General features: G+C 62.5%; 63 protein-coding genes (1 of these 63 cut by a window edge). 27 read left to right on the top strand and 36 right to left on the bottom strand.

What is annotated here, in order from left to right; all coding sequences use genetic code 11:
* The 3 genes in view from HNQ71_RS21760 to HNQ71_RS21750 are tightly spaced (each overlapping or abutting the next) and all read left to right on the top strand, a layout consistent with a single transcriptional unit that may run on beyond the window.
* Positions 1-379: the 3' portion of a DUF1285 domain-containing protein gene (locus HNQ71_RS21760; RefSeq protein ID WP_184874871.1), read on the top strand. Its footprint begins 251 nt before the window's first position; the window shows 379 of its 630 coding nt (coding positions 252-630); the start codon falls outside the window, past its left edge; it ends in the stop codon at positions 377-379.
* Entirely contained in the window at positions 379-1011 is a 633-nt protein-coding gene (locus HNQ71_RS21755; protein WP_184874689.1) for a CoA pyrophosphatase, read from the top strand. Before HNQ71_RS21760 ends, HNQ71_RS21755 begins: the two co-directional genes overlap by 1 nt.
* A complete protein-coding gene (locus HNQ71_RS21750) occupies positions 1008-2273 on the top strand; it encodes a tRNA nucleotidyltransferase/poly(A) polymerase-related protein (protein ID WP_184874688.1) in 1266 nt (421 codons plus the stop codon). The genes HNQ71_RS21755 and HNQ71_RS21750 overlap by 4 nt, the downstream gene beginning before the upstream one ends.
* Positions 2274-2275: 2 nt before the next feature.
* On the opposite strand, the gene HNQ71_RS21745 is transcribed toward HNQ71_RS21750, so the two are convergent.
* The 3 genes from HNQ71_RS21745 to hemF all read right to left on the bottom strand — a co-directional run bounded on the left by HNQ71_RS21745 (position 2276) and on the right by hemF (position 4134).
* A complete protein-coding gene (locus HNQ71_RS21745; protein WP_095090837.1) occupies positions 2276-2461 on the bottom strand; it encodes a DUF1059 domain-containing protein in 186 nt (61 codons plus the stop codon).
* 228 nt (positions 2462-2689) lie between these two features.
* Positions 2690-2950 (bottom strand): DUF1344 domain-containing protein, encoded by a 261-nt coding sequence (locus HNQ71_RS21740; protein ID WP_184874687.1) that lies wholly within the window; start codon positions 2948-2950, stop codon positions 2690-2692.
* A 269-nt stretch (positions 2951-3219) separates the two neighbouring features.
* A complete protein-coding gene (gene hemF / locus HNQ71_RS21735; protein WP_184874686.1) occupies positions 3220-4134 on the bottom strand; it encodes an oxygen-dependent coproporphyrinogen oxidase in 915 nt (304 codons plus the stop codon).
* 116 nt (positions 4135-4250) lie between these two features.
* Between hemF and HNQ71_RS21730 the strand changes: the two genes are divergently transcribed.
* Positions 4251-4508, top strand: a complete 258-nt coding sequence (locus HNQ71_RS21730; protein ID WP_023770299.1) for a hypothetical protein — start codon at positions 4251-4253, stop codon at positions 4506-4508.
* A gap of 105 nt (positions 4509-4613) precedes the next feature.
* Here the strand turns inward: HNQ71_RS21730 and soxR are convergent, their stop codons facing one another.
* Together soxR and HNQ71_RS21720 are read right to left on the bottom strand one after the other, a co-directional pair.
* Positions 4614-5078: a redox-sensitive transcriptional activator SoxR gene (gene soxR / locus HNQ71_RS21725; RefSeq protein ID WP_184874685.1), complete on the bottom strand. Its 465-nt coding sequence runs from the start codon at positions 5076-5078 to the stop codon at positions 4614-4616.
* A gap of 170 nt (positions 5079-5248) precedes the next feature.
* The gene (locus HNQ71_RS21720; RefSeq protein ID WP_184874684.1) at positions 5249-5725 is read right to left on the bottom strand and encodes a tRNA (cytidine(34)-2'-O)-methyltransferase; all 477 of its coding nucleotides are present in this window, start codon (positions 5723-5725) and stop codon (positions 5249-5251) included.
* Positions 5726-6009: 284 nt separating this feature from the next.
* Here HNQ71_RS21720 and HNQ71_RS21715 point away from each other — a divergent pair, with 284 nt between their 5' ends.
* Genes HNQ71_RS21715 through HNQ71_RS21695 form a run of 5 tightly spaced genes read left to right on the top strand, consistent with a single transcriptional unit; the run spans position 6010 to position 11169 of the window.
* The gene (locus HNQ71_RS21715) at positions 6010-6567 is read left to right on the top strand and encodes a hypothetical protein (RefSeq protein ID WP_184874683.1); all 558 of its coding nucleotides are present in this window, start codon (positions 6010-6012) and stop codon (positions 6565-6567) included.
* Between the two features lie 29 nt (positions 6568-6596).
* Positions 6597-8480 carry an ABC transporter ATP-binding protein gene (locus HNQ71_RS21710; protein WP_184874682.1) on the top strand — a complete coding sequence of 628 codons (1884 nt, stop codon included), beginning with the start codon at positions 6597-6599 and terminating at the stop codon, positions 8478-8480.
* Between the two features lie 10 nt (positions 8481-8490).
* Complete coding sequence (locus HNQ71_RS21705) at positions 8491-10374, top strand: ABC transporter ATP-binding protein (RefSeq protein WP_184874870.1); 1884 nt, start codon at positions 8491-8493, stop codon at positions 10372-10374.
* A 20-nt stretch (positions 10375-10394) separates the two neighbouring features.
* Positions 10395-10862, top strand: a complete 468-nt coding sequence (locus HNQ71_RS21700) for a GNAT family N-acetyltransferase (protein ID WP_184874681.1) — start codon at positions 10395-10397, stop codon at positions 10860-10862.
* 1 nt (position 10863) lies between these two features.
* Positions 10864-11169 carry a DUF6665 family protein gene (locus HNQ71_RS21695; protein WP_184874680.1) on the top strand — a complete coding sequence of 102 codons (306 nt, stop codon included), beginning with the start codon at positions 10864-10866 and terminating at the stop codon, positions 11167-11169.
* A gap of 58 nt (positions 11170-11227) precedes the next feature.
* Here HNQ71_RS21695 and HNQ71_RS21690 read toward each other — a convergent pair whose 3' ends face one another.
* Positions 11228-11572, bottom strand: coding sequence for a cupin domain-containing protein (locus HNQ71_RS21690; RefSeq protein WP_184874679.1), 345 nt, complete (start codon positions 11570-11572; stop codon positions 11228-11230).
* Positions 11573-11886: 314 nt separating this feature from the next.
* Here HNQ71_RS21690 and petA point away from each other — a divergent pair, with 314 nt between their 5' ends.
* The 6 genes from petA (at position 11887) to HNQ71_RS21660 (ending at position 17372) form a co-directional block, all read left to right on the top strand.
* Positions 11887-12447 (top strand): ubiquinol-cytochrome c reductase iron-sulfur subunit, encoded by a 561-nt coding sequence (petA, locus tag HNQ71_RS21685; RefSeq protein ID WP_184874678.1) that lies wholly within the window; start codon positions 11887-11889, stop codon positions 12445-12447.
* A gap of 16 nt (positions 12448-12463) precedes the next feature.
* Positions 12464-13765: a cytochrome b gene (locus HNQ71_RS21680; RefSeq protein ID WP_184874677.1), complete on the top strand. Its 1302-nt coding sequence runs from the start codon at positions 12464-12466 to the stop codon at positions 13763-13765.
* Positions 13766-13792: 27 nt separating this feature from the next.
* Complete coding sequence (locus tag HNQ71_RS21675; RefSeq protein WP_184874676.1) at positions 13793-14665, top strand: cytochrome c1; 873 nt, start codon at positions 13793-13795, stop codon at positions 14663-14665.
* A 130-nt stretch (positions 14666-14795) separates the two neighbouring features.
* Positions 14796-15491 carry an acid phosphatase gene (locus HNQ71_RS21670; protein ID WP_184874675.1) on the top strand — a complete coding sequence of 232 codons (696 nt, stop codon included), beginning with the start codon at positions 14796-14798 and terminating at the stop codon, positions 15489-15491.
* Positions 15492-15671: 180 nt separating this feature from the next.
* Positions 15672-16817, top strand: a complete 1146-nt coding sequence (locus tag HNQ71_RS21665) for an alpha-hydroxy acid oxidase (RefSeq protein WP_184874674.1) — start codon at positions 15672-15674, stop codon at positions 16815-16817.
* A gap of 9 nt (positions 16818-16826) precedes the next feature.
* The gene (locus HNQ71_RS21660; RefSeq protein WP_095090850.1) at positions 16827-17372 is read left to right on the top strand and encodes an adenine phosphoribosyltransferase; all 546 of its coding nucleotides are present in this window, start codon (positions 16827-16829) and stop codon (positions 17370-17372) included.
* Between the two features lie 169 nt (positions 17373-17541).
* On the opposite strand, the gene HNQ71_RS21655 is transcribed toward HNQ71_RS21660, so the two are convergent.
* From HNQ71_RS21655 to HNQ71_RS21625, 7 genes are all read right to left on the bottom strand, one after another.
* Positions 17542-18012, bottom strand: coding sequence for a MaoC family dehydratase (locus HNQ71_RS21655; RefSeq protein WP_184874673.1), 471 nt, complete (start codon positions 18010-18012; stop codon positions 17542-17544).
* On the bottom strand, positions 18009-18479 hold the full coding sequence (locus HNQ71_RS21650) for a MaoC family dehydratase (protein WP_184874672.1): 471 nt from the start codon (positions 18477-18479) through the stop codon (positions 18009-18011). The genes HNQ71_RS21655 and HNQ71_RS21650 overlap by 4 nt, the downstream gene beginning before the upstream one ends.
* A 124-nt stretch (positions 18480-18603) precedes the next feature.
* A complete protein-coding gene (corA, locus tag HNQ71_RS21645) occupies positions 18604-19578 on the bottom strand; it encodes a magnesium/cobalt transporter CorA (RefSeq protein WP_184874671.1) in 975 nt (324 codons plus the stop codon).
* 223 nt (positions 19579-19801) lie between these two features.
* The gene (gene ychF / locus HNQ71_RS21640) at positions 19802-20905 is read right to left on the bottom strand and encodes a redox-regulated ATPase YchF (protein WP_184874670.1); all 1104 of its coding nucleotides are present in this window, start codon (positions 20903-20905) and stop codon (positions 19802-19804) included.
* 98 nt (positions 20906-21003) lie between these two features.
* Entirely contained in the window at positions 21004-21711 is a 708-nt protein-coding gene (gene pth, locus HNQ71_RS21635; protein ID WP_184874669.1) for an aminoacyl-tRNA hydrolase, read from the bottom strand.
* Between the two features lie 23 nt (positions 21712-21734).
* Positions 21735-22376, bottom strand: coding sequence for a 50S ribosomal protein L25/general stress protein Ctc (locus HNQ71_RS21630; protein ID WP_184874668.1), 642 nt, complete (start codon positions 22374-22376; stop codon positions 21735-21737).
* Between the two features lie 165 nt (positions 22377-22541).
* Positions 22542-23576, bottom strand: a complete 1035-nt coding sequence (locus HNQ71_RS21625) for a class I SAM-dependent methyltransferase (RefSeq protein ID WP_184874667.1) — start codon at positions 23574-23576, stop codon at positions 22542-22544.
* A gap of 306 nt (positions 23577-23882) precedes the next feature.
* Between HNQ71_RS21625 and HNQ71_RS21620 the strand changes: the two genes are divergently transcribed.
* Positions 23883-25877 carry a putative bifunctional diguanylate cyclase/phosphodiesterase gene (locus HNQ71_RS21620; protein ID WP_425492256.1) on the top strand — a complete coding sequence of 665 codons (1995 nt, stop codon included), beginning with the start codon at positions 23883-23885 and terminating at the stop codon, positions 25875-25877.
* Positions 25878-25934: 57 nt separating this feature from the next.
* Here the strand turns inward: HNQ71_RS21620 and HNQ71_RS21615 are convergent, their stop codons facing one another.
* Positions 25935-26363, bottom strand: a complete 429-nt coding sequence (locus HNQ71_RS21615; protein WP_184874665.1) for a transcriptional regulator, SarA/Rot family — start codon at positions 26361-26363, stop codon at positions 25935-25937.
* Positions 26364-26516: 153 nt separating this feature from the next.
* Here HNQ71_RS21615 and HNQ71_RS21610 point away from each other — a divergent pair, with 153 nt between their 5' ends.
* Positions 26517-27380: an alpha/beta fold hydrolase gene (locus HNQ71_RS21610; protein ID WP_184874664.1), complete on the top strand. Its 864-nt coding sequence runs from the start codon at positions 26517-26519 to the stop codon at positions 27378-27380.
* Between the two features lie 62 nt (positions 27381-27442).
* On the opposite strand, the gene HNQ71_RS21605 is transcribed toward HNQ71_RS21610, so the two are convergent.
* Together HNQ71_RS21605 and HNQ71_RS21600 are read right to left on the bottom strand one after the other, a co-directional pair.
* Positions 27443-28192, bottom strand: coding sequence for an SDR family oxidoreductase (locus HNQ71_RS21605; protein ID WP_184874663.1), 750 nt, complete (start codon positions 28190-28192; stop codon positions 27443-27445).
* A gap of 226 nt (positions 28193-28418) precedes the next feature.
* Positions 28419-29663, bottom strand: coding sequence for an MFS transporter (locus HNQ71_RS21600; protein WP_184874662.1), 1245 nt, complete (start codon positions 29661-29663; stop codon positions 28419-28421).
* A gap of 153 nt (positions 29664-29816) precedes the next feature.
* Here HNQ71_RS21600 and HNQ71_RS21595 point away from each other — a divergent pair, with 153 nt between their 5' ends.
* Positions 29817-30695, top strand: a complete 879-nt coding sequence (locus tag HNQ71_RS21595) for an AraC family transcriptional regulator (RefSeq protein ID WP_184874661.1) — start codon at positions 29817-29819, stop codon at positions 30693-30695.
* 22 nt (positions 30696-30717) lie between these two features.
* Here HNQ71_RS21595 and HNQ71_RS21590 read toward each other — a convergent pair whose 3' ends face one another.
* Complete coding sequence (locus tag HNQ71_RS21590) at positions 30718-31692, bottom strand: AraC family transcriptional regulator (RefSeq protein WP_184874660.1); 975 nt, start codon at positions 31690-31692, stop codon at positions 30718-30720.
* 125 nt (positions 31693-31817) lie between these two features.
* Between HNQ71_RS21590 and HNQ71_RS21585 the strand changes: the two genes are divergently transcribed.
* Positions 31818-32714: an SDR family oxidoreductase gene (locus HNQ71_RS21585; RefSeq protein WP_184874659.1), complete on the top strand. Its 897-nt coding sequence runs from the start codon at positions 31818-31820 to the stop codon at positions 32712-32714.
* A 17-nt stretch (positions 32715-32731) separates the two neighbouring features.
* Here the strand turns inward: HNQ71_RS21585 and HNQ71_RS21580 are convergent, their stop codons facing one another.
* The 6 genes from HNQ71_RS21580 to lgt all read right to left on the bottom strand — a co-directional run bounded on the left by HNQ71_RS21580 (position 32732) and on the right by lgt (position 38511).
* Complete coding sequence (locus HNQ71_RS21580; RefSeq protein ID WP_019860650.1) at positions 32732-33667, bottom strand: ribose-phosphate pyrophosphokinase; 936 nt, start codon at positions 33665-33667, stop codon at positions 32732-32734.
* Positions 33668-33822: 155 nt separating this feature from the next.
* Positions 33823-34449 (bottom strand): hypothetical protein, encoded by a 627-nt coding sequence (locus tag HNQ71_RS21575; protein ID WP_184874658.1) that lies wholly within the window; start codon positions 34447-34449, stop codon positions 33823-33825.
* 43 nt (positions 34450-34492) lie between these two features.
* Complete coding sequence (locus HNQ71_RS21570; protein ID WP_184874657.1) at positions 34493-35644, bottom strand: M24 family metallopeptidase; 1152 nt, start codon at positions 35642-35644, stop codon at positions 34493-34495.
* Positions 35645-36439, bottom strand: coding sequence for a peptidoglycan editing factor PgeF (gene pgeF, locus HNQ71_RS21565; protein ID WP_184874656.1), 795 nt, complete (start codon positions 36437-36439; stop codon positions 35645-35647).
* Between the two features lie 132 nt (positions 36440-36571).
* Positions 36572-37660 (bottom strand): class I SAM-dependent methyltransferase, encoded by a 1089-nt coding sequence (locus tag HNQ71_RS21560; protein WP_184874655.1) that lies wholly within the window; start codon positions 37658-37660, stop codon positions 36572-36574.
* Positions 37657-38511 (bottom strand): prolipoprotein diacylglyceryl transferase, encoded by an 855-nt coding sequence (gene lgt, locus HNQ71_RS21555; RefSeq protein WP_184874654.1) that lies wholly within the window; start codon positions 38509-38511, stop codon positions 37657-37659. Before lgt ends, HNQ71_RS21560 begins: the two co-directional genes overlap by 4 nt.
* A gap of 167 nt (positions 38512-38678) precedes the next feature.
* Between lgt and HNQ71_RS21550 the strand changes: the two genes are divergently transcribed.
* From HNQ71_RS21550 to HNQ71_RS21540, 3 genes are all read left to right on the top strand, one after another.
* Positions 38679-38981, top strand: a complete 303-nt coding sequence (locus HNQ71_RS21550; protein ID WP_184874869.1) for an accessory factor UbiK family protein — start codon at positions 38679-38681, stop codon at positions 38979-38981.
* A gap of 323 nt (positions 38982-39304) precedes the next feature.
* The gene (locus HNQ71_RS21545) at positions 39305-39805 is read left to right on the top strand and encodes a type III secretion system chaperone family protein (RefSeq protein WP_006202532.1); all 501 of its coding nucleotides are present in this window, start codon (positions 39305-39307) and stop codon (positions 39803-39805) included.
* Positions 39806-39844: 39 nt separating this feature from the next.
* Positions 39845-40204: a tRNA-binding protein gene (locus tag HNQ71_RS21540; RefSeq protein ID WP_184874653.1), complete on the top strand. Its 360-nt coding sequence runs from the start codon at positions 39845-39847 to the stop codon at positions 40202-40204.
* 159 nt (positions 40205-40363) lie between these two features.
* On the opposite strand, the gene HNQ71_RS21535 is transcribed toward HNQ71_RS21540, so the two are convergent.
* The 4 genes from HNQ71_RS21535 to HNQ71_RS21520 form a co-directional block, all read right to left on the bottom strand.
* Positions 40364-41386 carry a glycosyltransferase family 4 protein gene (locus HNQ71_RS21535; protein ID WP_184874652.1) on the bottom strand — a complete coding sequence of 341 codons (1023 nt, stop codon included), beginning with the start codon at positions 41384-41386 and terminating at the stop codon, positions 40364-40366.
* 255 nt (positions 41387-41641) lie between these two features.
* A complete protein-coding gene (locus HNQ71_RS21530) occupies positions 41642-43057 on the bottom strand; it encodes an ATP-binding protein (protein WP_184874651.1) in 1416 nt (471 codons plus the stop codon).
* Positions 43058-43106: 49 nt separating this feature from the next.
* Positions 43107-43826, bottom strand: a complete 720-nt coding sequence (locus HNQ71_RS21525; protein ID WP_184874650.1) for a response regulator — start codon at positions 43824-43826, stop codon at positions 43107-43109.
* The gene (locus HNQ71_RS21520) at positions 43813-44346 is read right to left on the bottom strand and encodes a MarR family winged helix-turn-helix transcriptional regulator (RefSeq protein ID WP_167392346.1); all 534 of its coding nucleotides are present in this window, start codon (positions 44344-44346) and stop codon (positions 43813-43815) included. The genes HNQ71_RS21525 and HNQ71_RS21520 overlap by 14 nt, the downstream gene beginning before the upstream one ends.
* A gap of 248 nt (positions 44347-44594) precedes the next feature.
* On the opposite strand from HNQ71_RS21520, the gene HNQ71_RS21515 reads away from it, so the two are divergent.
* From HNQ71_RS21515 to HNQ71_RS21505, 3 genes are all read left to right on the top strand, one after another.
* Entirely contained in the window at positions 44595-45488 is an 894-nt protein-coding gene (locus HNQ71_RS21515) for a branched-chain amino acid aminotransferase (protein ID WP_095090875.1), read from the top strand.
* Positions 45489-45633: 145 nt separating this feature from the next.
* Positions 45634-45951, top strand: a complete 318-nt coding sequence (locus HNQ71_RS21510) for a hypothetical protein (RefSeq protein ID WP_184874649.1) — start codon at positions 45634-45636, stop codon at positions 45949-45951.
* Positions 45952-46190: 239 nt separating this feature from the next.
* Positions 46191-46829 carry an MBL fold metallo-hydrolase gene (locus HNQ71_RS21505; RefSeq protein ID WP_184874648.1) on the top strand — a complete coding sequence of 213 codons (639 nt, stop codon included), beginning with the start codon at positions 46191-46193 and terminating at the stop codon, positions 46827-46829.
* A 123-nt stretch (positions 46830-46952) separates the two neighbouring features.
* On the opposite strand, the gene HNQ71_RS21500 is transcribed toward HNQ71_RS21505, so the two are convergent.
* From HNQ71_RS21500 to HNQ71_RS21490, 3 genes are all read right to left on the bottom strand, one after another.
* Complete coding sequence (locus HNQ71_RS21500; protein WP_184874647.1) at positions 46953-47381, bottom strand: BA14K family protein; 429 nt, start codon at positions 47379-47381, stop codon at positions 46953-46955.
* A gap of 186 nt (positions 47382-47567) precedes the next feature.
* Positions 47568-47780: a cold-shock protein gene (locus tag HNQ71_RS21495; protein WP_013530020.1), complete on the bottom strand. Its 213-nt coding sequence runs from the start codon at positions 47778-47780 to the stop codon at positions 47568-47570.
* Between the two features lie 343 nt (positions 47781-48123).
* Positions 48124-48336, bottom strand: coding sequence for a cold-shock protein (locus HNQ71_RS21490; RefSeq protein WP_006202520.1), 213 nt, complete (start codon positions 48334-48336; stop codon positions 48124-48126).
* A gap of 509 nt (positions 48337-48845) precedes the next feature.
* Here HNQ71_RS21490 and HNQ71_RS21485 point away from each other — a divergent pair.
* Positions 48846-49259 carry a Kazal-type serine protease inhibitor family protein gene (locus HNQ71_RS21485; RefSeq protein WP_184874646.1) on the top strand — a complete coding sequence of 138 codons (414 nt, stop codon included), beginning with the start codon at positions 48846-48848 and terminating at the stop codon, positions 49257-49259.
* A 58-nt stretch (positions 49260-49317) separates the two neighbouring features.
* Here the strand turns inward: HNQ71_RS21485 and HNQ71_RS21480 are convergent, their stop codons facing one another.
* The 5 genes from HNQ71_RS21480 to HNQ71_RS21460 form a co-directional block, all read right to left on the bottom strand.
* A complete protein-coding gene (locus tag HNQ71_RS21480) occupies positions 49318-49542 on the bottom strand; it encodes a hypothetical protein (RefSeq protein WP_095091701.1) in 225 nt (74 codons plus the stop codon).
* A 99-nt stretch (positions 49543-49641) separates the two neighbouring features.
* Positions 49642-49779, bottom strand: a complete 138-nt coding sequence (locus HNQ71_RS21475; RefSeq protein ID WP_184874645.1) for a hypothetical protein — start codon at positions 49777-49779, stop codon at positions 49642-49644.
* A gap of 41 nt (positions 49780-49820) precedes the next feature.
* Positions 49821-50123, bottom strand: a complete 303-nt coding sequence (locus tag HNQ71_RS21470; RefSeq protein ID WP_184874644.1) for a hypothetical protein — start codon at positions 50121-50123, stop codon at positions 49821-49823.
* The gene (locus HNQ71_RS21465; protein WP_095090880.1) at positions 50120-50389 is read right to left on the bottom strand and encodes a hypothetical protein; all 270 of its coding nucleotides are present in this window, start codon (positions 50387-50389) and stop codon (positions 50120-50122) included. The genes HNQ71_RS21470 and HNQ71_RS21465 overlap by 4 nt, the downstream gene beginning before the upstream one ends.
* 148 nt (positions 50390-50537) lie before the next feature.
* Positions 50538-50744 carry a cold-shock protein gene (locus tag HNQ71_RS21460; protein ID WP_023809797.1) on the bottom strand — a complete coding sequence of 69 codons (207 nt, stop codon included), beginning with the start codon at positions 50742-50744 and terminating at the stop codon, positions 50538-50540.
* Between the two features lie 803 nt (positions 50745-51547).
* Here HNQ71_RS21460 and HNQ71_RS21455 point away from each other — a divergent pair.
* Entirely contained in the window at positions 51548-53182 is a 1635-nt protein-coding gene (locus HNQ71_RS21455; protein ID WP_184874643.1) for a tetratricopeptide repeat protein, read from the top strand.
* Positions 53183-53395: 213 nt separating this feature from the next.
* Here the strand turns inward: HNQ71_RS21455 and HNQ71_RS21450 are convergent, their stop codons facing one another.
* A complete protein-coding gene (locus HNQ71_RS21450; RefSeq protein ID WP_184874642.1) occupies positions 53396-53749 on the bottom strand; it encodes a DUF1428 domain-containing protein in 354 nt (117 codons plus the stop codon).
* Positions 53750-53835: the final 86 nt, after the last annotated feature.

The following is a 53835-nucleotide window of genomic DNA, read 5'->3' as shown; positions in this document are numbered from 1 at the left end:
CGGCAGGACCTATCTGGTGACACCGGTGGAACGGGTCGGCATCCGCGTCGCCGACGCGCCGTTCATCGCCGTCGAAATGGATGTTTCGGGCAGCGGAGACGGACAGATCATCACCTTCCGCACCAATGTCGGCGATGTCGTCGAAGCCGGACCGGAACGGCCGCTGCGCTTCGTCGACGAGACCGAGACAGGTGGCCTGAAACCCTATGTGCTGGTGCGCGGCCGGCTGGAAGCGCTGGTGGCGCGGCCGGTGATGTATGAGCTGGTCGGACATGGCGAGGAGATCGAGATCGACGGCAAGACCATGTTCGCCGTGCGCTCGAAGGGCGCGGTGTTTGCGATCATGCCGGCGGACCAGCTGAAGCGGCTGAGCGCGTGATGGACAAGGTGTCCCTGGCGCCGTTTTCCGCAGCGGATTTTCGCGCGCGCTTTGCCGCGCAGCCGGATGCGCATGCCGGCGACGACTATGGCGATCATCGCTTCAATCCCGGCCATCCGCGTCTCAACCACGGCAAGCCGCTGCGCAATGCAGCGGTGCTGATCCCGGTGGTCGATCATGAGGGCGAAGCCACGGTTCTGTTGACCAAACGGGCCGAAAAACTGCGCGATCATTCGGGGCAGGTGGCCTTTCCCGGCGGCACCATCGATCCGAACGATGCCAGTCCGGAAGCGGCGGCCGTGCGCGAGACCTTCGAGGAAATCGGCCTTGCCCAGGATCGCATCGAGATCATCGGCCGCATGCCCGATTATGTCGCCGGCAGCGGCTACCGCATTGCGCCGGTGCTGGGCATCGTGCGGCCCGGTTTCCAGCTCACCTTGAATGCCGACGAGGTCGATGCCGCCTTCGAAGTGCCGCTGCGTTTCCTGATGGACCCGGCCAACCACAAGCGCGACAGCCGCATGTGGAACGATCTCGAATGGTTCTTTTACGACATGCCCTATGGCGACCGGCGCATCTGGGGCGTCACCGCCGGCATCATCCGTACGCTTTACGAAAGGCTCTATGCGTGAGTGTCTCTATCGCGGGCCGGGCCGAGTGGCTCAGCGACAAGCATCTGCAACGCCTGCTTACCGCATTGGCGCAAGGCGGTGAAGAGGCGCGTGTTGCCGGTGGCGCGGTACGCAACACGCTGATGGGCCAGCCGGTCGCCGACATCGACATCGCCACCACGTGTCTGCCGCAGGAAACCATCCGCCGCGCCGAGGCGGAGGGCTTCAAGGCGGTGCCGACCGGCATAGAGCATGGGACGATCACGGTGGTCGCCGGCGGCAAGCCCTATGAGATCACCACCTTGCGCGCCGATGTCGAGACCGACGGCCGCCGCGCCAAGGTGTCGTTCGGGCGCGACTGGAAGCTTGACGCTGAACGGCGCGATTTCACCATCAACGCGCTCTATGCCGAGGCCGATGGCACAGTTATCGACCTGGTCGGCGGCATCGCCGACATCGAGGCGCGCCGGTTGCGCTTCATCGGCGATCCGGAAGCGCGCATCCGCGAGGATTATCTGCGCATCCTGCGCTTCTTCCGCTTCTTCGCCTGGTATGGCGATGGCCGGCCGGATGCCGAGGGGCTGAAAGCCTGTGCCCGGCTGAAGGAAGGGCTGGCCCAGCTTTCCGCCGAACGCATCTGGTCGGAACTGAAGAAGCTTCTGTCGGCGCCCGATCCCTCGCGAGCGCTACTCTGGATGCGGCAGGCCAGCGTCTTGACCGCCGCGCTGCCGGAAAGCGAGAAATGGGGCATCGACGCGATCCATGCACTGACCAAGGCCGAGAAGGATCTGGACTGGGCACCTGACCCGCTGCTCAGGCTGGAAGCGATCGTGCCGGCGGATGCCGCGCGTATGAAGACGCTCGCCGAGCGGCTCAAATTTTCGACCGCCGAGGCGGACCGCCTGCGCCACTGGGCGTTGGCCACCGCAGCCGAGCCGAAAACGACCGAGGGCGAGTTGGCAAAGCGGCTCTATCGCGGCGACCGGCAAGGGTTCGTCGACCGCCTGCGGCTGTCGCTTGCGGGCGCGCGGATGCGCGCCGTCGAGGACAATGACGCGTTGCTCGAAGCCGGCGGCTTTTCGCGCCTGCTTGCCTTCGCCCTCAAATGGGAAAAGCCGTTGTTTCCGCTAAAGGGCGCCGATCTGACGCGGCTCGGCGCAACTCCAGGGCCAAAGGTTGGCGAGATTCTCAGGAACCTTGAGACGGAATGGGTCGAAGCAGGGTTTTCGCCCGATCGCGGCGCGCTGCTTGAACGCGCCGCGGAAGCCTTGAAAGCAGGCTGAAGTTACGCAGCGTCGCGGGTCTTCTCGATGCGCGAGCGGATCGCCTCGATCATCGTCTCGCGGATGACCGCCTCGCCATGGGTCTCGCGCATGTGCTCGACGGCACGGCGCATGACCTCGGCCTCCTCGTCGGCACGCGTGTGCCAGTCACAGCCGGGCACGAGCGACCCGCAGTGAAATTGCTTCATGGGATTTCTCCTTTTCCTCCGCGGAGCCTGGAGGCTCCTGTACTTTTTTGGCTCATGGTCCAAATCCAGGATGGGAACTTGGGCCGCGAGCGGGGGAACAGCATAACACAGATGGGACGGCATTGGCTGCAGTCAACGGCGAAAAGGCGGAGCAGCGCTGCTCCGCCCTCTTACGCTATCCCAAAGCAGGACTAGAGATCTTCTCGTCCCGCGGTGGCAGGCAGGCCGTCACTTTGCGATCTTGACGGCCTCGGCAATTTTGTTCTTGCCGCTCATCTCCCATGAGACGCGAACCTTTTCACCGACCTGAAGGCCAGGATCCTTGAAGGTCTTGGGAAGCGTAAAAGACGATCCGTCATCGAGGACAAGGCTCTTGGCCGTTGCGTCAAAGGTCTTGATCGTTCCGGTGGTGTGCTTGACGGCGGCGAATGCCACCGAACCGGAAGCGAGAAGGGCAGCGGCGGCTGCCGAAACAATGATCTTGCGCATTGCGAAGTACTCCTGGAAAAGGCGGGTATCCCTTTTTGACGAAGATGTCCCGCATCGTCTGGGCCGTCCGGTCGCGTCGGGTCGCGGCTCGCTTTGTTTTGCCCTCAGGCGAACCGCCGGCGCTTCCCGACCCGGCGCAGGAAATAGGCCAGCCTTTTCAATCGCCTATTAGACGAAAAAGAAATCTTTCGGGGTGCTGCATGCCACATTCCATGCCCATTTCGAGCAAATGGGACATCAATGCGGCTCACATCGCGCTCACCATTTTGTTACGGCCAGCGGACCTCGGGCGGCAGGCTGGAGAGGATCGAGGCGACATTGCCGCCGGTCTTCAGTCCGAAGATGGTGCCGCGATCGTGAAGCAGGTTGAATTCGACATAGCGGCCACGGCGGATGAGTTGTTCGTCGCGGTCGCCGTCGGTCCAGTTCTCGTTGAAGTTGGCGCGCACGAGGTGGCCGTAGACGACGAGAAAGGATCGTCCGACATCCTGGACGAAGTTGAAATCGGCGTTCCAGCCGCCTTTGTCCTCGCCCGAATGCAGCCAGTCGAAGAAGATGCCGCCGGTGCCGCGCGGCTCGTTGCGATGCGGCAGATAGAAATACTCGTCGCACCAGGCCTTGAATTTCGGATAATCGGCCACCTCGGGGCTCTTCTCGCAAGCGAACTGCATGGCCCGGTGGAAGGCGATGGTGTCGGGATCGTCCTGGGTGCGGCGGCGGTCGAGCACCGGCGTCAAATCGGCGCCACCGCCGAACCATTGCCTAGACGTGACGACCATGCGGGTGTTCATGTGCACGGCCGGAACGTTGGGGTTCCAGGGGTGCGCGATCAGCGAAATGCCGCTGGCCCAGAAGCGCGGGTCTTCCTCGGCGCCGGGCATCTGCTTCCTGAATTCGGGCGAGAACTCGCCGTAGACCGTCGAGGTGTGGACGCCGACCTTCTCGAAGACGCGGCCGTGCATCATCGACATGGTGCCGCCGCCGCCTCGGCCCTCGTCGCGCTCCCATGGCGTCTTTTCGAAACGGCCTGGCGACCAAGAGGCCAGCGGGCCGCCAAGATCCTGCTCGATCTGCTCGAAGGCGCCGCAGATGCGTTCGCGCAGCGCCTCGAACCACAGGCGCGCCTTCATCTTCTTCTGTTCGATGTCGGCGGGCAGGCCTGCCGGTATTTCAGGTCGTTCCAAGTGCCGTCTCCGGTTGCGGGGCGCGAGTCCCTACAAATGACTCGTCTTTTGCCGGCGCGATCCCTAATCTCTTAGGGGCAAGGGTCAAGTGTCATTAAGGTGCAAGGAGTTGTTTCGTGCGCACCCCGGCAAGACCACCGCTGGATGGCCTGAAGAAAAGGCTCGACCAAAGCCGGGCTGAGCGTGCGCGCATGCCGCGCGACGGGTTTTTGCGCGAGACCTTCGTGCTGCCGCGCTCCGATGCGCGCCTCAAGGCCAAGGAGTGGTTCGAGCGCTTTCCCAAGCAAGCCTACTGGACCGAGATCGAAAGCTGGTTCGAGCGCCCGGGCGACCTGATCGAGTTCACCATCAGGCGGCTGCCAGCGGCGGATTAAGACTTCCTCGCCCCGTTTACGGGGAGAGGATGCCCGCAGGCAGGCGAGGGGCCGGCGCGAACCTTCCATGCTGGCGCTCCCCCGCCTTCACTTCGTTCTGGCACCTTATCCCCCTGAGCGGGGAGAAGGGGGAGCAATCAACCTTCTCGCTCCCGTGCCTTCTCTTGACAGCCGGTCCCCCTTGTTCCTGAGCGGGCATTTGTCGATCGACATGCAGCCGCAGCCGATGCAGTCGGTCAGCCCGTCGCGCAGTTTCTTCAACTGGGCGATCTTGTGGTCGAGCCCGTCGCGCCAGGCGGTCGACAAAAGGTTCCAGTCGTCGCGGGTCGGCGTGCGGCCCTCGGGCAGGGATGCCAGTGCGGCACCGATTTCGGCCAGCGAGATGCCGACCTCCTGCGCGACCTTGATGATCGCCACCCGCCGCAGCACATCGCGGCCGTAGCGGCGCTGGTTGCCCGACGTGCGGTGGCTGCGGATCAGGCCGCGCGCCTCATAGAAATGCAGCGCTGACACCGCTACCCCGCTGCGCATCGCCACCTGGCCGACCGTCAATTCCGTTACCGGTGCCATTCTTACTTTCCCGCCTCGATTTTATCGCTTGACCTCAAGTTAAGTTGAGCTTGTAGCAAGAAATCCAGGATGTGCAAATGAAGGAGAGGGTGATGTGCGCCTGGGTCAAATTGACAGGCGGCGGCGAGCCGCTGGACCGGTTCACCGTTCCACGCAAACGGAGGACCGCTCTAGCTCTTTGTCTTGACGCATCCGAGTTGCCGGATGGCTTCGCCGGCCACCATGGCGACGGTCAGCGCGACGTTGATGCTGCGCGCCGCACCCTGCATGGGGATGGTCAGCCGCGCATCCGCCGCTTGATGGACAGCATCCGGAACGCCTGCGGATTCGCGACCGAACAAAAGGATGTCGCCACTGGCGAAGGCGAAGCTCGTGTAGGGCATCGTGGCCTTGGTCGACAGAAGCACCAGCCGTCGCGCGCGGCCCTTGCGCCAGTCCTCGAAGGCGTGCCAGTCGACATGCCGGGTCAGATCGGCCATTTCGAGGTAATCCATGCCGGCTCGCTTCAGCGCCCGGTCGGAGAGCGGAAAGCCGGCTGGTTCGATGATGTCGACGCCAAGGCCGAGGCAAGCGGCAAAGCGCAGGATTGTGCCGGTGTTGCCGGCGATGTCAGGCTGGTAGAGCGCGACGCGGAGACGGTCGTTCATTTCCGCATCCTTCTAATAAGTGGCAGATCGGCCACAGCAGGCTCGCGGTTTTGGAAATTGCTGGACCTGCGGGTGGCCATTTTCTGCGAAGTCGGATATGTCAGGTCCATTGTCAACCCGAACCGATGGAGGGGAAATTCATGATGACCATGCACATCCAGCGCCCCTCTTGTGGGCTTGTACGCCCCATGGCGGTTTCGGTACGACGGTTCTCCTGACTCTCTAAGACTTGATCGCACCGATTCCCGCCGAAACGCTTTTTCGGCTCTCGAAGGAATCCTGCGATGTTTTTCAAACTGTCAAAGGGGCTGAACGCCCCGCCTGAACGTGTCCAGACCGACGACTACAGTCGTGTCCAGACCGACGCAATCCGTGCCTCCGGCCGAATGCCGGCGGACGATATTGCTTCGCCTTTTCATCTCTATTTTCACGCGGAGGACGGACCGATGTTCGATCCCTACAGAATACCTGGCTCGAGGAGCCTGCACGACCAGAAAATGGCAACCTGGGCGCTGCTGATCGGCGAAACCTATTCGTCGGCGGTGCATGCCGAAGTCCGCCGCCGGCCGCATCGAGGCATGCTGCCGGATGTCGATTTCTCGCACGCGGTTCCCGACCCGAGCCGGCCATCGCTGGTGCGCCGGATCATCCGGCTGATCCGGCCGGGGCCAAAGCTCCGGATCGTGGACAGTGAACCATCAGGATCGTCAATCGCGACTGTCGGCGAAAAGCCCGCGAGCCCCTATATTGCGCGGAGCAAGACCGATGGCCCAGATGATTCCGAGCCATCGGTCGTTGACGCCATGCGGTCTGGTGACACCGTACGTTCCCGTGCCGCATGAGCGGAAAAACAGATTTGTGAGCATGACTTATGTTGTTTGGCTGGTTTGAAAAAAGGCTCGACCCGTTCCCCGCAGCGGAACCGGTCGAGCCGCCCAAGACGCTGGTTGCCTTCTGCGTGCATTACACACGCGGCGCCTGGCCCTATATCCTTCTCGATGCGGTGCTGGTGACGGCCATCGCCATCGCGGAAGTGTGGATGTTCGGCTTCCTGGGCCGCATCGTCGACTGGCTGTCGGGGCAGAATCGCGAAACCTTCCTGCAGACGGAGGCCTGGAAGCTTGCCGGCATGGCGTTCGTCGTGCTGTTCGCGCTGCCGGGCACGGTATGGCTCCATTCGCTGCTCAACCAGCAGACGCTGATGGGCAACTATCCCATGCGCATCCGCTGGCAGGTGCACCGTTACCTGCTCAAGCAATCGATGAGCTTCTACCAGGACGAGTTCGCCGGCCGCATCGCCACCAAGTTGATGCAGACAGCGCTCGCCGTGCGCGAATGCGTCATCAAGCTGATCGATGTGCTGAACTACGTCATCGTCTATTTCCTTGGCATGCTGTTCATCGTCGGCTCGACCGACTGGCGGCTGGCAACGCCGCTTGTCGTCTGGCTCGTCGGCTATGTCCTGCTGCTGCGCTATTTCATTCCGCGGCTGGGCAAGGTCGGCGAAGAACAAGCCAATGCGCGATCGACCATGACCGGCCGCGTCGTCGACAGCTACAGCAACATCCAGACGGTCAAGCTGTTCAGCCACGCACGCCGCGAAGCATCCTTCGCCAAGGAGGGCATGGCCGGCTTCCTCGAGACAGTCTACCGGTCGATGCGGCTGGTGACGGTGCTGTATGGAGTCCTCTATATCCTGAACGCGCTGCTGCTGTTCTCCGTCACCGCGCTGTCGCTGTGGCTGTGGCTGGGGCAGGCGGTGACGATCGGCGCTGTCGCCGTGGTCATCGGGCTGGTGCTCCGGATGTGGGGCATGTCGCAGTGGATCATGTGGGAAATGTCGGGCCTGTTCGAGAACATCGGCACGGTGCAGGACGGCATCGCCTCGATCTCGTTGCCGCGCCTGGTCGAGGACCGGCCGGGGGCAAAGGACATCGCCGTCACCAGGGGCGAGATCCGCTTCGAGGACATCCGTTTCCACTATGGCAAGCAGAAAGGTGTCATCGAGGGCCTGTCGCTGACGGTAAAGCCGGGCGAGAAGGTCGGCATTGTTGGCCGCTCGGGCGCCGGCAAGTCGACGCTGGTCAACCTCCTGCTGCGCTTCTACGACCTAGAAGCTGGCCGGATTCTGATCGACGGCCAGGAGATCGCAGGCGTGACACAGGACTCGCTGCGCGCCCAGATCGGCATGGTCACGCAGGACACCTCGCTGCTGCATCGTTCGGTGCGCGAGAACATCCTCTATGGCCGGCCTGACGCGAGCGACGAACTGCTCGTCGAGGCGGCGCGGCACGCCGAGGCGCTGGACTTCATCTCCGGGCTTTCGGATGCCAAGGACCGCAAGGGATTCGACGCCCATGTCGGCGATCGCGGCGTCAAATTGTCCGGCGGCCAGCGGCAACGCATCGCCATTGCTCGCGTTATGTTGAAGGACGCACCCATTCTTATCCTTGACGAGGCGACGTCCGCGCTCGATTCCGAAGCTGAAGCGGCCATCCAGGAGAATCTCTACAAGCTCATGCAAGGCAAGACCGTCATCGCCATCGCGCACCGGCTGTCGACCATCGCGGCGATGGACAGGCTGGTGGTGATGGACAGGGGCCACGTCATCGAGGAAGGTTCGCACGAGGAACTCGTCGCCCGGGGCGGGCTCTATGCGCAGCTCTGGCAGCGTCAGTCGGGCGGGTTCCTGCTCGACGACGGCCCGGCCGATGCCGCCAATGACGCACTTGCAAAGGGGCAAGCCGCAGAATGATGGCCGCCGCATGATGACAGCCGTCTATCGCTGGTTCGAGAACTGGGTCTATCCGTTCAGGGAGCCGGCGAATCTTCGGCCACCGACCAGCGTCGGCGGCTTTCTCTGGCACTATGTCGGCCAGGCGAAATTCGCCTTTTTCGCCATGCTGCTCATCGGCGGCATTGCACCGCTGGTCGAAGCCGGCCTGTTCTACTTCGTCGGGCGGCTGGTCGACATTCTCGACCAGCTTCCCGGCGAGCGCAGCTGGCACGCGCTGTGGAACGCCGCCGGCCCCGAACTGGTGTTCATGATCGCGGTGGTGCTGGTCATCCGCACCGTCGTCGTCGGCTTGTCGGCTCTGGTCGACGAACAGACGATCACGCCGGGCTTTTATAATCTGGTGCGCTGGCAGGCGCACCGGTACGTGTCGCGCCAGTCCTACGCCTTCTTCCAGAACGATTTCGCGGGCCGCATCGCCACCAAGGTCTGGCAGGCGGGCCAAGCCACCGGCGACCTGATGGAAAGCTTCATCGAGGTCATCTGGTTCATGATCGTCTACACGGTGACGACGCTGGCGCTGGTCGCCGGGCTGGACCTCAGGCTGGCGGTGCTGGTGGTGATCTGGATTTCCGCCTTCGGCTGGCTGGCCAAGCTCTATCTGCCGGCAATCCGCAAGCACGCCGAGGAAACCGCCGAGGCCGGCTCGATGATCACCGGGCGCATCGTCGATTCCTATTCCAACGTGCAGACGCTGAAACTGTTCTCGGCCGATGGCGACGACCGCTATATCAAGAACGGCTTCGACATCTATCTCGACGCGCTGCGCCCCTTCACCCGACGGCTGACCGGCGTGCGCATGGCGCTGACGACACTGTCGGGCATCATGATCACGACAATCGGCTGCTTTGCCGTCTATCTGTGGGTCGAAGGATCGATCACCGTCGGCGCGGTCGCCTTCACGCTGTCGCTGGTGCTGCGGCTCAACATGCTGCTCGGCCGGGTGATGATGCAGCTCAACGGCATATTGCGGAATCTCGGTGTGCTGGAAAACTCCAAGGCGCTGGTCTCGCAGCCGCTCGGCCTCACCGATGCGCCCGGCGCAAAAGAACTCGTGGTGGCCGGCGGACGCATCGAGGTGAAGAATGTCGAGTTCCACTACGGCAAGGGGTTCGGCGTGCTCAACGGCATCGATCTTGTCGTGCGGCCGGGTGAGAAGGTCGGGCTGGTCGGACCGTCCGGCGCCGGCAAGACGACGCTCGCCAATCTGATCCTGCGGCTCTACGATCTGGAAAGCGGGTCCATCGCCATCGATGGCCAGAACGTTGCTGGTGTGACGCAGAATTCGCTGCGCGCCAATATCGGTGTCGTCAGCCAGGACACGGCACTGTTCCACCGTTCGTTGCGCGACAACATCAAGCTCGGCATGCCTGACGCGACCGACGCCGAAGTGATCGCGGCTGCCAGGAAGGCCGAGGCGCATGAATTCATCGTGGGCCTTCGCGACAACCGGGACCGTGCCGGCTACGAGGCTTTTGTCGGCGAGCGCGGCGTCAAACTGTCGGGCGGCCAGCGCCAGCGCGTGGCAATCGCCCGCGTGTTCCTCAAGGACGCGCCGATCCTGATCCTCGACGAAGCAACGTCGGCGCTGGACTCGGACATCGAGGCGGCGATCCAGGAGAATCTGACGCTGCTGATGGAGGACAAGACGGTTATCGCCATCGCCCACCGGCTGTCGACCATCGCCGCGCTCGACCGGCTGGTGGTGCTCGATGGCGGCCGCATCGTCGAACAAGGCACGCATGACGAACTGGTGGCGCTCGACGGGCTCTACGCGCGCCTGTGGACGAGGCAGTCCGGCGGCTTCCTCTATCACGAGGAAAGCGTGCTCGAAGAGACGCGACCGGCGGAATGAGGGGGCGGCGGAGTGAGGTCATGAGTGGACCGGCGGACGTCGGCTATGTGCTCAAGCGGCTCCGGCCAACCACGCCCGCGTTCGACGCGCTGAGGGAGGAGAGCCGGCTGGAGGGCTACTGGATGCTGGTGCGCCTTGCGGATGGCTGGGCGAGCGGCCGCAACAAGTTCCTGAAGCGGGGCGAGGCGCTGTACGGGACATGGCATGGCCGGGACCTCGCCGGCGTGTGCGGGCTGAACGTCGATCCGTATTTCGAGGGCAGGGACAAGGGCCGGGTCCGGCACCTGTTCGTGAGCGCGCGCCACCGCCGCACCGGTCTTGGCCGCATGCTGGTGGAGACCGTCATCGACAGGGCGCGTCAGCATTTTGCAGCGCTGAACACCCGCGCGCCGCAAGAAGCCTTCGCGTTCTATGAGCGGCTTGGCTTCCGGCCGGTGATAGGCGAAGAATTCGTCACACACCGCATGATTTTTGGGAAAGGAGGCTGAAATGTCGCTGCGTCCGCTATCCGCCAGCGCCTCGGCTGCCGAAGCCGCCTTCGACGCGCTCGGCCATGAAATCCTCGCCGAGAAGGCGGCAGCACTCGGCCGCGCCGGCCAGCGGGTCGAGGAAACGCTGGCGAGGCTGCGCGACAATTGCGACGAGCAGCTGCGTCCCCGACTCCTCAAGGAGGCCGCAGAGGCGGTGCACGGCTATTTCATCCAGCGCGAACTGTGCGGATTGCGAAGGCATGACGCCGTCATCCGCGAATACAACATCCCGAAGGCTGTTCTGGTCAGGCTCGGCGCCAAGTAGCTCTTTTGTTCGACCATGATCTCCAGCGAAAGCCGGTTCCCGCTTTTCGGGATCATGGTCACTCCAACCATTCGGTGATGAACGAGCCGTTCTCGTGGATGTCGGTGGTTTCCAGCGGGCCCGGGCCGAGATTGGTGAATTTGTGCGGTGTGTTGGGCGGAACGATCACGATCTGGCCGGCATAGGCCTCGATCTCCTGGTCGCCTACCGTGAACAGGCCGGTGCCCTGGCGGATGATGAAGATCTCTGCGTAGGGATGCGTGTGGAGCCGGGGACCGCCGCCGACATCAGGCAGATAGTTGAAGATCAGGCAGGAGTTGGAGCCGTAGGCGCCGCATTGCAGCTCGCCCTTCCAGCCGTCGGAGCGAACAGCCCATTCGTCGCGGTCTATGACGTGTGCCATGGTGGCGAGGATAGACCGGGGCGGTGCCCGGTGTCGAGGTAGAGGCGAACCCCGGAATTGCGGTTGTTTCCCTGTTGTTTAGCGATCTTCGGCGGCCATTCCGGGTCGCGCTGAGCGGGGACGGATTTTGTCCCCGCGACAATCTGCCCTTGTGCCTTCACCCGTCTGGACAAAAACGGGCTTCACGCATAAACCGAAGTCCAAATGCCGGAGGAATTCGCAAGCCTGTTCGCCATGCGCTGTCGGGTTGGCGCAATTGAGCGGGGAACAAGGCTCAGCCACCGGCACGGAAGAGGCGAAAGGATCAGGCACCCGTGAGCGCAACCGACACCCAGGATCCCAACCGTCGTGATTTTCTCTACGTCGCCACCGGCATGGCCGCTGTGGTCGGCGCGGGCGCTTTCGCATGGCCGTTCATAGACCAGATGCGCCCCGACGCCTCGACGCTGGCATTGGCCTCCGTCGAGGTCGACGTCGCCTCGCTGACGCCGGGCATGTCGCTGATCGTCAAATGGCGCGGCAAGCCTGTCGTGGTGCGCAACCGCACCGAGCAGGAGATGAAGGACGGCGAGGCGGTCAAGCTGACGGACCTCAAGGATCCGATCGCCCGCAACGCGAACCTTCCGGCAGACGCGCCGGCGACCGACGCCAACCGCACCACGCCCGGCAAAGAAGCCTGGATGGTGATGGTTCAGGTCTGCACGCATCTGGGCTGCATTCCGCTCGGCCAGGAAGGCGATTTCGGCGGCTGGTTCTGTCCGTGCCACGGTTCGCAATACGACACGGCCGGCCGCATCCGCAAAGGCCCGGCGCCCGAGAACATGGCAGTGCCGGTATTCAAATTCATTTCCGATACCAAGATCCTTATCGGTTGAGGCAGGGGATATTTCGATGAGCGAGGGACACTCGACCTATACGCCCAAGACCGGTATCGAACGCTGGTTCGACGCCCGCCTGCCGTTGCCGCGGCTGGTCTATGACAGCTTCATCGCCTATCCGGTACCACGCAACCTCAACTATGCCTGGACCTTCGGCGGCATCCTCGCGATCATGCTGGCGTCGCAGATCATCACCGGCATCGTGCTGGCCATGCACTATGCGGCCGACACCACTCTCGCCTTCGATTCGGTCGAGAAGATCATGCGCGACGTGAATTCTGGATGGCTGTTGCGCTATCTCCATGCCACAGGCGCCTCGTTCTTCTTTATGGCTGTTTATGTCCACATCTTTCGTGGCCTCTACTACGGCTCCTACAAGGCGCCGCGCGAGCTGCTGTGGATCCTCGGCTGCATCATCTACCTCCTGATGATGGCGACGGCCTTCATGGGTTATGTGTTGCCGTGGGGCCAGATGAGCTTCTGGGGCGCGACCGTCATCACCGGCTTCTTCAGCGCCATCCCGCTGGTCGGCGAATGGATCCAGCAGCTGCTGCTCGGCGGCTTCGCCGTCGACAATCCGACACTGAACCGCTTTTTCTCGCTGCACTACCTCTTGCCGTTCATGATCGCCGGGGTCGTCATTCTGCATATCTGGGCATTGCACGTCACCGGCCAGAGCAATCCGACTGGCATCGAGGTCAAGTCGAAGACCGACACCGTCGCCTTCACCCCCTACGCGACCATCAAGGACGCGTTCGGTTCGATCGTGTTCCTGTTCTTCTTTGCCTATTTCGTCTTCTACATTCCGAATTTTCTTATGGCGCCCGACAATTACATCGTAGCCAATCCGTTGAAGACACCGGCGCATATTGTGCCTGAATGGTACTTCCTGCCGTTCTACGCGATCCTGCGCGCCATCACTTTCAACATCGGGCCGATCAATTCCAAGCTCGGCGGCGTGATCTGCATGTTCGGCGCCATCGTCATGCTGTTCCTGGTGCCGTGGCTCGACACTTCGAAGGTGCGTTCGGCTGTCTACCGGCCCTGGTACAAGCTGTTCTTCTGGCTGTTCGTCGCTGACGCCGTCCTGCTTGGCTGGCTGGGCTCGCAGCCTGCCGAGGGCAGCTATGTGTTCATGGCGCAGATGGCGACACTGTTCTACTTCGCCTTCTTCCTGGTCGCGCTGCCCGTGCTCGGGCTGATCGAGACACCGCGGCGGCTGCCGAATTCGATCACCGAGGCTGTGCTCGAGAAGAACAAGGGCGGCGGCGGACATCCGGCGGGTGCCGCGGCCTCACCAGAGACCAAGGGCTAAGCGGTAGAGAATCTAAGGGGATTTGGCATGAAAAAGATTCTCACCTCGCTGGCGCTGATCGGCCTTGTGGCCGCCGGCACTGGGGCCGCAGCCACCTGGGCGATCGCAGCCGAAGAGGCACACAACGCGGCCGCGCCGACGCATTTTCCGATCGATGAGCCGAAGGAAATCAGTTGGAGCTTTGCCGGCCCGTTCGGCACCTATGACAAGGCGCAGTTGCAGCGCGGCCTGAAGGTTTACAAGGAAGTCTGCTCGGCCTGTCACTCGATGAATCTGGTGGCATTCCGTACTCTGTCGGACCTCGGCTATTCCGACGCGCAGATCAAGTCGCTGTCGGCCGGGTACACGATCCATGACGGCCCCAACGATGCCGGCGACATGTTCGATCGCCCCGGTAAGCCGTCCGATTATTTCCCGCCGCCTTTCCCCAACGAGCAGGCGGCTGCATCCGCCAATGGTGGTGCTGCTCCGCCCGACATGTCGCTGCTGGCCAAAGCGCGCGGCGTCGAGCGCGGCTTCCCGCAGTTCGTCTTCGACATCTTCACCCAGTATGCCGCGGGCGGGCCGGACTACATCCATTCGCTGCTGACCGGCTACGACCAGACGCCGCCGGCCGGCATGGTCATCCCGGAGGGCACCCATTACAACCCATACTTCGTGTCGGGCGTGTCGCTGAAGATGCCCAAGCCGCTCTCCGACGGACAGGTGACCTATGACGACGGCTCGCCGCAGACGGTCGATCAGTATGCCCGCGACGTGTCGGCCTTCCTGATGTGGGCAGCCGAGCCGCATATGGAAGACCGCAAGAAGACCGGCTTCCGCGTGCTGGTGTTCCTGCTTTTGTTCGGCGCGCTGGTCTATCTCACCAAGCGCAAGGTGTGGGAAGGCGTGGCGCACTAAACCGCGCACAGCCATACGATCACAAAAGGGCGCCGAAAGGCGCCCTTTTTCATTTGGGGAGGCCCGTGCTGTCACATGGCCGTCACCGCATCTGGCGATCCTGTGCCGCTCTCATCAAAGGATCGCACTCATGAAAAGATATGCTTCGCTCGCGGCAGGCTTGCTGCTGCTCATCGTCGGGTCGGCCGCACAAGCCGAAGACGCCCAGCCCTTCGTCACCAACAAGGATGTCGACCTGACGATGATCCTGCCGCCGCCGCCGGCGAACGACTCGGCGCAGACCAAGGCCGAACTTGGCGAGGTGCTGACGCTGCAGGTGACGCGCACGCCTGAGATGGTGGCCAGCGCAGTTGCCGACGCCGAGGAGAATGTCTGGCGCTTCGCCAATGTCATGGGGCCGAAGTTCAACAAGGAAACGCTGCCGAAATTCAGTGCTTTCTTCGATCGCGTGGTGGCCACCGAAGGCGCCGTCGTCGATCCGGCCAAGGATGTCTGGAAGCGCCCGCGTCCGCACCAGCTCAGCGACCTCGTCAAGCCCGCGGTCAAGCTGTCCAGCTCCGGTTCGTGGCCTTCCGGCCACGCGACCGTCGGCACCATGATGGGCATCATCCTGTCCGACATGGTTCCGGAAAAGCGCGCTGAGATCATGGCGCGTGCGGCTGAATACGCCCACAATCGTGAGGTCGGCGGTATCCACTACGCGTCCGACGTCGAGATGGGCAAGATTTCCGGCAGCGTGATCGCCGCCGTCTTGCTCAACAGGGACGACTTCAAGGCAGAATACGACGTGGCCAAGGCCGAGCTTCGTTCCGATCTCGGCATGTAACCTCTCGCCAGCAGCCGGTTTTCGACGAAAGGGGCGCTTCGGGCGCCCTTTTTGTGCTGGCGGTTGTAGCTCGTGGGGCAGCTCGGCAATTAGGCCGTTGGCACGGAGGCATCCGATTGATATTCGACGCACCAAACGGTGGCGAAGCGATTGCCACGATATGACGTCTGGAAATGAATGATGCGGCTCAGCGACTGTCACAATTTTTCCGATTTCCGCCGCATGGCGCAACAGCGGCTGCCGGGCCCGATCTTCGACTACATCGACGGCGCGGCGGACGATGAGGTCACCTATCGCCGCAACACCGAAAGCTTCGAAACCTGCGACCTGGTTCCCAACGTCCTGCGTGGCGTCAGCGAGATCGACATGTCGGTGACGGTGATGGGCCAGAAGCTGGCGATGCCGGTCTATTGCTCGCCGACCGCCTTGCAGCGGCTGTTCCACCATCAGGGCGAGCGCGCGGTCGCCAAGGCAGCCGCCAAATACGGCACGATGTTCGGCGTCTCCTCGCTTGGCACCGTCAGCCTCGAGGAAGCGCGCGGGATCAGCAGCGGCCCGCAGGTCTACCAGTTCTATTTCCACCGGGATCGCGGCCTCAACCGGGCGATGATGCAGCGGGCAAAGGAGGTTGGCGTCGAAGTGATGATGCTGACCGTCGACAGCATCACCGGCGGAAACCGCGAGCGCGACAAACGCACCGGCTTTGCCATCCCCTTCAAGCTCAACCTGGCCGGAATGCTGCAGTTCGCGATCAAGCCGGCCTGGGCAATCAATTACTTCACCCATGAGGGGTTCAGGCTGCCGCAGCTGGACGAGCATGTCGACATGGGCGGCGGCACCATGTCGATCAGCCGCTACTTCACCGAAATGCTCGACCCGTCGATGACGTGGGACGATGTCGCCGAGATGGTCAGGCTGTGGTCTGGTCCGTTCTGCCTCAAGGGCGTCATGTCGGTGGAGGACGCCAAACGCGCCGTCGAGATCGGCTGCAGCGGCATCGTGCTGTCGAACCATGGCGGCCGGCAACTGGATGGTTCGCGGGCGGCGTTCGACCAGCTTGCCGAGATCGTCGATGCGGTCGGCGACAAGATCGATGTCATCATGGATGGCGGCGTGCAGCGCGGCACGCATGTGCTGAAGGCGCTGTCGCTCGGCGCCAAGGCGGTCGGCGTCGGCCGCTACTATCTGTTCCCGCTCGCGGCGGCCGGCCAGCCGGGCGTCGAACGGGCACTTGAACAGATGCGGGTCGAGATCGAGCGCGGCATGAAGCTGATGGGCTGCAGTTCGATCGAACAATTGTCGCGCAAGAATCTCCGTTTCAGGTAATCTCGAGCCATGAAATCCTCCCTCGAAGACTCACTGCTTGCCGCGATCCGCACCATTCCGGATTATCCCAAGCCTGGCATCCTGTTTCGCGACATCACCACGCTGCTCGGCAATGCGCGCGCCTTCCGCCGCGCCATCGACGAGCTGGTGCATCCCTATGCCGGGCAGAAGATCGACAAGATCGCCGGCATCGAGGCGCGGGGTTTCATCCTCGGCGGCGCCGTCGCCCATCAGCTCTCGGCCGGTTTTGTGCCGATCCGCAAGAAGGGCAAGCTGCCTTTCGAGACCGTGCGCGTCGCGTACAGCCTTGAATACGGGCTGGACGAGATGGAGATGCACAAGGACGGCGTTTCTCCGGGCGAGAAGGTGATCCTGGTCGACGATCTGATCGCCACCGGCGGCACCGCGGAAGCGGCGGTCAAACTGCTGCGCCAGATCGGCGCCGACATCCTCGCCGCCTGCTTCGTCATCGACCTGCCGGACCTCGGCGGCCGCGCCAAGCTCGAAGCGCTCGGCGTGCCGGTGAGGACGCTGATCGGGTTTGAAGGGCATTGAGGGGGCCTCTGCCTTCTCCCCTTGTGGGAGAAGGTGGCCGAGCGAAGCTCGGTCGGACGAGGGGTGTTCCAGGGAACGCGAACGCCTCGTTTCTTCCAGCACCCCTCATCCGTCTTGGCGCTGCGCGCCAATCCACCTTCTCCCACAGGGGGAGAAGGAAGGAGGCTTGCTACTCCACCTTCACCAGCACGGCGCTTTCGAACTCCAGCACCTTGTCGCCGGTCGAATCGAAGGCCTCGCAACGTAGCGCCAGCAGCCGCCAGCCGGGGCGTGAGGCGATCGGCCGGTGGGAAAGTGCCGTACGCGTAAAGGTGATGGTTTGCCCGGCATAGACCGGCTTCAGCCATTTCAGGTTCTTGAAGCCAGGCGAGGGGCCGAATTCCGGCACCGGTCCGGGGCCGCTCCACGCAGCGATCTGGGCGTCCATGCTGCTTGCCAGATTGAGTTTCATCCAGGTCGCGGCCGTGTGCCAGCCGGACGCGCAGAGCCCGCCGAGCACGCTCTTCTTGGCCGCTTCCTCGTCGATATGGAAGATCTGCGGGTCGTATTTCCTGGCGAACGCCTTGATCGCCTCGGGCTCGAATGTGTGCGAGCCGAGCGTAACGGTGGTGCCGATGCGGAAGAATTCGTCCAGCGTCATGCGGGGCTCCCGGCAGCGTCGCGCGTGAGGAACATGACCGAATTCTCAAGCTCGAAGACGCTTTCGCCGCGCTGGTTGAGCAGTTCGCTGCGCATGGTGACGAAGCCGAGCTGCGGCTTCGACCGCGACAGGCGCTTGGTGAGAACCACCAGGCTCCCTGTCAGTGTGTCGCCGGCCAGCACCGGCTTCTTCCATTTCACCTGATCGACGCCGGGCGATCCCTGGCAGGTGGAGTCGAGCAGGAAAGCATCGCACAGCATGCGCATGAACATGGCTGAGGTATGCCAGCCCGAAGCGGAGAGGCCGCCGAGGATGCTCGCCTTGCCGGCTTCCTCATCGAGATGCATGGGCTGCGCGTCGAATTCGCTGGCGAATTCGATGATTTCGGCGGCGCTCACTTGCTTGCTGCCGAGCTCGAACAAGGCGCCCTCGACGAAGTCCTCATAGGCCCAGGGTTTTGCTGTCATGGTCTGGAATCCGGTTCATAGACCCACGATTTCGGATCGGGGTTTCCGGATGCAGGCAGGCCGCCGTTTGGTCAAGAGATTTCTATAGCGCCACGTCACGGCCGCATGGCCTTTGGCGGACGGGTCAAAGCCAGCCGCGGCGGCGGAAATACCAGAAGGGCAGGATCGCCGACAGGATCATCAGGCCGATCGCGAAGGGATAGCCGAGCTCCCATTTGAGCTCGGGGATGATGTCGAAATTCATGCCGTAGATCGAAGCCACCAGCGTCGGCGGCAGGAAGATGACGGCGGCGACCGAGAAGATCTTGATGATGGCGTTCTGCTCGATCGAGATCATGCCGAGCGTGGCATCGAGCAGGAAGCTGATCTTCTGCGACAGGAAGGTGGCGTGATCGGCGAGCGACAGCACGTCGCGCGACAGCGTCTTGATGCGCGCCTTGGTGTCCTTGCTCATCTTGGTCCGGGTCGAGGCGTGGGCGAAGAAGCCGGCGAGGCGCTGCAGCGAGATCAGGCTGTCGCGGATCGAGGAGGCGATGTCCTCCTTGCGGCCGATAGCCTTCAGGAGCTCCTGGAAGTCGCGATTGCGCTTGGAAACCTTGGTCGACCGCGCCTCGAAGATGTCGCGTGAAATCGCCTCGATGTCGCGGCCGGCGCGCTCCAGGATATCGGCGAGGCGATCGACAATCGCCTCCAGCAAGCCGATCAGGATGGTGTCGCCGCTGGTGCAGCCGGTCGCCACCTTCTCGGCGCGCTGGGGAAAGGTCTTGAACGCCTTCGGTTCGTGATAGCGCACGGTGATCAGCCGGGAGCCGGCGAGCACGAAGGTGACCGGCGACATCAGGGGGTCGTCGTCCTCGGTCTGGGCGGGCAGGGTGGCGGTCATGAAGTAGGCGCCGTCCTCGACATAGAGGCGGCTCGAAATCTCGATCTCCTCCATCTCCTCGCGCGTCGGAATGGCGACGCCGAGCCAGCTTTCGATCGCCACTTCCTCTTCCCTGGTCGGGTTGAGCAGGTCGGCCCAGACGACGTTCTCGCTGTTTGCCAGGAGATCGTCGATGACGCGCAAGCGGTCATTGTCCACGACGAAGGCCTTGATCATCGCCGGGTCTCCCTTGCTGGGGCTAAAGGGTGCGTTCAGATTGACGCGTCGTGTCGGATTGCACGGCTCTCCTGCGCATGCGCCGACCGTGTGCCTGCCGCTTAGACCTGTGGCGTGACAAAATCAAGACAAGCAACTGGCGGGCGAATGACACTCGGCGGCTCGAAAAACTCGTCGAGAAGCCGGTATCAGAGAGTTGCCGCCAGGTGTGACCTTCGCGAAATCAGGTATTGAACTTGAACAGCAGGACGTCGCCGTCCTGGACGACATATTCCTTGCCTTCGTCGCGCGCCTTGCCGGCTTCCTTGGCCGCCACTTCGCCGCCCAGCGTGATGAAGTCGTTGTAGGCGATGGTCTGGGCGCGGATGAAGCCGCGCTCGAAGTCGGTGTGGATGACGCCGGCGGCCTGCGGCGCCTTGGCACCCTTGTGCACGGTCCAGGCGCGCGTTTCCTTGGGACCGGCGGTGAAATAGGTGATCAGCTGCAACAGCTCGTAGCCGGCGCGGATGACCTTGTTCAGGCCGGGCTCGTCGAGGCCGAGCGAGGACAGGAATTCCATCTCCTCCTCGTCCGACAGCTGGGCGACTTCCGCTTCGATGGCGGCCGAGATCACCACGGTGCTGGCGCCTTGCGCGGCGGCCATCTTTTCCACGGCCCTTGTGTGCTCGTTGCCCGTGGCGGCGTCGGCCTCGGCGACATTGCAGACATAGAGCACGGGATGCGAGGTCAGGAGGTTCAGTCCCTGCAGGATGCGCAGGTCTTCCGCCGAAATGCCCTTCAGCAGGATGCGGGTCGGCTTGCCGGCCTGCAGCAGCTCGAGCGCCGCCTCCATCAGCGGCAGCACGGTCGTCGCTTCCTTGTCCTTGCTGCCGGCGCGCTTGCGGATCTGCACGATGCGGCGCTCGAGGCTGTCGAGATCGGCGAGCATCAGCTCGGTCTCGACCGTCTCGGCGTCGGCGACGGGGTCGATGCGGCCCTCGACATGGGTGATGTCGTCATCCTCGAAGCAGCGCAGCACATGCACGATGGCGTCAACCTCGCGGATGTTGGCGAGGAACTGGTTGCCCAGGCCTTCGCCTTTCGAGGCGCCGCGCACCAGGCCGGCAATGTCAACGAAGGAGATGCGCGTCGGGATGATCTCCTTCGACTTGGCGATCGCCGCGATCTTCTGCAGGCGCGGATCGGGCACCGCCACCTCGCCGGTGTTCGGTTCGATGGTGCAGAACGGATAGTTGGCGGCCTGCGCCGCCGCCGTCCTGGTCAGCGCGTTGAAAAGCGTCGACTTGCCGACATTGGGCAAGCCAACGATGCCGCATTTGAAACCCATTTTGTCCGGTCCTATCGGGAAATCGAAATTTGATCAGGGCTATGGGCGATAGGGGTGATCAACGTCAAGCCCTGTAACGCCGCACGCTCCTGCCGCGTTCACTCCTTGCCGAAGAGTTTCTTCAGCATCGCGGCCATCGGGCCGCTTTCCGGCAGTTTGACCACCGGCTGCTGCGGGCGGGCCTGGCGGACGTGACTTTGCTGCTTTGGCGCGGGTTTTTCCGGCTCCGGCGCGGCCTTGCCCTGGACGGCGAGGCTGGCCTTGTTCATGAAGCCGGATTCGTCGCCCTTGACGATCATGGCGGCGTTGTCGGCGATCGCGTCGAGCAGCGGTTCGAGCCATTCGCGGTCGGCCTTGGCGAAATCGCCGAGCACGTGATGCTGGACCATTTCCTTGACGCCGGGATGGCCAACGCCGATGCGCACGCGGCGATAGGCGTTGCCGACATGGCCGTCGATTGAGCGGATGCCGTTATGGCCGCCGGCGCCGCCGCCGGTCTTGATGCGCAGCTTGCCCTCGGCAAGGTCGATCTCGTCATAGAAGACGGTGAGCGCGGAAAGCTCGAGCTTGTAGAAGCGCAGCGCTTCGCCAACCGACTGGCCGGACAGGTTCATGAAGGTCTGCGGCTTGATCAGGACGATCTTTTCGCCGCCAAGCGTGCCTTCGCTAATCAGGCCCTGGAATTTCTTCGACCAGGGCGAAAAGGAATGGCGACGGGCGATTGCGTCCGCCGCCATGAAGCCGACATTGTGCCGGTTGTTGGCGTATTTCGCGCCCGGATTGCCGAGACCTGCAAACAGCAGCATCGCCTGCTCCGGGCGTGAAAGAGTTACTTCTCTTCGGCGGCAGGGGCCGCTTCAGGGGTCGCCACTTCAGCCGTGACTTCCGTCTCCGGCTTCATCGCCGACGAACCGGCAATGGTCGCGATGGTGAAGTCGCGGTCGGAGATGACAGGCTTCACGCCGGCCGGCAACTTGACCGCCGAGATGTGGATTGAGTCGCCGATGTCGGCGCCGGTGAGATCGACGGTGATGAATTCCGGGATCGCATTGGCCGGGCAGTGGAACTCGACTTCGTGGCGCACGATGTTGAGCACGCCGCCGCGCTTGATGCCGGGCGACTTGTCCTCGTTGATGAAGTGGACAGGCACGTCGACATTGACCTCGGTGTCCTTGCCGATGCGCAGGAAGTCGACATGGACAGGGAAATCCTTGACCGGGTCGAGCTGGAAGTCCTTCGGCAGGACCTGGATCTTCTTGCCGTCGACATCGATCGTGGCGATCGTGGTCAGAAACCCGCCGCCATGGATCTTGTAGTAGATGTCCTTGTAGGTGAGCGCGATGGCCAGGGGAGGCTGCTTGTCACCATAAATTACTGCAGGCACTTTACCGTTGCGGCGAACTGCACGGGCGGACCCCTTACCGACCTGTTCGCGTGCTTCGGCCTTGAGCTCGTAAGTGTCGTGGCTCATGGCATTTCCTTTCGGTTTGTTCTGGAGCGTTCGCGGCCGGCAACGTGCTTGGCCGTAAACGTCGAAAGCCGCCGGGTGAGGCGGCTTTCCGCCGCGTTGCCTCCAAGGGTGTCTACGCGGGTGGCGGCTCTATAGCGGAAGGCGGCCGGAGGTGCAAGCCAAAGGCTAGCCGCGCTTTTCTATGACGGCATACAGCACGTTACGGTTCTCGCCAAAGAACACCTTGGCCTCGACGGTGTTGCGGTCAACGCTGGCATTGACGATGTTCCACATGTCGACCTCCGACCGCAGCAGCAACACCCAGTCCATGAACGTCTCGCGGTACCCGGCGTCAGGATTGCCTTCCGCGTAGTTCGCGAACAGGAATGTCCCGTTCGGCTTCAACATCTGCAGGCAGGTCTTCGTGAGTTTCACGGCAACGTTGTGCGCAAGGTAGTCGTAAAGGCCGGAGGCGTAGATCAAGTCGAACTGGCCCAGCTTGTGGCCCCTCGTGAGCACCGTCCGCACCGAGCCGTCGATGGCCTCGACCGCCGTGCCCTGGAAGTCGCGCGCGATCAATCCAACGCTCTGAGGATCCTGATCGAGCGCAACCCAGCGCTTGAGACGGCCCTCCGCCAGGGCGACTGAGCGATTGGCCTCCCGCAAATGGCCGGCCGCGATCGCCAGGACCTCGGTTTGCGGTCCGTTCTTGGCCGCAGCCTCATCGACATATCGGGTCAAGAGATCGCGTCGTTCCCGTGCCGCAACGCACGACGGCACGTCCTGGGTATGGGTATAGAGCGCCTTTCCGGTTTCCGAGGCGTTTGCCACGCTCTCGGCCACATGCGGATCACAATAGATGTAATCGAGCAGCTCCGCGTCGCCAGAATAACCCCTGGGCTTGCTGAAGGACCACCGTGTCAGCGGATCCTCGAGAAAATACTCCAGGACCGGGTGGCCCTGCACCACCGGTATCAATGCTTGCCAAACGTCGGGATGAACCTTGGAACGCGTCGCGTTGAGGTGCGACATTAGGCGACGAATGATCTCGGCGGGGTCTTTTCGTTGTTCGATTTGCTGGTGTGTCGCGCTGAGAATGAGCGCCAGCTCCGCGCGAGCGTTTTCGAACTCTTCGCCATGATGCTCGATCGTTCCCCGACGGAGACTGCTGGCGATCATCTTGGCAGTAATCAGGCTTTTGCCATCAAACACGGTTTGCAACCCATCACTCCATAGTTAACAGTCAGTTAACTTATTGCGTAGAATGCTGCATTTGCCAATGCCGGGTCGACCGCATTTTATCGGTATGATTAATTTCCCGCAAACCATGTTCGTTCGTTAGGCAGCTTCTGGGTCGGATTCCGCGTTCGAGTTAACGGAAACTTGTCTTGCTCGATTGCATTTGTATGCCCGGCGTCGCAATCGCTGTTGCGCCCCAAGGAGCCGGCCTGCGTGAGGGCAGAAGCTAGAGATGAGTTCGGACTACAGGATCCTCTTCAGAAGGGGTTCGTTGTGATGGACGAACGCGTGGCATCCGTATTGGCCGAAGCGGCTGATGCCGAACCGTACGAACCGCGTTACGAACTGGCGTCCGAGGAGCTTCGCAGCCTTTACCGGACGGAAGCCCAAACGACGCGAAGAGGAGAAGCCAGGCCCGGGCTTTGGATGGCCGTTGCCATCTATGTGCTGTTTTCGGCAACTGACCTGCTGCTGATCCCAGATGTGGCCGCCTACACGATCACGGCGCGCTTCGCGGTCGGACTGACCGCGCTTTTGATCCTGGAAACGCAACTTCGCCATGGCGTCGGGACGGAATGGCTCGACATAACTTGCGCCGGGGCCATTATCTTTGGCTATGTCGGCTGGTTGTCCCCAGCGGTTATGGGTGCGGACAAGGAAAGCGTCTCTTATTATATGGTCTTCGGCACCATCTTCATGATGAGCGCCAATCTATTCTTCACGTTTAGATTTAAGGTTTCTATTATAACCTCGACTATAATATTGTGCATATTGTATGTCGTAAACTACTTTGTGCCTTCCACGTTAACATACAAGCTGGTGTTTGGAACTTTCTACATTTCCTGCTTCACATTCACCTCATATGTGAACTGGAAACTGAATGAGGAGCGCTACAACGTCTTCCTGAACGCCCTGGAAGCCAAAATTCAGCACAACGAGGCGACCGAACGAGGCAAGGCCCTGCTGAGACTGTCGCGGACCGATCCGCTTACGGGTCTCGAAAATCGGCGGGCGATCGACGAAAAGCTGCGGGACTACTGGAGCGACTGGCAACGGGTTGGAACCAGTTTTGGGGCGATCCTCATCGACGTGGATTTCTTCAAAAAGTTCAATGACTGCTACGGCCATCAGGAAGGCGACCGTTGCCTGATCCACGTCGCCAATGCCCTTAGCGAAATGATCAAGCAGTATCATGGCTCGATCGGCCGCTACGGCGGTGAGGAATTCATTGTCCTGGCTCGCGTGGAGAGAAAAGAGCAGATCATGGATCTCGCGGAAGCCATTTGCAGCACGGTGGAGAACCTGGCGCTCACCCACGAGTTGCGGCGAGACGGTGTCTCGATTGTGACAGTGAGCGTTGGCGCGGCATTCACCAGGACGCAGACTGGCGCCAAGCTGGAGAAGATCATCCACGAGGCCGACCGCGCGCTCTATCTGGCAAAAGCCGGTGGTCGAAATTGCGCCAGGCTGTTCGATCCGACCGATCCCCAGAGCAGCGACGAAAGTGAGAACATCGCGGCTTTGCTGAAGATCGCGATCGGCCAGAATCTCGTCTCGCTGGTTTATCAACCTATCCAGGATGTCAAATCGGACCGCGTTGAAGCCGTAGAGGCTCTGATGCGACTCAGAATGCTGGACGGTACGTCGGTTCCGCCGAGCCTGTTCATTCCCGTCGCCGAACGAACCGGCGCGATCTTGGAACTCGGGCGCTGGGCAATAAGGACGGTGTGCGCTGAGCTTTTGGCGGACGACCACGTCCGCGTCGTCAGTGTCAACGTCTCTCCAATTCAGCTCAAGACACCTGGCTTCGCAACGTCTGTCGCGACCATTTTGGGCGAGACAGGCGTCGCCGGCAGCAGGCTGGCCTTCGAAATCACCGAAGGACTGGAAATGGAGATGCACTCGGACATTCTGCGCTGCATCAGCGACCTGAAGCTGCTCGGCATCAAGATATGGCTCGATGACTTTGGGACGGGCTTCGCGGGCCTTTCGTGGCTTCGTCTTATCGATTTCGATACAGTGAAGATCGATCGCTCGTTTCTGCACGACTGCAGCGCCCCGAACGGCAAGGCGATGCTGCAGGACATTATCACCCTGGTCCGAAATCGCGGCCACAAAATCCTGGTCGAAGGGGTGGAAACGGACGAGCAGATGGCCCTTATGCGCGAATTCGGCATAGACAAGGTCCAGGGCTTCCATGTCGGCCGTCCCGCTCCCGCCGCCAGTTTCCAGGCAAAGCGGACCCTCCGCAAACGCCCATTCACTGTGCTTAAGTCCGCATGATAGCCGTGCCGGCGGCGGCACTGCGGTTTTTGGCCTAGACCGCTGTTTGGCGGCAGGCTATTGGCCGCCGGTCAACGCGTCACGCAGCGCCTGGATCTGCCGGTTCAAGGCATCAAGCTGTGCCAGCGTCATGCCCGAGCGCTCGATCAAGGTCTCATTCAGGCAGTTGCATCGCACAAGCAGCGCGCGCCCGGCTGAGGTCAGGTCGACCTGTACCTGGCGCTCGTCGACCTGGCTGCGCTGGCGCCTCACCAGCCCTGCCTGTTCCATCCGCTTCACCAGCGGCGTGATGGTGCTCGATTCCAAGGCGAGCCGGTGCGCGATGGTGCCGACCGACATGCCGTCGGCCTCTGCCAGGGCGTTGAGCACGAGATATTGCGGATAGGTGATGTTCATCTCGTCCAGCATCGGCTTGTAGGTGCGATTGATCGCCATGCTGGTGGCGTAGAGCGTGAAACAGAGCTGATTGTCCAACGGGAGAGGCACGGCGGATTCCTTCTTGCCAATACAGGCACCAAAGTGCGTACCACGAAAAATGATATCGCGATACATATTTCCATGGACATGCGGTTTGAGCTACGCTAGTCATGTCGACATCGCGATATTGTTTATCGCGACAACAATCAAAGGAAGATTGAGATGAACCAGGCCTCGCAATCCAAGCCCAGCTCAGGCAGCGGCACGATCACCACCAAGGACGGAACGCAGATCTACTACAAGGACTGGGGGACCGGTCAGCCGATCGTCTTCCATCACGGCTGGCCCTTGAGCAGCGACGACTGGGACGCCCAGATGCTGTTCTTCCTGTCGAAGGGCTACCGCGTCATTGCCCATGATCGCCGCGGCCATGGCCGCTCGACCCAGACGGATATCGGCAACGAAATGGACACCTATGCCGCCGATGTCGCGGCACTGGCGGCGCATTTGAACCTCAAGGACGCCATCCATGTCGGCCACTCGACCGGCGGCGGCGAGGTGGCGCGCTACGTCGCCCAGTATGGTTCGGGAGGTCGTGTCGCCAAGGCGGTGCTTATCGGCGCGGTGCCGCCGATCATGCTCAAGACCACGGCCAATCCCGGCGGCCTGCCGATCGAGGTTTTCGATGGTTTCCGCTCCGCCCAGGCAGCCAACCGCGCCCAGTTCTTCCGCGACGTTCCGGCTGGCCCGTTCTACGGGTTCAACCGTCCGGGCGCGGAAGTCTCGCAAGGTGTCATCGACAATTGGTGGCGCCAGGGCATGATGGGCGGCACCAAGGCGCACTATGATTGCATCAAGGCCTTCTCGGAGACCGACTTTACCGAGGACCTGAAGACAATCGACGTGCCGGTGCTGGTCATGCACGGTGACGACGACCAGATCGTCCCCATCGCCGACTCCGCACTGTTGACCATCAAGCTGCTGAAGAAGGGCGAGCTCAAGGTCTACAAGGGCTTCCCGCATGGCATGGCCACGACCCATGCCGACATCATCAACGCCGACCTGCTGGCCTTCTTCAAGGCGTAGGATATTTCGACGTCACAGACGAAAGCACCCGCCATCAGGCGGGTGCTAAGGTCCTGCCGATTTCAGGCGATGCTCAAGCCGCCGTCGATCAGCATTTCCGCACCGACCATGAACGGGCATTCGTCCGAGGCCAGAAACACCACCGCATTGGCAATTTCCTCGGCGGTTCCGAAACGGCCTGCGGGCACCAGGCCGACCACCGCTTTCGCGCGGGCCTTCGCCGCTGCCGGATCCAGCCCAAGTTTGTCATTGAGCGGTGTGTCGATCGGGCCTGGGCTGATTACATTGGCGCGAATGCCGCGCCCTATCAGTTCGCCCGACAGCGTCCGCGCCAGCGAAATCATGCCAGCCTTGGCCAGCGAATAGACATGCGTTCCTGCCATTCCCATATGCGCGTTGACCGAGCCGCTGAGGATGATCGACGACGGGTTCGAAAACAGCGGAACGAGCGCCTTGACCAGGAAGTACGGTCCCTTGAGGTCGACATCGATGCTCCTGTCGAACGCTGCCTCGGTCCAGTCGCCAAGTGGGCGCAGATCGGCGATGCCGGCGTTGAGGAAGAGAGCGTCGAGCTTACCGAAGGTTTCGCCGATCCGCCCCGCAATGTCGCTTTGGGCTGCGGCATCTCCGGCGTCGGAGGCGATGATGAGCACATCGCCGCCCAAGATGTTGCGCGCTTCCTCGAGGCGGCCCGCATTGGTGCCGGTGATGGCGACGCGCGCGCCTTCCTCAATGAAACGTCGCGCCGTCACCAAGCCGATGCCGCTGGTGCCACCCGTAATCAGCGCGACCTTGTCTTTCAGCCTGGACATTACAGATTGCCTTTCCTGACGCGGAGCGCTGCGCATCGATCAGTCGCGCTGAGCCCGGTACCTTATCTTCAACTTGAAGGCGTTCGCTGACCAAGCCTTGCCGTCGGCACCATTTGTTGCACGTGTTTCGAACAATAACAGGCCTATACCCGGCGAATGACGAAAGAATCGTTGAGGGCGTGGCAGCTGCCACGCCCTCACTCAGAATCCTGAAGACTAGCTGATATCAGTTGATTGCCGCCGCCGCCTTCCTGGCTTCCGACATGTTCGGCAGGAGCACCGTCAGCAGGCCGAGCAGCGGCAAATACGAGCAGATCTGGAAGACGAACTCGATGCCCTTCATGTCGGCGACGACGCCAAGCACCGCGGCGGCGATGCCGCCCATGCCGAAGGCGAAGCCGAAGAAGATGCCGGCGATCATGCCGACACGTCCCGGCACCAGTTCCTGCGCAAAGACGACGATGTTGGAGAAGGCCGACGACAGGATCAGGCCGATCAGCACCGTCAGCACCATCGTCCATTCGAGGTTGGCGTAGGGCAGCGCCAGCGTGAAGGGCAGCACGCCGACGATCGAGAACCAGATCATTGCCTTCTGCCCGTAGCGATCGCCGAAGGGGCCGCCAAGCAGGATGCCGAGTGCCGAGGCGCCGAGGAACAGGAACAGCATGACCTGAGACATCTGCACGGAAACGCCGAACTTATGGATGGAATAGAAGGTGTAGTAGCTGGCGAGGCTGGCGATGTAGGCGTTCTTGCTCAACACCAGCAGGGTCAGCACGATCAATGCATTCATCACCTTGCGGCGCGGGAAGGGCGAGACGAAGGTTGCCGCCTTGCGGTTGCCCTGTGCGGCGCGCAGCCGGCTGTACCAGCCGCCGACCTGCCACAGCACGATGATGCCGATCAGCGAGCCGACGGCGAACCACGAGATGCTGGTCTGGCCGAACGGCACGACGATGAAGGCAGCCAGCAGCGGCCCCATGGACTGGCCGAAATTGCCGCCGACCTGGAACAGCGACTGCGCCAGGCCGAAACGGCCGCCCGATGCAAAGCGGGCGATGCGCGAGGATTCCGGATGGAAGATCGCCGAGCCGATGCCGATCAGCGAGGCGCCGATCAGCAGCAGCGAATAGTGCCCGGCATAGGCGAGCACGACCAGGCCGACCAGCGACGACGCCATGCCGTAGGGCAGCGAATAGGGCATCGGCCGCTTGTCGGTGACCATGCCGATCACCGGCTGCAGCAGCGATGCGGTCACCTGGAAGGTGAAGGTCAGGAGGCCGATCTGCCAGAAGTCGAGGCCGTAATTCTCTTTCAGCAAGGGATAGATGGCCGATAGCAGCGACTGCATGATGTCGTTGATGCAGTGGCAGAAGCTTACCGCCAGGATGACGGTGAAGGCCGTCGCCTGGGCTGAAGCGTGACTGACGGTCGCTGGTGGCGCGACGCTGGCGGCTGTCGTATCGGTCAAGGTAAGGCTCCGTGGTCTTTTTGGCGGGCAGGCCCCCGGGCAGCTCTGGCGGACGCTCCTGCAGACCGCTCTAGGACGGTTGCCTTATAAGCTGCTTGCGGCGCGACTTCTTTCGTGGTTTGGTCCAATAGTTTCGCAAGTGGGCCATACCCGATGCCGCACGGCAGGGAAATCTTTCACGCGGGCAATGCCAACCTCGAGCAATTGCACGAGCGCCGCTGGCTGTGGCTGGAGCAAGCAGTTGGGCCGGCGGTGGCGCTGCCGACCGAATATCCCGATGGCTACCATGTGCCGCAACACCGCCACAGCCGCAACCAGCTGCTGCACGCGCTGGTCGGCGTCGTGCTGGTGACGACGCGCCATGGGCGCTGGATGGTGCCGCCCGATCATGCGATGTGGATTCCGGCCGGCACCGAGCATTCGGTCGAGATGCTGGGCGATGTCTCGATGCGTTCGGTCTATGTCATGCCGCAGGCTATTCCGGGGCTGCCGGAAGGCTTGCGGGTGGTCGGCGTCACCGACCTGATGCACAGCCTTATCGTGGAGTCCGAAAAGCTGCCGCAAGGGGGCGTGCTGGAAGGCCGTGGCGGGCTGATCATGAATCTCCTGCTGCATGAAATCCCGACCCTGCCGGAGCGGCCGCTCGGCCTGCCGTTCCCGTCCGACCCCAGGCTGGCGGCACTCTGCCGGCGCTTCGTGGCGGCCCCTTCGCCGCATGCGACGATCGACGAATGGGCGGACGCCGCCGGCATGAGCCGCCGCTCCTTCACCCGCGCCTTCCAGCGCCAGACCGGCCTGTCGCTGTCGACCTGGCGCCAGCAGGCCTGCCTGTTTGCAGCCCTGCCACGGCTGGCCGATGGCGAGCCTATCACCAGGGTGGCACTCGATCTCGGCTATGACAGCGTGCCGGCCTTCATCACCATGTTCAAGCGCATGCTGGGCGCGTCGCCGCGCGGCTATATGCGCGGTGCGCGCGACAGCGGCGAAGGTATACGTCGGCCAAGCGCTTCGCTTCGACTGGAAAGTCCATGATTTCGGCGTGATGCGCGGTCCTTCAGCCCTCGACCGGCTCGGGCTGGCTGATGCGGATGATCTCCTCGCCATGCGAGGCGGAAGCCGGCGCCCGGCCACGGCTATGTTGGCGTGGCGAACAGCCCATCACCCGCTTGAAGGCGGTGCTGAAGGCGCTTTCGGATTCATAGCCGAGCGAGAGCGCAATGACGGAAACAGGATCGCTGGAACTCGCCAGCCTGTCGCCGGCCACGAGCATGCGCCAGCGCGTCAGGTAGTCCATCGGCGAAGCGCCGACCATTGCCTTGAATTTGAGCGCAAAGGTCGACCGCGACATGCCGGCGCGCTCGGCCAGCGCCTGCAATGTCCAGCCATGCGCCGGGTCCTCGTGCATGGCGCCGATCGCCGCGCCGATCTGTTTGTCGGCCAACGCAAACAGCCAGCCGACGCCACCTCGCAAACCTTCGGCCATATGCAGGCGCAAGGCCTCGATCAGGATCATGTGGGCGAGATGCTCGACGATGAGAAAACCACCCGGCCGGCGCTCGCGCAATTCCTGCATCATCCGCTCCACCGGCCAGCGCAGCGGCGAATGATCGGAGTCGCTGCGGATGTGGACGATCGGCGGCAACATCCGCAACAGGATGCCGGCATGGTCCCCGGATAGGGCAAAGCGGCTGCTGACGAGCAGGAAATCGCCGCCGCCATTATGCGAGGTGATGCCACCGGTGCGGGCGGGGGAAAAGATGGTCCGGGCATCGACCGATGGCAGGTCCATGTCGCTGGCAAGGCGGAAAGGGCGCCCGCGCGGCAGCAGGAAACAGTCGCCCGTCTCCAGCCGCACCGCATCTGCGACGCCGTCCACGGACAGCCAGCATCGGCCCGACACGACGGCACCGCATTTGATGGCTGCCTGCTGGTCGGGGAACTGGATCGACCAGTCGCCACCGGCCTCCAGCCCGGCGGACAGGTAATTGCGCGGCTTCAGCAGCGACAGCACATCTGAGAGCGGATCCATGAGCATTTCGGACGATTGCGAAGATAATACAGACTCTACAGCATAGATCGTATTTTCTCAATCCCGTATCTCCTTGCGCAACGGGCTGCCCATACGGCCCTTGAGCAAACAAAGGAGAAATCGCGATGCGTGTATTTGTCACCGGTGCCACTGGCTTTGTCGGCTCGGCGGTTGTGCGGGAGCTCATTGGAGCGGGCCATCAGGTGCTTGGCCTCGCCCGTTCGGATGCAGGTGCGAGGTCGATTGTCGCTGCGGGCGCCAAGGCGCATCGCGGCGATATCGAAGACCTGGAAAGCCTGCGCAGTGGAGCGGCCCTTTCGGATGGCGTCATCCACACCGCCTTCAATCACGACTTCTCGAAATTCGCGGCGAATTGCGAGGCGGACCGGCGCGCCATCGAGACGCTGGGGGCGGAACTCGAAGGCTCCGAGCGGCCCTTGCTCGTCACCTCCGGGCTGGCACTGCTGACGCCGGCCGGCAGCATGGCGAGCGAGGGCGACGCGCCTGTTCCTCCAACCGCTTCCTATCCCCGTGCCTCGGAGGTGACGGCCGAAGCGCTGGCGGCGCGCGGCGTGCGCGCCTCGGCGGTGCGTCTTTCGCCCTCGGTCCACGGCGACGGCGATCATGGCTTCGTTCCGATGCTGATCGGCATCGCGCGTCAAAAAGGTGTTTCGGCCTATATTGGCGATGGGACGAACCGCTGGCCTGCGGTGCACCGGCTGGACGCCGCTACGCTCTTCAGGCTGGCGCTCGAGAAGGGGACCGGAGGAGCCAGGTATCACGCCGTTGCCGACCGGGGCGTGCCGACGCGGGAGATCGCCGAGATCATTGGCCGCCAGCTGAATCTGCCGGTTGTTTCCAAAACCCGCGAGGAAGCAGCCGACCATTTCGGCTTCCTCGGCCACTTCTTCGGCATGGATTGGCCTGCTTCCAGCGAGCAGACCAGGCAGGCGCTTGGATGGCAGCCGATGCAGCCGGGGTTGATTGCCGACCTCGATCGTCCCGGCTATTTCGAAGGTTGAGGCTGTTTCGGGCGGGCCTAGTCGAACAGGCTCGACACCGATTCCTCGGTCGCCGTGCGTGAGATGGCCTCGCCCATCAGGTCGGCGATCGAGATGACGCGGATGTTGGGAGCGTCGAGCACGCCTTGGGTCGGCTGGATGGAATCGGTGATCACCAGTTCCTGCAGCTTCGAGCCGCTAATGCGGGCGACGGCGCCGCCCGACAGGACACCGTGGGTGATATAGGCGGTGACGCTGGTGGCGCCGTTGGCCAGCAGCGCATCGGCGGCATTGCACAGCGTGCCGCCGGAATCGACGATGTCGTCGATCAGCAGGCAATCCTTGCCTGCAACGGCGCCGATGATGTTCATGACTTCGGATTCGCCCGGACGCTCGCGGCGCTTGTCGACGATGGCCAGCTGTGCGTCGAAGCGCTTGGCCAGCGCACGGGCGCGCACCACGCCACCGATATCGGGCGACACCACCACGACATTGCCGAGCTGCTTGTACTTCGCCTTCACGTCGCGGGCCATGACCGGCACCGAAAACAGATTGTCGGTCGGGATGTCGAAAAAGCCCTGGATCTGTCCGGCATGCAGGTCGAGCGTCAGAACGCGGTCGACGCCGGCACGGGTGATCATGTTGGCAACCAGCTTCGCCGAGATCGGCGTGCGGCCGGAGGCGCGGCGGTCCTGCCTGGCGTAGCCGAAATAGGGAATCACCGCCGTGATACGCTTGGCTGACGAGCGCATGAAGGCATCGATCATGATGAGCAGTTCCATCAGGTGATCGTTGGTCGGGAACGAGGTCGACTGCAGGATGAAGACATCCTCGCCGCGCACATTTTCCTGGATTTCGACGAAGATTTCCTGGTCGGCGAAGCGCCTGACACTGGCCTTGCCCAGCGGGATGTTGAGATAGCGGGCGACCGCTTCGGCCAGCACCCTGTTGGAATTGCCCGCGAAGAGTTTCATACACCGTTCCTGGTGGAGGATGGAGAGATCAGATAGACTCTCCTGCACCTTTTAACCGGGCTTTTAGCGGCCCGCGCCGGTATTGCAAGCGCCGAGATCGGGAATCCGCCGGCTAATCTCAAGAAAGCCTCGCGCCATCGCCAGCGAGCAACACCTCAGCCCGCCTTGCCGCCAAGCCAGGCCGCGAACTGGTCGATGGTCTGGTCGGCGATTGCCTGCATTGTCGCCGGCGAGACCCCTTTCCAGCTGTCGCCACCCCCGCTGTCGCCGGAATTGACCGAAGCTGACTTCTGCTGGCCGTTGATGCGGTGCAGCCGGTTGCCGGCCGGGTCGTAGACGTCCCAGACATAGATGACGGTGGTGTCCTTGCCTTCCGATATCGCCGAGAAATAACCCTTGAGCACATGGGTCGCGGTCTGGTCGGTGCTGCCGGCAAGCGTAATGCCACGTTGCCTGGCGCGCGTCTGCAATTCCGCGGTCAGCGGCGTGGCGGCCTCCACCGAAGCACCGACGATCGGCGCGATCTGCAAGCGGGTCTTCGACAGGATGGCAGCGCTTTGGGATGGCGAGACCGGCGTGGTGGTGGTTGCGGGATTACCCGCAATGGCGGGGTCGGCGGGCGACGGGGCGGGGACGGCACTGCCCTGGGTGCCTGGCGTGGACGGCGTCGAGGTCGCCGGCGGGGTGATGGCGGAGGGTTCGAGAACGTCCTTTGCGTTGGTGCAGGCGGCAAGAGCCAATGCCACAAGCAATGACACGGTCGTCACATGCGATCGTCTCATTTGCCTTCTAACTCCTTGGCGAAGAACGCCTCCCATTGTGGATTCACTGTACGATCAAGTCGAGATCATGGCGGGACAGCGGCTTGGGCTGGGATTCGGTTGTCAGGTAGGTGCGGCCAAGCGTCATCGCCGTCTCGGTGTCGGAATCCATGATGATCATGTGGGCGAACAGCGTCATGTTCGGCGCGACCGGCTCGGGGTTGCCCTGGTAGAACATCGGCATGTCCATCCAGGACGGCGTGAAGCGGGCGCCGACCGAATAGCCACAGGCGTTCAGCCGGTGCTTGGTCAGGCCGTGCGCCTCCATGGTGCGGGCATGGGTGTCGAAGACGTCGCCGAAGCTGTTGCCCGGCGTCATCGCCTTCTCGACGGCCAGAAGGGCTGCGCGAGCGGCGTCGAACAGCTCCTGATGGCGCTTCGAGACCTTGCCGGTGAGCACCGTGCGCATCATCGGCGCATGGTAGTGGTTGAAGACGCCGGCCCATTCGAGCGTCAGCTGGTCGTTCTTGGTGAGTTTGCGGCGGCCGGACTTGTAGCGGCACAGCAGCGCATCGACGCCGGAACCGACGATGAATTCGTTGGCCGGATAGTCGCCGCCCCCGGCAAAGATCGCGCCTTGCATGGCTGCCAGGATCAGTGCTTCGTCGCCGCCCTGTTTGATCAGCGGCAAGGCTGCGTCGAGCGCGTCGTCGGAAAGGTTGGCGGCCTTCTCGGCCTTGGCGATTTCGGCGGGGCTCTTGAACAGGCGCAGCCGGCCGACGATGCCGGACGCGTCGGCGATCTGGCCAAAGGTCTGCAGCTGTTCGTCCAGCCGCCGGCCATTGTAGGCGGTCAGCCCGTGGGTGTCATATTCGACGCCGATGCGGGCGCCGAGCAGGTCGAGTTCGTTGAGCAGGTTGCGCAGGTCGACCGCTGGGTTGGCGCCGTTGCGATCGGTCCACAGGACGATGTTGTCGATGATCGAGGTCTGGCGTGCCTGGCGCAGGTCGGCCGAGCGGGTCAAAAGCACCATCGAACCGTCGGCCTTCACCACCAGGCACTGGAAGAAGCAGAAGCCGAACGTGTCGTAGCCGGTCAGCCAGTACATGCTTTCCTGGGCGAACAGCAGGATGGCGTCGAGCTTCTTCTCGGCCATCTCGATCATCAGCCGGTCGCGCCGCGCGTCAAATTCCGAACGTTCAAAATGCAGCGCCATTTATTGTTTCTCCAAAACGATTGCCGAAACCTGCCGGCCGTAATCGGGCTCCTTGCGGTGCGTGGTGCGCCGGTAGGAGTAAAACAGATCTTCCTCGGCATAAGTGCAGCGGCCGAGGCCCTCGGCCTTCACGCCGGCCTTGGCCAACCGGTCGACCGTGTAGCCGTTGAGGTCGAACATCGCATGGCCAGCGTTGGCGGATGGCGCGAAATAGCGGATGTTTTCAGCGTCGGCCTCAACGAAACGGGCGACGAATTCCGGTCCGACCTCATAGTTTTCGGGGCCGATCGAGGGGCCGAGCACGGCAACGATGTTTTGGCGGCTGGCGCCGAGGCTTTCCATGACGAGGATGGTGTTTTCGAGCACGCCGGTGAAGGCGCCTTTCCAGCCAGCGTGCGCGGCGCCGATGACGCGCGCCTGCGCATCGGCGAACAGCACCGGGCCGCAATCGGCGGTCGAGGCACCGATGGCGATGCCCGGCCGGTCGGTGACGATGGCGTCGGCCTTGGGCCGCTCGCCGGCAAAGGGCTCGCGCACGACGATGACATCGGGCGAATGCACTTGCCAGGCGGTCAGCAGATGGCTCGCCGGCACGCCCATCCAGGCGGCGACACGGCTGCGATTCTCGGCGACCAGCGCCTGGTCGTCATTCGATCCAGTGCCGATGTTGAGGCCCTGGTAGATGCCGCTGGAAACACCGCCGACGCGGGTGAAATAGCCGTGGCGGATGCCTCGTGCCTGCGCCTCGTCCAGCAGGGGCGACCGAACGGGATCCGGTTTGGTCTGATTCAGCATGCGGGCGTTGTTGTCCGTGTGGGCGGTTTCGTCAAGAAGAAGTACTTTTCGACAAGAAGGCGTGGCAGAGTTCGGCCGGCGGTCCGAACGCTGCTTGCCGGACGGGAGATTGGGAGAGGCAGCAGGGAAAAGTCAATCCGCCGTGGCAAAGGGCCGGACGGCCACGCCGCGCGGCAGCACGGCAAGCACCTTGAACAGCTCGCCCATGGCTTGCGCGCCGGCGAGGCGTTCGACGTCGTCGGCGATCTTGTCGCGCGCCGGCTGGTCGGCATCGGCACCGAGCCGGCCGGCACGCTCGAGAATGCCCATGCCGAGCAGGAAGCCGCCCTGCGTCGACAGATGGGCGTCGAGCCCATGCGCGCGGACGGTTGCGGCAAGGGCGGCGAAATCGACATGGGTTGTCACGTCGGCCTCACCGGGATTGGCCAGCACATCTTCGTGATCATGCCTGCGCAGAGCCTGCAGGGTATCGCCGACACCTGGCCTGAGGTGGCCATAGTCGATGAACAGGCCGGCGCCGCCATGCTTTGATATGCGTTCGGCAATGGCCGCCATCAGGGCCGCGCGTGCCGGCGCGACCTCGACGATCGCGCCTTGCGGCGCGTCAGCGGCGTCGTCAGGCAGCAGCGTCGGGTCGACCGAGCCGGCGCCGGCGAAGAAGTGCAGCTCATTGGTCTCGTCGAGGCCGACCATACGCTCGCGCCAGCCGGCGCCGGTGCGGACGAACTGGCGGATGGGCACGGCGTCGAACAATTCGTTGCCGACGATGAACAGCGGCTGTTGCGGCAGCGTATCGATGGTTTCGTGCCAATCGATCGCGAACGGCGTCGTGCCAAGCGTCTGTTTCTGGACTTCGGTCAGGCGTGGGCTGGTCTCGATCATGGCGAAGGCGGCGCCATTGGTCAGATCAGGATCAAGCCGCGACAGGGTGCGCAACATGTCCTTCATCAGCGTGCCACGGCCAGGGCCGATCTCGGCGATGGTGACCGGTAGCGGCCGGCCGCTGGCCAGCCAGGCCTGGTAGAGCCAGATGGCAACGAGTTCGCCGAACATCTGGCTGATCTCGGGCGCGGTGATGAAGTCGCCGGCCGCGCCAAAGGGTTCACGCGTCGTGTAGTAGCCGTCCTGCGGGTCGAACAGGCACAGCGCCATGTATTCGTTGACGGGAAGCGGCCCCAACGCCTCGATCAGGCCGACAATGCGGGTCTTCAGCCGTGTCATGCCGGCTGCGGTTGTGGCACCGGCTTGGCGGTCACCATCGCCCAGATACCGACCAGCACCATCGGCGACGACAGGATCATGCCCATGGTCAGCCAATTGGTGCCGAGGAGATAGCCGAGTTGCTGGTCGGGCTCGCGGAAGAACTCGACGAAGATGCGCGACAGACCATAGCCGCAGATGAAGGCGCCGCCGACGAAGCGCGGCGTCTTCAGCTTGAGGCGCGAATGGGTGAGGATGCGCAGCACGAGGAACAGCACCACGCCCTCTAGCAGTGCCTCATAGAGCTGGCTCGGATGGCGGGCAAACGGCCCGCCATTGGGGAACTCGATCGCCCAGGGCACGTCGGTGGGGCGACCCCAGAGCTCGGAATTGATGAAATTGGCGACGCGCACCAGGCCAAGGCCAACCGGCACGCCGGCCGCCACCACGTCGAACAGCGACCACGTGCGGATGCCGCGCTTGATGGAAAACAGCATCATGGCGAGGATCACGCCGAGCAGACCGCCATGGAACGACATGCCGCCCTGCCAGACCGCGAAGATGTCGAGCGGGTGGGCGATGTAGCGCGGCAGGTCGTAGAACAGCACGTAGCCGGTGCGGCCGCCCAGCACGACGCCGATGGCCGCCCAGACGATGAAGTCGTCGAGGTCCTCCGGCTTCATCGGCAGGACGCCGTTCGGCCACAGCGTCGCGTTGGCGGCGAGCCGCTTGGCGTACCACCAGGCGAACAGGATGCCGACGATGTAACCGACGCCATACCAATGCACCGCCAGCGGCCCGATCTGGATGAGGATCGGGTTGATGTTGGGGAAGGGCAGGGAGGCCAGCGGCAGCAGGAAATAGTCGTTCAACGGGGAACTCTCGGTTGCGATCGCATTTGGGCGCGGACCATGCGGCAGGGTTTTGGCAGGGTCAAGGCAAGGCGGACGTTCCCGACTTGATGCCGCAGCAGGACTCAACATGCTTGCATTCCAAGTGCAGCGCTACTAACTCAAATAACGGTAAGCGAGGATTTGCCATGTCGACCGGACCGAACCGCATTCTCGATGAATTCGCCAAGCTGATGACCGATGCCGCCGGGGCCGCCCAAGGCGTGCGCCGTGAAGTCGAGACCGCCTTCAAGGGCCAGGCCGAACGCATCCTGAACACCATGGATGTGGTGCAGCGCGAAGAGTTCGAAGCGGCGCGCGAGATGGCGGCCAAGGCCCGGGAAGAAAACACCCGCCTTGCGGAGCGTATCGAGGCGCTCGAGGCGAAGCTTGCCGAATTGTCCGGACAGGCCGCACCAGCGGCGGCGGCAAAGCCCCGCGCAAAAAAATAATCATTAAACTTTTCCACATAGCCCGATCCTGAAAAGCGCTTTGCCGTGAATCGCTTAACGGCGTTGCATGAATCTTTGTGACAGCGGCTTTCCACATGCGAATGACGCAGTGCGAAAAATTGGGCTGTTCACGCGACTCCCGATCAATAGACTGAATTTGTTGCATGATTCGGAGCAGGGTCATGTGGCCGGGCGGTGGGGTCCGGTCTGGGGTCTTTGCGTCGAGAAGTCCTGGCCGTCCGAGTTCTAGACAAGATTGTTCGTTGTGTGTGCCCTCCCGCGGAGCGTGTGGCGGCGCTCCTCAGAACGACAGGAAGCATTCCATGGAACTTCTCGAACTCGAATTCTCCCGCGAAATCCATCCGGTGGATGTTATCGAGCAGGTGGCCCACAACAACGACTGGTCCTTTGAGCGGGCAGGTGACGACGAGATTTCGATCTCAGTTGCCGGCAGCTGGACCGACTATCACGTCTCCTTCTCGTGGATGGAGGATTTCGAGGCGCTGCACCTGGCCTGCGCCTTCGACATCAAGGTGCCGGAGGCCCGTGCGCTGGAAGTGATGCGGCTGCTGTCGCTCATCAACGAACAGATGCTCTTCGGCCATTTCGACCTCTGGGAGCAGGAAGGCGCGATCATGTTCCGCCAGTCGCTGCTCCTGGCGGGTGGGGTCGAGCCGTCGAGCCAGCAGGTCGAGGTGTTGCTGTCGTCGGCGCTGGAAGCCTGCGAATGCTATTTCCAGGCGTTCCAGTTCGTCGTCTGGTCGGGAACCTCGGCCAAGGACGCGCTGGCCGGCGTGCTGTTCGAGACCTACGGCAACGCTTAGATCATGCTCTAGAGCGACGGCAACGCAGACAAGACAGAGATGAGTTCGAGCAGCGAACGCAAGCCCGAGATCAGTTTTGCCGACTTCGATCGTGTCGACATCCGCGCCGGCACGATCGTCGAGGCCGAACCGTTTCCCGAAGCGCGCAAGCCGGCGTTCAAGCTGAAAATCGATTTCGGCGCCGACATCGGCATCAAGAAATCGTCGGCGCAGATCACCAAATACTATGCGCCCGAGACGCTGATCGGCCGGCAGGTGTTCGCGGTGGTCAATTTCCCGCCGCGCCAGATCGGCCCGTTCATGTCGGAAGTGCTGACACTCGGCTTTCCCGACGACGAGGGCGCCGTGGTGCTCGGCGCCATCGAGCGCAGGGTGCCGGATGGCGGGCGGCTCTTTTAGGACGTGTTGAGAATCAGGTGAGGCCGGCTTGCGAACGCCGGTCTCCTGCGCTTCCGGTGCTCACGTACTCAAAAGTACGCTCCGCTGCGGGCCTCGGAGCCCGCCATTCTCAGCTCGGCCTGACCGGAATCTCGACACATCCTGAGGCCACGATGCTTCTCAGGCAGCCAGCTTCCGCGGCGTGCCGAGCGCTTCCTCGACCGTGTCGAGAAACATTTCGGCGCAGGCTTTCCAGCTGTAGCGCATGGCGCGTTCGCGCGCCTGGGCGCGATCGACGTTGAGGGCGGCGAGTGCTGCCTCGCGCAGGTCGGCCGACACCGCGCCGCCAAAACCGTCGCCGACGATGTCGATCGGGCCGGTCACCGGATAGGCGGCCACCGGCGTGCCGCTGGCCAGCGCCTCGATGATGACGTTGCCGAACGTGTCGGTGCGGCTGGGGAAGACGAAGACATCGGCCGAGGCATAGATCTCGGCCAGTTCGTCATTGGGACGATGGCCGAGGAAATGCGCTTGCGGGTATTTCGCTTTCAACTTGGCCAGTTCCGGACCCTCGCCGACGATCACCTTGCTGCCGGGCAGATCGAGGTCGAGAAAGGCCGAGAGGTTCTTTTCGATGGCGACGCGGCCGACGCAGAGGAAGATCGGACCGGGAAAGCCGAGATCCTTCTTCTTGTCCGGCCGGAAATGGTCGGTGTCGACGCCACGTGTCCAGGGGCGCAGCTTGTTGAAGCCACGCGAGGCTAGATCGTCGGCGAGCGACTGCGTGGCGACCAGCGTGCCCTTGCCGGAATTGTGGAAATCGCGCAGCCAGCGATAGGTCCAGCTTTCCGGCACCGGCAGGCGGGCGCTCAGATATTCGGGAAAGCGGGTGTGATAGCTGGTGGTGAACGGCCGGCCGGCATTGCGGCAATAGCGCCGCGCCATGATGCCAAGCGGTCCCTCGGTGACGATGTGGATGTGGTCCGCCTTGCCGGCTTCGATCAGGCGCGCGACATGGCCGGGCGTGGTCAGCGCCAGCCGGATGTCGGGGTAGGTCGGCAAGGGCAACGTGCGAAAGATGTTGGGCGTCAGGAAATCCACCGCGACATCGAAGGATTTCAGCGTTTCGGTCAGCCTTTCCAGCGTGTGGACGACGCCATTGACCTGTGGGCGCCAGGCGTCGGTGACCATCAATATGCGCATGGCGGCCCTTTGCTCGAAAGGTCGACGGTTGCCTTGAGACGATGCCGGAACGGCGACCAGCCTGTGGCTCTCGCTTCGCTCCAGCGCACCCGGGCGGGCACGGGATCGAAGTGAGGCGGCAAGGCCGAATCAATGGAGGTCGCGCGCTTCATGCGCGCTCTTCACCATGGTTTCATGACGGGCGGATGAAGCAATCGTTCAGCTAAGCCTGATTAAGCCCGAAACCGGCTTCCACGTTTCGGGATCATGCTCCGATCAGGCCGGCACCTTGATGACGGCGCGCAGGCCGCCGAGCGGGCTGTCATCGAGGGTAATGTCGCCGCCGTGGCTGCGGGCGATATCGCGGGCAATCGACAGGCCGAGCCCCGTACCGCTGGCATCGAGGTTGCGAGCCTCGTCGAGCCGGACGAAGGGCTTGAACACGTCTTCGCGCCTGTCGAGCGGAATACCGGGGCCATCGTCGTCGATGGTGACCAGCAGCGAGCCGCGGCCATGGTTGGCGTTGACCTCAATCGTCCTGGCATAGCGGAAGGCGTTGCCGATGACGTTGGACAGTAGCCGGGCAAAGGCGTTCGGCCGCACATGCACATCGGGGTCGCCAACAAGCGTCGTCGAAAGCTTGCGCTTGCGCAGTCCGGCTTCCTCGTCGAGCTTCTGGAAATAGGCCTCGAGATCGAACCGTCCGGCATCCTCGGAAGCCTCGCCGCGGGCAAAGGCGAGGTAGCCTTCGAGCATCGACTGCATATCGTCGATGTCCTGGTCGAGCGCCGCCTTGGTCTCGGCCTTGCCGCCGGCCAGCGCCAGCTGCAGCTTGAAGCGGGTGAGAATGGTTCGCAGGTCATGGCTGACGCCGGTCAGCATGGCGGTGCGTTGCTCGATCTGGCGTTCGATTCGCTCGCGCATCTGGATGAAGGCAAAGCCGGCGCGGCGAACCTCCTCGGCGCCGCGCGGCCGGAAGTCGCGCGGCATCGGCCGGCCCTTGCCGAAGCTTTCGGCCGCCTCGGCGAGCGTCAGGATCGGCCGGATCTGGTTGCGCAGGAAGGGGATGGCGATCATCAACAGCACCAGCGAGGTGCCGACCATCCAGATCAGGAAGATGTGGGTGTTCGAGGCATAGGCCTGGCTGCGGCGCACGAAGACGCGCAGCACCTTGCCCTCAAGCTGGACGCGCACCTCGACGATGTTGGAATTGCCGACCGTGTCGATCCAGAACGGGCGGTTGATCTGGCGGGTGATTTCGGCCGAGAGAACGTCGTCAAGGATCGAGAAGAAGGGTTTGGGGCCGGGCGCGGGCAGCGGGTCGGGCGGCAAGAGGTCGACCTTCAGCTGCATGCGGTCCTGGGCGATCCGGATGATGTTGGCGTAGTCGGCGTCGTGCGGATAGGTCTCGGTCAAGTCGATTATGGCGGCGATGTCGCGCACGGTGGCCTGCGACAGACGCTGCGTCACGGTTGCCCAATGGCGTTCCATGAAGACGAAGGCGACGACCGATTGCAGCAGGATCATCGGCGCGATGACGATGATCAGCGAACGGGCATAGAGCCGCTTCGGCATATACAGCGAAACGAGGCGCCAGAACCGGTTCCAGGCACGCGGCACCGCCTTCAGCGTGCGCGCGGCGCGTGCGCTCAAGCCGTCCTTGCCCGGCTGTTGCAGTTCCGTGGTTGCCATTCGCTCTTTTCGTTTGCCCGCAACCGTTCAGCCGGCCGCAGGCGGCATTCTATTCCACGCTGAGCCGATACCCAATACCGCGCACGGTCTGCAACCAGACCGGATTGGACGGATCGCGCTCGATCTTGCGGCGCAGCCGGTTGATCTGCACGTCGATGGTGCGCTCGCCGACTTCCGAATCGTCGCCGACAAGCTCGTGGCGGGGTATCGTCTCACCTGCTCGCGCGGCGAAGATCGCCAGGATCTCCTGCTCGCGGTCAGTCAGTTTCAGCGCCTCGCCGCCGCGCTTCAATTCGCGCCTGGCGATCTGGAACGTGTAAGGGCCGAAGACCAATTGCTCGACCTTCGGCGTTGTCGCCGGGCCGCCACGGCGCAGGATGTTGTTGATGCGCAGGATCAGTTCGCGCGGATCGAAAGGTTTCGGCAGATAGTCGTCGGCGCCGGCTTCGAGCCCGGTGATGCGGCTGTCGGTTTCCGACAGCGCCGTCAGCATCAGGATCGGCACGTTCTTTTCGGCGCGCAGCGACTTGGTCAGGTCGACGCCCGTTTCGCCGGGCATCATCACGTCGAGGATCAGAAGATCGAAGTCTAGGCCGGAAAGCTTGCGCCTGGCTTCGCCGGCATTGCCGGCAACGGTGACGCGAAAGCCGTTTTCGGTCAGATACTGCTTGAGAAGATTGCGGATGCGGGTGTCGTCGTCGACGACGAGCAAATGCGGCGCGTCGTCGTCCGGTGCGGCCGCGTGATCGACCCTTTCAGTGCTCTCCATGGCTTTTCCCTGACATTTTTGCGGACCCAACGTCGATCTGCGCTCTCAGTTCCGGATTGACCATCGCCTCGAGGAACCGTTCAACCAAGGTCCGTTCGGTTATCCCGGAATCTCCCAATGCAGCATGGATGCGGCGCGACTGTGGCCGCGCCAGCGCCAGCGCCAGTGCGCGGCCCTTGGCGGTGGGGTAAAGCTCACGCTGGCGGCGGTCGCGCGGACCTTGCAACTGCACGACATGGTCGGTGTCGATCAATTGCTTGAGCACCCGCGCCAGGCTCTGCTTGGTGATCTTCAGCACGTCGAGCAGTTCGGCAACCGTCAGGCCCGGCCTGCGGTTGACGAAATGCAGCACCCGGTGGTGGGCGCGGCCGAATCCGTAATCGGCCAGGATCTGATCGGGATCGGAGGTGAAGTCCCGATAGGCGAAGAAGAGCAGTTCGATGATGGCGAAGTCGATGCCGTCCTCGTCGGTGATCGCCGTCCTGATCGGTTTCCCGGCTGCGTGGCTTCGATCCGTCATCATTTCTCCGCTTGAAAGAGAGATTATGTCAGTACTATTGACGTAATTTCCCTGCAATGGTAATTTTTGACAAGCTTTTGGGCGGATTGCGAACGAAAAGGCAAGAGAGGTCGGTTTTTCCGGAACTTCCTGAGTTTGCCAGAGCGCAATTATCCGCCTACGCTCCAGCATAAAGGCCGCTTTGCGCGGCCGACACGAAACACACAACGATACAACACTATGCGGGCTGCCGCCCGCGGGAGGTTACCATGGCATCCGTTCCCTTCGATCAACTGGACGGCTTCATCTGGATGAATGGCGCGTTCGTCCAATGGGGTGACGCCAAGATCCACGTACTGACCCATGGCCTGCACTACGCCAGCGCCGTCTTCGAGGGCGAGCGCGCCTATGGCGGCGAGATCTTCAAGCTCAACGAACACACCGAGCGCCTGCATGAATCGGCGCGCCTGCTCGGCTTCAAGATCCCCTATTCGGTGGCCGAGCTCAACGACGCTTCCACCACGCTTTTGAAGAAGCAGGGGTTCCAGGACGCCTATGTCCGGCCGATCGCCTGGCGCGGCAGCGAACAGATGGGCGTTTCGGCGCAGAACAACCGCATCAACTGCGCCATCGCCATCTGGCAGTGGCCCAGCTATTTCGATCCGGCGCAGAAGCTGAAAGGCATCCGCCTCGACGTAGCGGAATGGCGCCGGCCCGACCCGCGCACGGCGCCGTCCAAGTCGAAGGCGGCCGGCCTCTACATGATCTGCACCATGTCCAAGCACGCCGCCGAGGCCAAGGGCTATGCCGATGCCATGATGCTCGACTGGCGTGGCCAGGTCGCGGAAGCGACCGGCGCCAACATCTTCTTCGTCAAGGACGGCAAGATCCACACGCCCAAGCCCGACTGCTTCCTCGACGGCATCACCCGCCGCACGGTCATAGGCCTGGCCAAGGATCGCGGTCTGGAAGTGATCGAACGCGCCATCATGCCGGAAGAACTGGAAGGCTTTGAGCAATGCTTCCTGACCGGGACGGCAGCGGAAGTAACGCCGGTTTCGGAGATCGGACCTTACCGATTCGAGGTCGGTGAAATCGCCAAGAACCTTATGAATGACTATTCTGCAGCGGTTCAGCCCAAGCACGCGATCGCGGCAGAATAACGAAAGTCACAGCTTTTCGAGCAAGCAGGGGCGGTTTTGGGGCTGCCCCTTTTATTTAAGTGTTTCTGCATTTGACTTTCGTCCAATTCGGCGTCTCATGATGCTGTCGGCCCGGAAGGCTGGCAGCTATGGAGGGACTAATCATATGGACATGAACACGCTTCTTCCGATCATTATACAGGTGATTACGGGTATCATCGGTGGTCAGGCGGTCGGTGCGGCGCTCAAGACGGCGGCGTTGGGTCAGCTTCCCAAAATCCTGGGCGGAGCCATTGGCGGCGTTGGCGGTGCGGCGATCCTCGGCAGCCTGCTTGGTGGCGGCGCGGTCGATCCGGCGGCCGCGGCAGCAGCAACGAGCGGTCTCGGCAGTGCGCTGAACCTCAACAACATCGTCGGCGGTGCCGGCGGCGGCGCGATCCTGACCGGCATTCTCGGCGCGGTCATGGGTGCCATGAAGAAGTAAGCTATTCGGTCTAAGCGTTTCAAATGGGCGGCTTCGGCCGCCCATTTTCGTTTTCGGAGCGACTGACTGTTCGTCTGTCGAAGGGTGGACGCCCTTCGCCCGCGCCTCCAGAGCGGTTCATCGTTTCATGGAAACGCCAAACCGCTCTGTCTTTTGGTTGATGCAATTCCGGACGGAAAACCGTTTCACACTTTTCCTGGAATTGCTCTACATCACGCTGGAATAGCGAAAGGACGATCATGGGTCAGCTCAATGCCGGCATCGTGCCGGTCACACCGTTCCAGCAGAATTGCACCATCCTGTTCGACATGGACGACAAGCATGGTGTCGTCGTCGATCCGGGCGGCGACATCGACAAGGTGCTGGCGGTGCTGAAGGACAACGCGATATCGGCCGGGGCGATCTGGATAACGCATGGCCATATCGACCATGCCGGCGGCGCCATGGAGTTGAAGGAGGCGCTCGGCGTCGAGATCATCGGCCCGCATGAGGCCGACAAGTCGTTGCTCGACAATCTGGAAAACCAGGGCAGGCGTTACGGCATCGCCGGCGCGCGCAACTGCGTGCCCGACCGGTTCCTGACCGAAGGCGAGACCGTGTCTTTTGGTTCGCATGTGTTCGAGGTGTTGCATTGCCCCGGCCACGCGCCTGGCCATGTCGTCTACTACAACCGCGCGGCCAAGTTCGCCCATGTCGGCGACGTGCTGTTTCGCGGCTCGGTCGGCCGCACCGACCTGCCGGGCGGCGACCACGCGGCGCTGATCGCCTCGATCAAGGACAAGCTCCTGCCGCTCGGCGACGACATCGGCTTCATCTGCGGCCATGGTCCCGGTGGACGCTTCGGCGAGGAGCGGCGGACCAACCCGTTCCTGGTTTAACCAGGGTGTGCTGATATTCACACGTGCGGGGCTTCATCTTCGGGGCGTCAAATCGTGGAGCCAAAACAAAAAGCGCCGACCTTGCGGTCGGCGCTTTTGTTTGGGGCAGGGAAGCCCTTGGCCTTAGTTCGCCGTGCAGAAATGCTGTTCGCCATCATTGCCGGTGAACGTGCCGGTGCGGGCGTTGAAGGTGCGGTAGCGGTCCGAGCAATAGTCATACCAGTCACGCGTCCACGGCTCGGCGTAGCCCTCATTGTAGACGACCCTCGGCTCCGCATAATAGCGGCGGACCGGTGCAGGGCGCACCACTACGTCACGCTCGTAGTAACCGTCATCGTAGTAGCGGTCAGTGTAGGGCGGGGGCTGGTCATTTGCCAACGCACCACCGATCAGCGCGCCGGCCGCAAGTCCGAGGACGCCGGCGGCGATTGCATCGCCGTTGTCATGATGGCCGTGATGGTGCAAGTCACCCGCGTTGGCAGCGGGCAAGGTCGCGAAGGTGGTGGCGACCACGGCAGCGGACAGGACAGCGGTCTTGAAAATTCGATTCATGTCGGTCTCCTTCGTACCGGCCCGCGCAAGTTTCGGGGGATGCAGTCCGGCTTTACCAAGGACTAATATACGACCATGGCTGAACGGGGGCTGAACGGATTTCGACGCGCAATATCAAAACATGCGTCAAAGACCCCTGCAGGGAACGGGCTATTCAGCCGTCGCTGTCGCGGGTCTGGAGCCGGTTCAGCCAACCGACAGGTTGACGGCCTTGGGGCCCTTACCACGCTTGTCCGGTTCCGTATCGAAGGACACTTTCTGGCCATCCTCAAGACCAGGAAGGCCCGACGCCTGCACGGCTGAAATATGCACGAAAACATCCTTCGCGCCATCATCGGGCGTGATGAAGCCGAAGCCTTTGGCATGGTTGAAGAATTTGACGGTGCCGGTCTGCGGCATGGGAAGCTCCTTTGGTCCCATAAAGTCCAGTCTCGGGCCGGCAAATGCCCGAGTGGAAATTTGTCCTTTATTTTAGCGCTATCGGCAAGAGAAAGTTTTTGGGGCCTCTAAAGCGCGTCGCGTTTGAAGGGGCTCAGACGACGCGCTTTTTAAGTCTTTGTTTTTATGCTTGTCGTTGCCTCGAAACCAGTGCGCACTTTTGAGCGACAGGCATTGGGCAGAACTCGCGGCACGAAAAAGGCGCGACGAAAACCGCCGCGCCTTTTAAATTCAAATCCCTCTCCAAGCCAGGTTCAGGCATTGGAGCCTCCGTCATGCGTCAGAGACGCACGGCGCCGATGGCTCAGGCAGCGCGGAGGTTGACGGCCTTGGGGCCCTTGCCCATGCGATCCGGCTCGACGTCGAAGGTGACCTTCTGGCCGTCGACGAGCGTGCGCAGGCCGGAGGCCTCGATCGCGGAAATATGGACGAATACATCCTTGGCGCCGCCATCGGGCGTGATGAAACCGAAGCCTTTGGTCGCGTTGAAGAATTTAACGGTGCCGGTCTGGGCCATTGGGGAAACTCCTTCACCCGTTCAGTCTGGTGGTCCTGCCCGCCGCCTGGCGCAATGGGCAAGTCCCGGTGGTTGCTTCGGCAGTCATGCATTGGCGCATGGTCAAACCCCCCGCCGAAAACGGGGCCGTCAGAGATTCACAGTATCGGGGAAAGGTCGTCCAAAACGTTCCGCTCTCCGGGTCGCAAATGCCCGAACACGGAATTTATCGCACGGAAACGTGAAGGTTGCAAGATAGCGCCGCGGGCCGCCACAATGGGCGCATCCCGACGCATGGATCGACTGACCTGAGCATCGATGCGGCTCGACATAGGCTTGGTTGCCGGCCGGGTCATCGGCCCAGAACGCGGCCACGAATGGGCCAGATGCCGTGGCCGCCAGCGGGATGGGGCTGATGGGTGCCATGGCTCCGCCCATCGTTTCCGGCGGGAGGCTGCAAACGGGGGTTGCATTTGGCAATGGAATGGCAAGGATCGTCTTCCCGAGACGGGATCGAGGGAGAGATCAACATGAAGTTTCTGGCGGCAATCTTTTCGCGGCAAGGTTTTGCCATCCTGTTCCTGTCGGCAATTCTTACCGCCTGCACCGTCGTCGTCGATGAGGGACCAGGGCCGCGTCCGCGTCCGCCACGGCCCGAACCGCAATATTGCAGCAGGCAGTACGAGCCGGTCTGCGCCCGGCGCGGCGGCGACCGCCAGACGTTTGCCAATGCCTGCCTTGCCGACCGGGCTGGCTACCGCGTCGTGCGCGACGGTCCATGCCGCGACGGCGGTGGTGGCAGTGGCGGTGGCGAAGAGCAGACGTTCTGCACCCGCGAATATGCTCCCGTGTGCGCGCGCCGCAATGGCGAGCTGCGCACCTTCCCCAATGCCTGCGAAGCCCGTGCCGCGGACTATCGCGTCATTGACGGCGGGCCGTGCTGAAGGGAACTGGTTTAGCTTTTTCCCACAAAGGGAAGAAAGGGAAAACCGAGGCGTTCGCTCACACCTCCGCCGGATACGCACCGTCGGCAGGGCCGGCGTACAGCTCGCTGCCGTCCTCGTCGGAAATGCGCAGGCGATCAGGGATTTGCGGCATGGCCAGCGTGTGGAACAGCGCAGTGGCGCCTTGGAGGGCGGCGCGCAGGTTCGGCGCTTCCAGCGATACCTTGTCGAGCGTGGCTTCGTCGGCGTCGCGCGACCGGTAGAACTCGATGACGAAGTTCAAGCGCGCCTCCGTATGCGGGGTGTGTTGCGCCAGCATGTCGTGTCAGTCCGTCGCCCCACAACGTGGGCGACGGGGGACGCACGAGGCGCCCCTGGGCTGTCAGCCCTTCGCCTTCGGCTTCAGGCTACTCTCGGCCTGCTTGACCGACGAGCCGAACGGGGAGGCCGGCTTGGCCACGACCTTGTCCTTCTTCGGCTTGCGCGTTTCGCGATTGCTTCGCTGTTGACCCTTGGACATGTCGTGCTCCTGTTGCGTGTTGGCGTGGCTTTGCTGGGCGTTCAGACGACCGGATTGTCAGCAACAAGCGGGTTGTCAGTAACAACCGGGCTGTCGGTAACAACAGGGTTGTCGGCCGGTTCGAGATTGTCTTCCGTGGTGACCCGCTCATGGGTCTCCTGCTCGCTTCGGATGCGGTATTGCGGCGAGCCGTCCTTGACCGGCAGCCTGCTCTTGATCTGGAACAGTTCCGCGGTTTTCTGGACGAGGCCGGTACGGCTCTTCATGCGGACAGTCTGACCGATCGCAAACTGGTGCGAGGGCGTGTCGGTGCGCGGGCGCGCATTCTGCTGGAAACGGATCATGCTGCATTCTCCCTGTCGCGCTTCAGCGCTGTTTCGAGTTCGAGGTAATCGATGGCGACAAGCTGGCTGGTGGTCGGATTTTTCACCGCCCTTGCCGGCAGATGGATGAAGGTGGCGACGCGGCGCCAGGCAAGCCGCGACATGCCCTCGATCACCTCTTCGTCGTGATCGATGTCATAGTCGCCGGCCGGCAGTTGTCCTTCCAGTCCGCCGAGCACGAAGGGTGCCGCGAAATGGGCGATGGAGTGGGTGGTGCGATCGGTCATTGTCGTGCCTTGATGCTTCCGAAGCGGTCCTGAAAAGCAAAAAAGCGGGGACGAGCCCCGCTTTCCTATTTCCGGCAATCGCAGGAAATAAGCCGCTTTCGAAAGCTGCCAGTACATCCGTGGTCAGCGTTCATCGAATTCGGCCGGATCAGATCAATTGCAAATTGGCGGCCGATTCGCGGCCCTTGGTGTCACGCTCCAACTCGAACTGCAGCTTCTGGCCTTCGGCGAGGCCAGGAAAGCCGGCGCGCTCCAGCGCGCTGACATGGACGAAAACGTCCTTGCCGCCATCGGTCGGCTGAATGAAGCCGAAGCCCTTCTGGCCATTGTAGAACTTTACGGTTCCGGTGTTCATGTCGGTCTTTCGAGGAACGAGAAAAAAGTAGCGAAGCGCAGCCGGTATCGATGATTTAGCCAGTATCGATGATTGGAATGAGATTGGCGGGTCGAGAACCTCTGACGCCGCGAGATGCCAATTCTGGCCCAAAACGATCCTCTGCACATAGGCCTTTGCTGCAATTTAATCAAGGCAATTTAAAAGAAAATCTGACTTCGCTAAGAAAATTGCTCGCTGTAATTTTCAGAAAAATGATGATACAGATCCAGAGATATCAAAAATTATTTGAAGGCAGGCGGGAACAATTCTCCCGGTATTTTTGTTTTATTTGCGTACGGAAGGACTAGATTTGATGATTAATGAAGCAACACCGGCAGGCGCAACAGTCAAGATCGGGCCATTGGCAAAACCAGTGATGGCAAAGCCCATCCTGTCGCCGCGGCTGACCGTCAGGAGTGACGAAGCGGCAAAGCGAAGGGTCGCCGATACCGACGGAACGCTCCGGCGTGCCAGGCAAGTTGCGGAGACCAACCGGCTGATTTGATCGCTTCGACGCTGACGGACACCAAGCGAGCCTTGAACCTGAAGCGCCGATGGCCTAGATCGGTTCATCGTTTCACTGAAACGCCGAACCGCTCTATCTCCTTGTTTGGCGCAATTCCGGACGGAAAACCGTTTCATACCTTTCCTGGAATTGCTTTAGATCGCGGGCAGGCGAACAAACACGGCAGGTTCCCATTAACAGAGATCAGAGAAGAGCGGCGGGCGCGGGAGCCAGATCTGGCGCTGGAGGACAGCCACCGCTGGGGCTGGACCAGTATGTGCAGCAGGCCCTGCAGCTGCACCAGGCCGGGCGACGGCAGGAAGCCGAGGCGCTTTACCGTCAGGTACTGGCGCGCAAGCCCAATCACGCTGCCGCGGCGCATTTCCTTGGCCTGCTGCTTCACCAGACCGGGCGCAGCGAAGAGGGGCTCGATCTCATCGAACAGTCGGTGAGCCTGCAGCCCAAAAATCCTGATTTCCTCAATAATTTTGGTACGGTGATGCGCGATCTCGGCCGCATCGCAGCCGCCATCGATTTCTTTCGCGGTGCGGTGGATATCCGGCCGGACCAGCTCGCGGCGCGCGACAACCTTGGCTCGTCGCTGAAGCAGCTCGGCCAGTTCGAGGAGGCCGAAGAGATCTATCGCGGCACGGTTGGTCGCAATCCCTTCCATGTCCGCGCCCGCATTGGACTTGCCGAAACGCTGCAGGAAGCCGGACGTCTGGACGAGGCGCTTGCCGTCTTCCGCGAGGCGCTGACCATCCGGCCGAAGGACGCAGACCTGCTGCACGGGCTGGGCGTCGGGCTGATGGAAAAGGGCAAGCTCGACGAAGCCGTCGACCTGTTTCGGCAGGCGCTGGCGGTCGACCCCGGCATGGCCAGGGCCTGGCTGATGCTGACGCAGGTCAAGCGCCAGAAGGAGCGTGACAGCGAACTGACCAGCATGGAGGCTCAGCATACCAAGGCGCCGCAGGATAGCCTGGCGCGCATGCAGCTGTCCTTCGGCCTCGGCAAGGCCAATGACGATCTGAAGGATTATGGCAGGGCCTTCGACTATTTCGCCGAAGGCAATGCGATCCGCCGCAAGGGCATCAACTACGATGCGGCCAGGACGCGCGCCGAATTCGAGGCCATGAAGGCAACCTTCGATGCCGGATTCTTCGAGAAACACAGGCCCAGCTCGATTGTCGACGACACGCCGATCTTTGTCGTCGGCATGCCGCGCTCCGGCACGACGCTGATCGAGCAGATCATCGCCAGCCATCCCCAGGTCTATGGCGCCGGCGAGCTCGGCATCCTGAAGACGGCGGTAGGCAAGCAGTTTCCGCTGACCATGAAGGGGGGCTTCCCAGCCGGCATCGCCGACATGCCCGACAAGGCTTTCGCCGAGGCCGGCGAAGCCTATCTCGACATGCTGCACGCCCGCTATCCCGGCTTCAAGCATGTCACAGACAAGATGCCGGGCAATTTCCTGCTCATCGGCTTCCTCCATATGATGCTGCCGAAAGCGAAGATCGTCCATTGCGCCCGCAACGCGGCGGCGACATGCCTGTCGATCTACAAGGTGCATTTCCGCGGCGACAGCCATCGCTACGGCTACGACCTCGGCGAACTCGCCGATTTCCACAACCTCTACACCGACATCATGGCGCACTGGCATGCCGTGCTGCCTGGGGTGGTGCATGATGTGCGCTATGAGGATTTCGTCGCCGACCAGGAAGGGCAGACGCGGGCGCTGATCGCCCATCTCGGCCTGCCGTGGAACGATGCGGTGTTGTCGTTCCACGCGACCGACCGGCCGGTGCGCACGGCGTCCGCCGCGCAGGTGCGCCAGCCGATGTATCAGGGCTCGGTCGATCTGTGGAAGCGCTATGGCGATCGGCTCAAGCCGCTGCTGGACAGGCTGGATTAGCGCGCGGGTGCAGATTAACCCCAGCTTCGTCATCCACGGGCGGAGCAGCGGACCCGAGGATCCATTCCGCGACCGCGATCGAAGGATGCAGCGGAGCGGAACTCTTCACCGTTTTCAATGCTTTAACGTCACGGCATGGATCCTATGGTCTGCGCCGCGTCGCTTCGCTCCTTGCTCCGCCGTAGGTTGACGAAGCGATGGGGGCTCAGTTGCTCAAAGCTCGATGAAGGGCCGGAAGCCGCCGAAGATCATGCGCTTCATATCGAACGGCATGAGCCCCCAATCGGGTGTCAAACGCGGGTCGGCCATCACCTTGGCCATCACCGTGTCTCGGCTTTGCCTGGATTCATAGACCGCCCAGGCGAAGACGACGATCTCGTCGTCAGTTGCCTGAACGGCACGCGGAAACGAGGTGACTTCGCCATAGGGCACGTCGTCGCCGATACATTCGACATAGGCGAGCGCGCCGTGTTCCATCCATATGGGGCCTGCAAGGTTGGCCAGCCTCTTGTAGTCGTCGAGTTTGGCCTTTGGCACGGCAAGCACGAAACCATCGACATAGGACATGGCATATTCCTCTTGCTGAAAATCGGGCGCCGGGCCGGCAGGGATGCGACCCGGCGCAGGTGAGCGCATCGTCTCTTGCCAGCGGC

The organism is Mesorhizobium sangaii (assembly GCF_014207355.1).
In the GTDB taxonomy this organism is placed as follows: Bacteria; Pseudomonadota; Alphaproteobacteria; order Rhizobiales; family Rhizobiaceae; genus Mesorhizobium; species Mesorhizobium sangaii.
This window is presented reverse-complemented; position numbering and strand designations above follow the sequence as displayed.

Bases quoted from the DNA above. Each gene is read 5' to 3' on its own strand.
- HNQ71_RS21755 (WP_184874689.1), top strand. From the start codon at position 379: ATGGACAAGGTGTCCCTGGCGCCGTTTTCCGCAGCGGATTTTCGCGCG.
- HNQ71_RS21745 (WP_095090837.1), bottom strand. From the start codon at position 2,461: ATGAAGCAATTTCACTGCGGGTCGCTCGTGCCCGGCTGTGACTGGCAC.
- HNQ71_RS21740 (WP_184874687.1), bottom strand. From the start codon at position 2,950: ATGCGCAAGATCATTGTTTCGGCAGCCGCCGCTGCCCTTCTCGCTTCC.
- soxR (WP_184874685.1), bottom strand. From the start codon at position 5,078: ATGGCACCGGTAACGGAATTGACGGTCGGCCAGGTGGCGATGCGCAGC.
- HNQ71_RS21720 (WP_184874684.1), bottom strand. From the start codon at position 5,725: ATGAACGACCGTCTCCGCGTCGCGCTCTACCAGCCTGACATCGCCGGC.
- HNQ71_RS21715 (WP_184874683.1), top strand. From the start codon at position 6,010: ATGTTTTTCAAACTGTCAAAGGGGCTGAACGCCCCGCCTGAACGTGTC.
- HNQ71_RS21710 (WP_184874682.1), top strand. From the start codon at position 6,597: ATGTTGTTTGGCTGGTTTGAAAAAAGGCTCGACCCGTTCCCCGCAGCG.
- HNQ71_RS21705 (WP_184874870.1), top strand. From the start codon at position 8,491: ATGATGACAGCCGTCTATCGCTGGTTCGAGAACTGGGTCTATCCGTTC.
- HNQ71_RS21700 (WP_184874681.1), top strand. From the start codon at position 10,395: ATGAGTGGACCGGCGGACGTCGGCTATGTGCTCAAGCGGCTCCGGCCA.
- HNQ71_RS21695 (WP_184874680.1), top strand. From the start codon at position 10,864: ATGTCGCTGCGTCCGCTATCCGCCAGCGCCTCGGCTGCCGAAGCCGCC.
- HNQ71_RS21690 (WP_184874679.1), bottom strand. From the start codon at position 11,572: ATGGCACACGTCATAGACCGCGACGAATGGGCTGTTCGCTCCGACGGC.
- HNQ71_RS21680 (WP_184874677.1), top strand. From the start codon at position 12,464: ATGAGCGAGGGACACTCGACCTATACGCCCAAGACCGGTATCGAACGC.
- HNQ71_RS21675 (WP_184874676.1), top strand. From the start codon at position 13,793: ATGAAAAAGATTCTCACCTCGCTGGCGCTGATCGGCCTTGTGGCCGCC.
- HNQ71_RS21670 (WP_184874675.1), top strand. From the start codon at position 14,796: ATGAAAAGATATGCTTCGCTCGCGGCAGGCTTGCTGCTGCTCATCGTC.
- HNQ71_RS21665 (WP_184874674.1), top strand. From the start codon at position 15,672: ATGCGGCTCAGCGACTGTCACAATTTTTCCGATTTCCGCCGCATGGCG.
- HNQ71_RS21660 (WP_095090850.1), top strand. From the start codon at position 16,827: ATGAAATCCTCCCTCGAAGACTCACTGCTTGCCGCGATCCGCACCATT.
- HNQ71_RS21655 (WP_184874673.1), bottom strand. From the start codon at position 18,012: ATGACGCTGGACGAATTCTTCCGCATCGGCACCACCGTTACGCTCGGC.
- HNQ71_RS21650 (WP_184874672.1), bottom strand. From the start codon at position 18,479: ATGACAGCAAAACCCTGGGCCTATGAGGACTTCGTCGAGGGCGCCTTG.
- corA (WP_184874671.1), bottom strand. From the start codon at position 19,578: ATGATCAAGGCCTTCGTCGTGGACAATGACCGCTTGCGCGTCATCGAC.
- ychF (WP_184874670.1), bottom strand. From the start codon at position 20,905: ATGGGTTTCAAATGCGGCATCGTTGGCTTGCCCAATGTCGGCAAGTCG.
- pth (WP_184874669.1), bottom strand. From the start codon at position 21,711: ATGCTGCTGTTTGCAGGTCTCGGCAATCCGGGCGCGAAATACGCCAAC.
- HNQ71_RS21630 (WP_184874668.1), bottom strand. From the start codon at position 22,376: ATGAGCCACGACACTTACGAGCTCAAGGCCGAAGCACGCGAACAGGTC.
- HNQ71_RS21610 (WP_184874664.1), top strand. From the start codon at position 26,517: ATGAACCAGGCCTCGCAATCCAAGCCCAGCTCAGGCAGCGGCACGATC.
- HNQ71_RS21605 (WP_184874663.1), bottom strand. From the start codon at position 28,192: ATGTCCAGGCTGAAAGACAAGGTCGCGCTGATTACGGGTGGCACCAGC.
- HNQ71_RS21595 (WP_184874661.1), top strand. From the start codon at position 29,817: ATGCCGCACGGCAGGGAAATCTTTCACGCGGGCAATGCCAACCTCGAG.
- HNQ71_RS21590 (WP_184874660.1), bottom strand. From the start codon at position 31,692: ATGGATCCGCTCTCAGATGTGCTGTCGCTGCTGAAGCCGCGCAATTAC.
- HNQ71_RS21585 (WP_184874659.1), top strand. From the start codon at position 31,818: ATGCGTGTATTTGTCACCGGTGCCACTGGCTTTGTCGGCTCGGCGGTT.
- HNQ71_RS21580 (WP_019860650.1), bottom strand. From the start codon at position 33,667: ATGAAACTCTTCGCGGGCAATTCCAACAGGGTGCTGGCCGAAGCGGTC.
- HNQ71_RS21575 (WP_184874658.1), bottom strand. From the start codon at position 34,449: ATGAGACGATCGCATGTGACGACCGTGTCATTGCTTGTGGCATTGGCT.
- HNQ71_RS21570 (WP_184874657.1), bottom strand. From the start codon at position 35,644: ATGGCGCTGCATTTTGAACGTTCGGAATTTGACGCGCGGCGCGACCGG.
- pgeF (WP_184874656.1), bottom strand. From the start codon at position 36,439: ATGCTGAATCAGACCAAACCGGATCCCGTTCGGTCGCCCCTGCTGGAC.
- HNQ71_RS21560 (WP_184874655.1), bottom strand. From the start codon at position 37,660: ATGACACGGCTGAAGACCCGCATTGTCGGCCTGATCGAGGCGTTGGGG.
- HNQ71_RS21550 (WP_184874869.1), top strand. From the start codon at position 38,679: ATGTCGACCGGACCGAACCGCATTCTCGATGAATTCGCCAAGCTGATG.
- HNQ71_RS21545 (WP_006202532.1), top strand. From the start codon at position 39,305: ATGGAACTTCTCGAACTCGAATTCTCCCGCGAAATCCATCCGGTGGAT.
- HNQ71_RS21540 (WP_184874653.1), top strand. From the start codon at position 39,845: ATGAGTTCGAGCAGCGAACGCAAGCCCGAGATCAGTTTTGCCGACTTC.
- HNQ71_RS21535 (WP_184874652.1), bottom strand. From the start codon at position 41,386: ATGCGCATATTGATGGTCACCGACGCCTGGCGCCCACAGGTCAATGGC.
- HNQ71_RS21530 (WP_184874651.1), bottom strand. From the start codon at position 43,057: ATGGCAACCACGGAACTGCAACAGCCGGGCAAGGACGGCTTGAGCGCA.
- HNQ71_RS21525 (WP_184874650.1), bottom strand. From the start codon at position 43,826: ATGGAGAGCACTGAAAGGGTCGATCACGCGGCCGCACCGGACGACGAC.
- HNQ71_RS21520 (WP_167392346.1), bottom strand. From the start codon at position 44,346: ATGACGGATCGAAGCCACGCAGCCGGGAAACCGATCAGGACGGCGATC.
- HNQ71_RS21515 (WP_095090875.1), top strand. From the start codon at position 44,595: ATGGCATCCGTTCCCTTCGATCAACTGGACGGCTTCATCTGGATGAAT.
- HNQ71_RS21510 (WP_184874649.1), top strand. From the start codon at position 45,634: ATGGACATGAACACGCTTCTTCCGATCATTATACAGGTGATTACGGGT.
- HNQ71_RS21505 (WP_184874648.1), top strand. From the start codon at position 46,191: ATGGGTCAGCTCAATGCCGGCATCGTGCCGGTCACACCGTTCCAGCAG.
- HNQ71_RS21500 (WP_184874647.1), bottom strand. From the start codon at position 47,381: ATGAATCGAATTTTCAAGACCGCTGTCCTGTCCGCTGCCGTGGTCGCC.
- HNQ71_RS21495 (WP_013530020.1), bottom strand. From the start codon at position 47,780: ATGCCGCAGACCGGCACCGTCAAATTCTTCAACCATGCCAAAGGCTTC.
- HNQ71_RS21490 (WP_006202520.1), bottom strand. From the start codon at position 48,336: ATGGCCCAGACCGGCACCGTTAAATTCTTCAACGCGACCAAAGGCTTC.
- HNQ71_RS21485 (WP_184874646.1), top strand. From the start codon at position 48,846: ATGAAGTTTCTGGCGGCAATCTTTTCGCGGCAAGGTTTTGCCATCCTG.
- HNQ71_RS21475 (WP_184874645.1), bottom strand. From the start codon at position 49,779: ATGTCCAAGGGTCAACAGCGAAGCAATCGCGAAACGCGCAAGCCGAAG.
- HNQ71_RS21470 (WP_184874644.1), bottom strand. From the start codon at position 50,123: ATGATCCGTTTCCAGCAGAATGCGCGCCCGCGCACCGACACGCCCTCG.
- HNQ71_RS21465 (WP_095090880.1), bottom strand. From the start codon at position 50,389: ATGACCGATCGCACCACCCACTCCATCGCCCATTTCGCGGCACCCTTC.
- HNQ71_RS21460 (WP_023809797.1), bottom strand. From the start codon at position 50,744: ATGAACACCGGAACCGTAAAGTTCTACAATGGCCAGAAGGGCTTCGGC.
- HNQ71_RS21450 (WP_184874642.1), bottom strand. From the start codon at position 53,749: ATGTCCTATGTCGATGGTTTCGTGCTTGCCGTGCCAAAGGCCAAACTC.